Here is a 57671-nt window from a genome sequence, read left to right as displayed (position 1 = left end):
GCAATCAGGCCTTCACGCACATCGACCATAAACACAATCACATCGGCTTCGTCAATCGCCAATTGAGCTTGTTGGTGAGTACGGCGCACAATTTCAGCCAAAGGCAAGTTCGGGTCATCATCGCCAACCAATAAACCAGCTGTATCCACAATCGTAAATACGCGGCCATTCCAGATTGTTTCGCCATATTGGCGGTCGCGAGTTGTGCCAGCTTCATCGGCAATAATCGCGCGGCGCTCGCCAATTAGCTTATTAAACAAGGTCGATTTGCCAACGTTAGGTCGGCCAACAATCGCCACAATTGGTTTTTCCATGGTTATACCTCTTTCGCAATGCGGCCCAAAAGCCAACATCACTACATTCTACGACGTTCAAGTTGCACAATCGTGGCCGTTTGACCCAATACAGCGATTGGGAAGGTTCCACGAACTCGTAATTCTGGAGTAGCATTGATTTTTTCGCGCAGCACATCGATTTCGGCAGCCAGCGCCACGATCATGCCGCCAGGCGCAACGATTCGCGCCCATTCTGCACAGACCCCAGAATAGAGTTGATGCAATTCATCGATATTGTTGACTTGTTTACCAAAGGGCAAATTGGTGACGAGCTTGTTAATTTCGCCTGGTTGGAATGGTAAGTCAGTGGCATCTAAACGGCGAATGGCTAAATCGCCGCCAACACTTGCCAAGTTACGGCTCAGAGCTTTGACTGCTTCACGGCTCTTATCGCCAGCAATCAGCCGCTCAAACGGGCCAACTGCTGCTCGTTCAGCAATGATTGTTCCTGTGCCAGCCATGGCATCTAAAAAGACATCGGTCGGTTGCGGGTTGGAGAGTCGTACCATTGCTGCAGCAATCGCAGGCCGTAAGGCCGCCGGACGATCAACCACCCGCTGAATGCGATGGCGCATACCGCCAGTTGAAAGCCGAATCGCAACCACAATTTCGCTACCAAACAGGGTTACCCACATTTCAACATCGGCTTCTTCTTCGACCAATTTCCAGCGGCCTGGCCAGTTATCGCGCACAGCATCGGCGACGGCGATCCCCACGGCTTTACGGGCAAAATCTTGCTTGCCCGTAACCCGCGTGACCACCCGAAAACTGGTCATTTTAGGCGTGCGACCACCGTTGAGTGTAAAAACCCGCAGGGCGGTTGGCACCAACGGGCTATTTTTGACCGCAGCATGAATTTGCTTCAAGCCACTTTGATCAGGTGAGATGTTGAAAGCCCGCGCTGCCACCACAAATAAATCTTCGGCAGTCCGCAAATTAAACAATTCTTTAGAGTTGGTGTCGGTATGAAACAACAACATATCATCTTTTTGGGTAACGTGGCGTTGGGCAACCAGCATTGGTTTTTGCAAGGTGGCATTAATTTCGGCCAACAATAATTGGCCAACCCCAGGTTGGGTTTGCACCGCAAACAACGGACGACTCATATCAACCGTTGGCTGTTTAACAAATGCTCGCTGGCGCACTGCTCCGGCAGGAGCTGCACCTGCTGGGCGGCCAGCAGGATCATGGCGTGGGCCACGAGTTGGCGCTTGATTGGGGCGTGAGCCAGGTCGGCCAGGTCGTGCTGGACGAGCGGCATTCGATTGCGGGCCGCGCTGTGGGCTACGGCGTTTTGGGCGTTGGAATGGCATATCTATTACAACTCGCGTAAAGTGCGAGTTTTCCTTTCATCAGACTAAATTCAGGCCAAACAGCCATGCTGTTGACCAACAAACCCACCATAGCCCGCGCAAATGCCCGAAAACCCAGCCTGCTCAAGCCGATGGTGTTAGTGGCGTGCGAAATGGTGTTGCATCGTTAATAATCCGATGGTCGCCAATGTCATCACGCAGCCGTTGCGGGCGAACTCGCCCACGATTTAATGCTTGCCAGAGTGCTTCAACACAGACAGCATCAAATTCTGTGTCGGCTCCAGCCCGCAAACGTCGAAACGCTTCTTCAGTTGGTAAGCCTCTGCGATACGGTCGGTCAGAGGTCATAGCATCAAAGGCATCGGCCACGGCAACAATCCGTCCGCCGAGTGAAATTTGGCCTTTGGCTAAGCCATAGGGGTAGCCGCTGCCATCAAGTCGCTCGTGATGTTGAATGATCACAGGCAACTCAGTTTGCAACATCCGAATATGGCCGAGAATTCGCTCGCCAATTTCCGGATGCGATTTCATCTCACCAAATTCATCGTCGGTCAAGCGCCCAGGCTTTTTCAGCACCCCATCGCTAATGCCAATTTTGCCAACATCGTGCAAAATCGCACCAATGCGTAGGTGGTGAATAAAACTTGGCTCAAGCTCTAATTCCTCAGCAATCGCCACGGCAAATTCCGAAACCCGCTTAGAATGGCCTTCGGTATACGGGTCTTTGGCATCAATCGCCGCTGTCAAGGCTTGAATAACATCGAGAAACAGCTCGTTGACATCAGCATACAAATCGGCAATTTCAAGCACGGTTGCAGCTTGCCGCGCCAACGTTTGCAACAACAATTTATCATCATCATCGAAACGGCCATCGCGTTTATTCAAAACCTCGATGCAGCCAATCAGATGTTCCTCGGATTGCGCTCGTTCACGGCCAAAGGTAATGCAACGAGTGCGCAATGGCACAGCCAAAATCGAACGGGTATCAAAGCCCGTCATCTGATCAACACTGCCATCGTGGCGTTGATCGCGCTTGACATCGCCAACACAGATTGTCTCGCCAGTTTCAGCGACATAGCCTGCGATGCCACGGCCTTTGGCCAAACGCACCGACTGAACTCGTTCATGCAAATGGCCAGTTGAATGCTGCAAAATCAAATCGCCCGATTCTGGCTCAGTCAAAAACAGCGAACTGGCCTCGGCATCAAGCAAAATTCGCGCATAATCGATAATCAAATTCAGCAAGGTTGTGCGGTCGAGGGTCGAACCAATATGGCCCACAATCTCGACCAAGGCACTCAAGCGCGATTCACGCTGCTGGCTTTTTTTCAACAAGCGTGCTTTTTCGACTTCGGCAGCCATGCGATTGCCCAAGAGTTTGAGCAAGCGCGGCTCAGAGCGTTGTGGATTGAAAATCTGAATCACCCCAACGACCTGTTCTTCGAGCAGCAGCGGCAACGACAGTAGCGAGCGTAATTGCAGGCTATTAGCCTCGCCTAGCCGTCGATCCCAACGTGGGTCAGCATTGATATCTTCGATCCACAATGGTTGAGCTTCGCGAATGGTAGCCCCAACCAAACCGATATTAATTGGTAAACGCATGCCAACCAAATGTTGACTTGCCGGATCACCATGGACAACTTGAAAGACGATCTCATCGTCATCAACCAGATAGAGCGTACCCGCCTCACCGCCAGCAATCTCGATCAACAAGGCCAGCATGCGATCAAGCAAGGGATCGAGGGTCATACTGCTAGCAATTGCATCAGCCCGCTCAATCACGACCAACACCTGTTCCAACTCAAAGGCACTATTTTGCACAACCGTCTGCGATGTCATACTCATGCTCCACTGTGTCGGGTAGCACTCGCAGGCGGCTGAGCGGCTAGCGCATTGAAGCCTGAGCCAGATACCGGCGCTGCGAGCGCGGTTTAGCTTGGCGGCTGAGTTGACGCACGACCCGGCGAATTTCGTGGGGCATCCGTGCCATTGTCACCTGCGCACCAAGTGCGGTTGCAATTTGTTCAACAGTCCATTCATCAATTGTGCGAGTTCCGGAGTGATCGAACATCACTTTCGGCAGCATCACAATATCTGCGGGGCCATGCTTTTGTAACTCAGCGACTACATCGCCGCCAGTTAGCAAGCCCGAAACTGTCACCATCTCGCCAAAAAATTGATTGACGACTGGGCATAATTCCACGGTCAGGTTTTCAATTCGACTAAGTTGTTCGACGACTTGTTGCAACACGGGAGCGGCGAGCGTGGCGCAAGCCAGCAACATTCGGGTAGGTTTATCGACGGCACTTGGCAGCGAAGGCACAATCTCGGCCCATTCATCTTGGAATTGGCGCACCAGGCCCACACCATTCTCTAATTGATCGTAGCCTTCGTACAACGAGCCATCGGGCTGTTCGCGGCCCGCCAACAGATAAAACTCATCCGAGGGATAGACCAAGACCGAGCCATGTTCGGCCATATAATATTCTTGAAATGGTTCGCAGATATCGATCACCGCAGCGGCTTCATCGCCGCGATATGGCCGCAACTCGACTTCGGTGGCCGCCCCCAACCGCGCACAAAAGCCGAGATTTCCTTCCTTGGCCGCTTGAAACAATTCGTTGGCAACTGGCGCTTCTTCTTGCCAAATTGGCTGAGCTTCCCAGTTGCTATCAATCCATTCGGCGCTTTCGTGCACGCGGATGGCAGCTTTGATGCTTTGCGGCTTTTTGCCCTCAAAGCGATAGCGGGTCAGGCCAACTGGCACAATCGCGATGCTTTGAACAATTGGGTACAACTGGCCCAATTCATGGATGGTTTGGGCTAAGGCTGGGCCATCATTCAACTGTGGACATGCCACCACTTGGGTATGCACATCGATGCCCAAATCGCCTAAGCGCCGAATTTGCTCCAACACATCGGGCACATCGGGCTTGCCCAAGAGAATTGCCCGCAAAGTACGATCAGTCGCATGGACTGAAATATACATTGGCCCCAAGCGCTGTTCAGCAATCCGATCCCAATCTTCCTCCTTGAGATTCGTCAATGTTACAAAGTTACCATACAAAAACGACAAGCGATAGTCATCGTCCTTAAGGTAGAGTGTTTTGCGGAATCCTTTAGGCATTTGGGTCAGAAAGCAGAAGGGGCATTTATTATTACAGGTTCGTAAGCGATCAAATAATGGCTCGACAAAATCGAGGCCAAGCATATCATCGGGGTTTTTGGTTAATTGGATGCTACGTTCTTCGCCAGCTTGGCGCACCAGCAACTCGACCTGATCTTCAGTCATGGCAAAGCGAAAATCAATTACATCGCGCATCACCCGACCGTTGACTTGCAGAATTGCGTCGCCAGCTTGTAGCCCAAGTTGCGCACCAGTACTGCCTGCTGCGACTGCTTGAATAACCCCGCCATTGCCTGGTCGAATATTACTAAGATTTGGTTGATATTCCATAGCACATCACTGTTTATTGCGTTAAGCGCGGCTGCTAATCGCACAAAAGGCGCACCTTGCATTGTGCGCCTCATCCGCATTCTATCGCGTCAAATTACCAAGGGCCGTAGCCCAACATTATGTATTATAGCAGAAAGCCTTGATTGTGCTAGACGCTGATTTAGCGTGGCAACACAATCACTTGCTTATCGTCAAGTCGGCTTGGCCGATACAGAATCGCCACATTGCCCACCAACGCAACCAACGTAGCCTCAGTATCAGCCACTAATTGATCAGTTAATTCGCGCCGTTCTTCTTTAAATTCGCCAAACTTCACTTTGATCAATTCATGGGCATCAAGAGCGGCGGCTACAGCGGCTACCACCGTGCTTGAAAGCCCTTGCTTGCCAATTTGCACCACTGGCTTGAGATCGTGAGCCAAGCGGCGCAAATATTGGCGCTGATTACTATTTAATGTGAGCATTATTGCCCTTTCAAGGTTCGATTACAATAAAAAACTGCTGGTTTTCACCAGCAGTCATTCGTGGAGCGGGAAACGAGACTCAAACTCGCGACCTTCTCCTTGGCAAGGAGACGCTCTATCAACTGAGCTATTCCCGCATCGCGTTATGGGGTTATTATACACAGCTTGGGGAAAATTGCAAATTTAGGCTGGGTGGGCAATTGCTCGATCCTTGGGCTAGCCCAGCTACAGGACTACAGCACCTTTAATTCCTAGTGATTAAAAACAATCACCACCATTTTCTCAATGGTGGTGGTTGCAAAAAGAGCATGGGCCAGGCAACCCTGTGACACCCACAGAGGCAAGCGTACCGTTGCTATCTTTCAATCCTGGCGGAGTTGGCAAGCATGTGCCGCACAAGACCCGACCCATCGACCATTATAGGCTACAAGCGGCTTTAAGTCAAAAAGTGTTGATCTTTTCATCTGGCATGGTATACTGGCGATGGCCAGAAACAACTACAGCCTATGGTGTCCTAGAAGATAGCGATGTGTCAGAAAGCAGCGATGCCAGAGCAAGTGCATCGCTTTTTTATTGGATACTTAAATTTTTTTTAGGACAAAAGTCACCCTTGACACTTTTAGTGTCAGAGGCCAAAGTAGTAGACGACCATTGGTAGGTAGTCCTTTCTCTTGATATGGTTAAGCTTAAGTACTATCAAAAATTTAGTACCCACGCTTTAGAATATTCGGTTGGCACACGACCAAAGACACCGTACTATTGTAAGTAGCGCTAAGTATTCAATTTGGGCCAGATTTTTGTTGGAACCCGATGCGGCGGAAGCTTAGCCCAGGATTCAATTTTGGTGTAGTGTGGCACCTATAGCCAGAAAGTAAGCCACCATGAAGTACCTGCGTCGATCAATTATTGCGCTCGTTCTCTATCTCGCTGCGTTTTTCAACATCGAGCGGCTGGACTTCCAGGGCGAGAATGTTATTGACCTACGTTCGTTTGTCTATGTTCTCGGTTTAGCAGCAATCATCATCACGATTATGCTGCCCTATTTTCGGCAACGTCGGCTTTTGGTGGCCCTCACCTATTGGGGCGCGATCTACGCAATTATTCGTTTAGCATTTTTCAATGATGTTTCGTTTGTTGGGGTCGATATTTACTTATCGTTAACTGAATTGGTGTTCTTATTGGTTGGGGTGCGCTTTGCCCACCAAGTTGCCATTGATCTCTACGATTTCGAGCAAGCGGTGATCAACATCACCTTGCCACAAGTTAATCGCCAAATTCGCCCGCTCAACGATTCTAACGATGAAATTCAAACCGAGATGGTGCGGAGTCGTCGCCATCGTCGCCCAATGAGTGTGCTGGTGATCAAGCCCGATCCTCAATCAGTCAATCTGGCGATTCATCGCAGTGTCGAAGAAGTGCAAAAATCAATGATGACGCGCTATGTCGTAACCAGTTTAACCCGCGTTGTCGCCGATGTGATGCGCCGAACCGACATGATTTTCGAGCAACCAAGCTCAAACCAATTTATCGTGATGAGTCCCGAAACCAATGCTGCTAATTCTGTTTCGTTTGCGGAACGCATCAAGGCTGCTGCGTCCGAGAGGCTGGGTGTAGATGTGTTGTGTGGAATTGCATCATTTCCCGACGATGCCCTGACATTTGATGAGTTGATTCGCGAGGCCGATACACGGGCTTTGCGCCAACTCAAAGGGGTAAAACCACAAGACACACGCTCGACCGTTCAGACTGAGGTTTAAAGCGCCGTTCATGCATCGTGCAGAAAGGAACCGTCATGGCTTCTTCACTCAATTACCGTGAAAATCCAGCCTATGCCTGGCTGTTTCAGATTCAACCTAACCGCTCACCAATGGCCCGCCAGGTCTATTTGGTTAGTAAACGAGCGATGGATTTGTTGATTTTGTTGATGGCAATGCCATTTTTGCTGCCATTTTTCCTCTTATGTGCCGTTTTAATCAAAATTGATTCGCCCAACGGGCCGATCATGTTTACCCAAAAACGCACAGGCCAAGGTGGCAGAACCTTCCGAATGTATAAATTTCGGACAATGGTGCCCAACGCTGAGGAAATGAAAAAGCAGTTGATGCACCTCAACGAATTGCAATGGCCCGATTTTAAAATTAGCAATGATCCTCGTATCACCAAAGTGGGCAAATTCTTGCGTAAAACCAGCCTCGATGAATTGCCCCAATTGTTGAATGTGATCAAAGGCGAGATGAGCCTCGTCGGCCCACGCCCAACCTCATTTGGTGCTCACACTTACGACTTGTGGCAAACCGAACGACTCGATGTTCAACCAGGGCTAACCGGGCTGTGGCAGTTGTTTGGTCGCGCTAGCACCGAATTTCATGATCGTTTGCTTTTGGATATTGCCTACATCGAACGCCGCTGCTTGTGGCTCGATATTCAAATTCTGTTCCGCACGATTCCTGCCGTGTTGAAGCAGCGGGGTGCACATTAGTGGCACAACCAATCGCTTACATGATGTCACGGTTTCCGCATCTGTCGGAAACCTTTATTCTGCGTGAAATGCTTGAAATGGAGCGGCTTGGCTGGGATGTTAAGCTGTTTCCCTTGATGTTGCAGCAACAAGCGGTCGTCCACGATGAGGCCAAGCGCTGGATTCCCATGGCCCAAGCCCAGCCATTCATCTCACCGCATGTTGCCCTGAGTTCATTACAGCGTTTAGCCAAACAACCCCTCAAAACCAGTGGCATCGTTGCCAAAACCCTAACCGAAAGTGCTACAGCACCCAGCGAATTAGTCCGTAAATTGGCATTAATTCCCAAAGCAATCACGATTGCCAAGCATATGCAGGCCCAGCAGATTGCCCATATCCATTGTCATTACGCCACTTATCCGGCTTTTGCTGCCTGGATTATCAATCGCCTAACGGGCATTCCCTATTCCTTTACTGTGCATGGCCACGATATTTTTGTGAATCGGGCGATGCTGCCAACCAAAGCCCGTGGAGCCAGTGCAATTATCGCGATCGCTGAGTTTCACCGCGAATTTTTGGTTGAAAAATTGGGTGAATGGGTACGCGATCGGATTCATATTGTGCACTGTGGCATTCGCCCTGAGCGCTATCAACCTCAACCCAAACCAGCTGGCGAGCGCTTTGAAATTTTGACCACCGGCAGTTTGCAAGATTACAAAGGTCACCCCTTCTTGATTCAGGCCTGTAGTTTCTTGCGTGATCGTGGAGTCGCCTTCCGCTGTCGCATCATTGGTGGCGGCGAAGATCGCCCAATGCTTGAGCAATTGATCGCCGAAAAACAATTAACTGGGATGGTCGAATTGCTTGGCCCGCAGCCAGAAACTGCCGTGCGCGAGCTACTAGCTACCGCTGATTGCTATGTTCAAGCCAGCATTATCACTCCCTCAGGCAAAATGGAAGGTATTCCGGTTTCGTTGATGGAAGCCTTGGCCTGTGAGTTACCAGTCGTGGCCTCGCGAATGTCGGGCATTCCTGAATTGGTGCGCCACGGCGAAACAGGCTATCTTGTGCCGCCCGCCAATGCCGCAGCCCTAGCCGAACAACTGCTGTATGTGCGCGATCATCCTGAGGAAGCCGCTGGTTACGCTGCTCGTGGCCGCGAACTGGTCCAAAGCGACTTCAACTTAGTAACTTGCGTCGAAAAACTTTCCGAAACATTACTCGCCGTGAATCCCGCTTTGCAACGGCCAATTCAACGCAATGCCTAATGCTCAGGAGCAGCTGTAATGCCCCAGAAGATTGCTTTTCTTAAAATTCGCGATTTTTCGTTTATTAATCCCAATCTGATTGCTCAATTTAAGCGGGTATTCCCTGAATACTCGCTTGAAGTTTTCGATTTTAAGGATTGGCTCAAATACAATCCGCATCTCTATCTCTTGGCGATGGCCGCAGTTTATAAAGAATATGGCCGCGATATTTTGGCTGGTCATAAGAAGCCTAATCCGCATTTATTCGTCACCCGTTGGATTGGCAAACGGATTAAAAAGCTAGTCCAACAGCGTTTCAACCCGCGCGAATATGCCTTTACCTTTCAAACTCAGACCAATTTTGATGCGAGTGTGGCGGGCATGCCCCATTTTATCTATACCGACCATACCTTGCGAGCCAACTGGCGCTACACATTATTCGATCCCAGCAAAATTCAATATTCAGCCGAATGGCGTTCAGCGATTGAGCCAGAGATCTATCGCAACGCCAGCAAAATCTTTTTTGCCAGCAATTTTGCCCGAACTTCGGCAATCGAGGACTATGATTATCCAGCTGAAAAGGCTGAATGCGTATATACAGGTATTAATGTTAAAATAGACCCACCAACCAACAAAGCATATGCCGCCAAACGGATCTTATTTGTTGGAGTAGAATGGGAGCGCAAAGGCGGGCCAGAAGTCGCCGAAGCGTTTAAACGCATCCAAGCCAAACATCCCGACGCTACATTAACGATCGTGGGGTGTTCGCCCGAGCTTGATTTGCCCAATTGTCAGATTATTGGGCGAGTGCCGCGTGAACAAGTTGTTCAGTATTTTCGTGAGGCAACTATTTTTTGCATGCCCAGCCGCATCGAGCCAGCTGGGATCGCCTTCAGCGAAGCGGCTATGTATAAACTTCCCATTATTTCGGCCAACAGTGGCGGCCTGCCCGACCGCGTGCTGCACGGCCAAACTGGCTATCTGATTGAGCCTGGTGACGTTGATAGCCTAACCAATTATTTAAGTGATTTATTAGATCACCCTGAACGATGTCGTGAATTTGGTGAAGCTGGCTACCAATTAGCCCATCGTGAATTTACTTGGGATCGCGTTGGTGATCGCATTCGGGCTGCTATTCTTTCAACTATTCAACCAACGCAGCGCATGGCCTAGCCAGCAGTCGGCGCTGCAACAAAGGAACCGTTGCTATGGAATTTCGTCATTATCTTCGAATGTTAGGGCGCGGCTGGTGGCTGATCGCTCTGGCAGCATTAACTGGGTCAACCTTAGCGCTGGCCCGCGCTTATGTAACTGAGCCTGAGTATCGCACGCGCACGCGCCTCTTGCTCAGCCCCAACTTGGCACGGGTTGATAGCGGCCAAGAGTTATATAGCGTTACCACCTTGCAAAATCGCACAATCGTCAACACGATTGCCGAAATTCTGAATAGCGGTAGCCCTTTCAAGGAAACCGGCTCGGTGCTCAATTTGCCGCCAGCCGAAGTTTTGCGCTACAAAAACAATGCAGTGACGGTTCCCGAAGCCAACGTTTTGGAAGTGTATGTTGATGGGCCTGATGCGCCAACCACTGCCTTGTTAGCCAATAGCTTGGCTCAGCGTACGATTGATTTTGTTGATCAAAAATATCCCAGCTATAGCCTGACCGTGCTTGACCCAGCCTTGCCCTCATCAACTCCCCAAAGCCCGCAGCCAGTTCGTGACACAACCTTGGCCTTGATTTTGGGCGCAGTCGTTGGCGCGATTATCGCGATTGTGCAAGAACAACTCAAAACTCCGTTGGAAGCACTGCGCCGCCGTAGCACTGTCGATGCTGTTTCGACCGCCTTTACCCGCCGCCACTTCGACCAACAATCCAAAGAAGCGCTGGGCCGCAGCTCAATCGCCTCGCTAGGCTTAGTCTATCTCGATGGCATGCAAGATGTGATCGATAGTATGCCTGCGCCAGTTGTGCAGCGGGTGTTGCGTCATGCCAAAAATGTGTTGCGCAACGAACTACGCGGCAACGATATTGTGGGCCGTTGGGATAACACGACCTTCTCGATTTTGTTGCCCGAAACCCCTGAAATTGCTGCCACGCGCACGCTTGATCGGATTTTGAACGCGCTTGATCAGCCGGTCGAAACCGGGATTGATGATGTGGTGGTCAAACTAACGCCCTATGCTGGGGGAGCCACCCGTCGCAATAATATGGCTTACGCCCAATTAGTCGAAGAAGCTGAATCGGCCTTGACCCGCTCGTATCGCAGTGGCGAAAAGAATGTGCTCTTCTCAGCCGTTGAACAACCTGCCTAAATTAAACCAACCTGCACGGCATGAATTGCATGCCGTGCAGCCATGAGGTCGTTATGCTGGCCAACACACCACAAGAAGAGCCAACCAGCCAACCAGATGTTTTTAACAGCAAATGGATGAAATTTGCCTTTGCTTTTTTGGCGATCGCTGGGGGGGCGGGGGTTGCCGCTGCCTTGGCATTTTTCGATAACCCCTTGAAATTAGTGCTGCTGTTTGGTGGCGCTGGTGCCGCCATGGTCACGATGCGCAATAGCGAATGGGGCTTGCTGGCACTGGTGTTCATGAGCTACACCCGTTTTTCCGATGTGATGGTGCGCAACGGTGCACCCTCAACTGCCCAACCATTTTTAGCGCTGCTCTTTTTAATTATTTTCCTGCGCTGGGCACTCTACAACCAAAAACCCGAGCCTTGGCTCAAGCCCGCCGCCTGGATTTTTGTCTATGGCATGGTCGGGGTCGCCACATTTCTCTATGCCGATGATGTGCTGCGGGTCAAGAATGGAGTCGTTGCCTACTTCAAAGATGCGATCATCGTGATCGTGGTGGTGATGATGATGCGTTCGCCCAAGATGCTGCATCGTTCGATGTGGGCGCTCTTGTTTGCTGGCATTTTCATGGCTTCGATTACTACGTGGCAGCAATTAACTGGCACCTTCGAGAACGATTATTTGGGCTTTGCCAAAGCTGGCAAAATGCAAATCGTTTCAGGCGTTGAGGATGATTACCGGATTGCTGGGCCAATCGGTGACCCTAATTTCTATTCACAAGTGCTTTTGACCCTAATTCCACTGGGCATGGATCGGCTGTGGAATGAGAAGAATAAAAAATTGCGCTGGTTTGCGATTTGGCAATTGAGCGTTTGTATGGCCTCAATTTTCTTCTCGTTCAGCCGTGGGGCGTTTCTTTCGCTCTCGATTGCTAGCTTAATCATGTTTATTCGCCGACCACCCAAGCCGCTTTCGGTGATCATCATCATTGCCTTGGGTTTTGTAATCATCCCGACCCTACCAGCTTCGTATATCGCGCGGCTCGAAACGATTCCCGAGGCGATTCCTGGTTTGGCTCAGGAAGATGTACGCAACGAGGCCTCGTTCCGTGGTCGTTCAAGCGCCCAACAAGCGGGGCTACGCATGTTCTGGGCTAACCCGATTTTTGGCTTAGGTGTGGGCAATTTTGGCAACCACTATCAAGAGTATGCCCGCGATCTAGGCCTTGATAACAGTCGTTGGGACCAAGCACCGCACAACATGTACCTTGAGATTCTGACCGAAAAAGGCTTATTTGGGCTTTCGGTCTTTAGCGCAATGATGTGGGTACTGTTCCGCGATATGAACCGAGCACGTAAAAAGTTTCGCGAAATCAATATGGGCGATTTCGACGGGCTAATCTTTGGTTTCCAAGCTGGCTTGGTTGGCTATATGCTGGCAGGGATCTTCCTGCAACTATCCTACCCACGCTTTTTCTGGATTTTGATCGCCATCGCCTATGCGATTCCCAATGTTGCCAATAAAGCTTATGAAGAGTATCGCGAGGCGCTACCAAATGGCGAAACAGCCTGAAACGATTGTCCAGAGCGCGGCTCGTAATACCTTATGGTCGTATGCCGCCACCTATGGCGGCAAAATTCTGATCTTTATCACCACGGTAATTCTGGCTTATTTCGTGACCAAAGCTGAATACGGCTTGGTCGGCATGGGCTTGACGGTTATCGCCTTTCTTGAGGTAATGCAAGATCTAGGGATTGGCTCGGCAGTGATTTATCGCGAAGGTGAGGATGCTGCTAACACCGCTTTTTGGCTGGGCTGTGGAATTGCCTTGACGCTCTTTTGCATAACTTGGTTGGCAGCGCCCTTAGTTGCCACCTATTTTTTGCAAAATAATCCTAATGTAATCCCGATTATTCGGGCCTTGGGATTGAGCTTTCCCTTATTTGCCATGCGCAATATTCACGACGCGCTGTTGCGCAAACGCATGCAATTCAAAAAACGCTTTATTCCCGATCTGATTCAGGTCAGCAGCAAAGGCGCAATTTCGATTGGCTGTGCCTTGGCGGGCATGGGCGCTTGGAGCTTGGTTTGGGGCCAATTGGGTGGCTCGGCCTGTGGCGTGATCGCCTATTGGATGGTCAATCCATGGCGGCCTAGCTTCAAACTCGATCGCACGGTGATCAAGCCGCTGTTGAGCTTTGGCAGCAATATTGTAGCGGTCAATGGGCTATCGGTTGTCTTAGCTCAAACCGATTATCTGCTGGTTGGGCGCTACCTTGGCGACGAAAATCTGGGGGTTTATACCAACGGCTTTCGCTTCCCCGACCTCATGGTGATGCAAGTTTGTGTTGCCTTGGCCAATGTGCTGTATCCCTTGTACAGTCGGTTGCGCGACGATCCTGCTGGGTTGCAACAGGGCTTTTTTATTGCCTCGCGTTATGTCGCCTTAGTGACTGTGCCGCTTTCATTGGGAATTGCAATTACGGCTGAGCCATTTGTTTTGACCTTGCTGAGCGTAAAATGGATTGAAACTGTGCCGATTATGCGCACAATTGCCATTTACACCCTATTTCTTTCGCTAGGCTACAACGTTGGCGATGTCTACAAGGCGCAAAATCGCACCAGCATTTTGACCAAGCTTTCAATTGCCCGCTTAATTGTCTTGGTACCAGCGTTATGGTTTGCCGCTGCCCAGTTCAAATCGTTGCAAGCAGTTGGAATTACCCATGCAATCGTGGCATTTTTAGGCAGCACGCTCAATTTGGTGGTTGCCGCCAAAGTGCTGAACATGCCGATTCGCCGAATTTTGAGCGCCTTCCAACCAGCGATAATTGCTGGCACAGTGATGAGTATTTGTTTGATCTTGACCCTGCTGGCCTTGCAAAACACTCCTGCATGGCTGCAACTCTTGGCGGCAGTGGTGGTTGGCATCGGCTCCTATGCTGGAACTTTGTGGTTTGGTCAGCGCGAAGTTCTGACCCAAGCAGGCCAAACCTTACGTGGTGCGGTGGCACGGAGATAATATGCACGTTGTTCAGGTGATCGATTCGCTCTATCGTGGTGGAGCGCAACAATTGCTGGTAACCTTCGCGATCGAAGCCCAACGCCGTGGGATCAAAACCACTGTGGTTTGTCTCAAAGGCGAAGATCGCGGCAGCAACTTGGTTGAACGGCTGAATAGTTTGGGCGTTGAAGTCCTGCGTTTGGCTGCGCCCAAAATGCTGGCACCCAAACGGATCTGGCAATTAACCCGTTGGCTACGGCGCAATCAGGTCAGTGTGGTGCATACCCATTTGACCTATGGCAATGTGGTAGGCATTTTGGCAGCCCGTTTGGCCAATATTCCCGTGGTCGCCACGATGCACCTAGCAGGCTTCGACCCATCAATTGCCAATCGCCAACAGCAGTTTGAGGCTCAAGTGGTGCGGCGTTTGGCGCAGCAAATTATCGCAGTTGGCTATACCACTCGCGATGCCTACCAGCCAATTATGCCCAATCGCCAACTGCATGTGGTGCATAACGCCGTAGTGGCCGTGCCAGAAATTAGCCCTGAGCAACGCCAAGCTATCCGTGAAGCAGTTTTGGGCGACCCAAATTTGACGATGTTGATCAACGTTGGGCGTTTTGCAGCAATCAAAGATCTGCCAACCCTGATCGATGCCTTTGCCTTGGTGCATGCTCAACATCCCCAAGCGCGGCTCGTTTTGGCGGGCGAAGGCGATCAACGACCCAAAATCGAAGCCAAAATCGATCAGCATCAATTGCATGCAGTGGTCAATTTGCTTGGGGCACGCGATGATATTCCGGTGCTATTGCGTAGCGCCGATTTGTTCGTTAATTCGTCAGCCAACGAAGGCTTGCCGATCGCCGTGCTCGAAGCGATGGCCGCCGGCTTGCCGATTATTGCCACCAAAGTTGGTGACGTGCCGCATGTAGTTCGCGAACAGGCGGGCATTACGGTTGAGCCGCATGATCATCAAGCCTTAGCCGCTGCAATCAACCACGTTTTGAGCGAGCCAAGCCAGATCCAAGCGATGCAACAAGCTGCTCAACAGATTATCGAGCAATACCATAGCCCTAGCGCTTGGGTTGATCAATTATTAAGTTTGTATACCGCCGCCCACGAGGGCATTGACCAGCGCGAGGCTGTTTCGGCATGAACGACACGTTACACGTAGCAATGATCATCCAAGGCTATTTTCCGCGCATCGGCGGTGCTGAACGCCAACTTGCGGCGTTGGCTCCTTTTTTGGCCGCTGAAGGCGTGGCAATTAGCGTGCTGACACGGCGGTATGCAGGCTTCAAGCCCTTCGAGATGATCGACAATGTGCCAGTCCATCGCTTGCCAATTCCCGGACCTGTGCCAACTGCGGCCTTGGTTTTCACCGCAGCAGCGATTCCCTTGCTCTGGCGTTTGAAGCCAAATTTGGTGCATGCTCACGAAATGTTTTCGCCAGCTACCACCGCGATTGCGGCCAAACAAGCCTTGGGTCTGCCCTACGCCGTGACCGCCCATCGTTCGGGGCCGCTTGGCGATGTGCTGCGCATGCAACAACGTCCGTTTGGCAAAGGCCGCTTGGAGCGCATCACCAAAACTGCCGATGCCTTTTTCACGATCAGCCGCGAAATCGATCAAGAATTTGATCAGATTTTGGGCATTGAGGCCAAACGACGGCATTATGTACCCAACGGGGTTGATCCTGAAAAATATTGCCCAATCGCTGCCGAAGCCAAAACTGCGCTACGTCGCGAATTGAATCTTCCAACTGAAGGCACAATCACGCTGTATGCTGGGCGGCTCTCTGAGGAAAAACGGGTGCGCTATTTGGTTGAGGCTTGGCCAGCAATTCGTGCCAAACATCCCGATGCGACCTTATTGATTTTGGGACAGGGGTCAGAAGAAGCAAATCTCAAAGCCAAAACCAGCGATGGAGTGATTTTTGGCGGGGCGGTGCATAATGTGCCACCCTATTTGCAAGCCGCCGATGTGTTTGTGCTGCCATCGATTGCCGAGGGCTTTTCAGTGGCAATGCTCGAAGCCATGGCCAGCGAATTAGCCGTCGTGATCACCGATGTTGGTGGGGCACGCGATGCAATCGACGATGGCGTGAATGGGTTGGTGATTCCGCCCGACGATCAGCCAGCGCTTGAACAAGCGTTGTTGGCAGTTTTGGGCGATCAAGCCTTGCGCCAACGCATGGGCCAAGCCGCCCGCCAACGGGTGAAACAAGAGTTTGCCCTGAGTGTGATTGCCAAGCAATTGCGTGGTTTGTATGAAAATATAGCCACGTTAAGAACATAGAGCATAGAACATAGAACATAAGATCGGGGGCTGGGGGTCGGGGATCAGGGAGCAACCTTGCTTTAACGCAGAGGCACAGAAAAACCCTGGCTATGGGCTGAAGGCGCTAGGCTATCGGAACATTCTGTGATATGAAAATCAATAGCCAATAGCATACAGCCATCGTTCGTGTCCTTCGTGGATCAATAGTGATTAAGGAATATTCAATGATTGCGGCGTTATTTTGGCTGTTCACAGGCAGCGTCATCTATACCTATGCTGGTTATCCAGCGCTCTTGACGTTACTAGCACGCTTTCGACGTGAGCGCGGGCCTTATCCGCACGCTGAACCAGCAGTTACTTTGCTGATTGCGGCCTACAACGAAGAGGCTGAAATCGCCCGCAAAATTGAAAACTCGCTGGCCTTGGATTATCCGCATGAGCAATTGCAACTATTAATTATTGCCGATGGATCAAGCGACCGCACGCCAGAAATCGTGCAGCAATACGCTGATCGTGGCGTGGAATTGTTGTATGAAGCCCCACGGCGCGGCAAAATGGCGGCGATCAATCGGGCAATTCCGTTTGTGCGCGGCGAAATTATTGTTTTTTCTGATGCCAATAATCGCTATGATGCCAATGTGATTCGCGAATTGGTTGCACCATTTGCCGATGCTGATGTTGGCGCAGTTTCCGGCGCAAAGGTGATCGAAAAGGGCGACGGCGCTTTGGGTGAATCCGAAGGGCTGTATTGGCGCTACGAGTCGTTCGTTAAAAAGCAAGAGAGCAAATTGGCTGGCTGCACCGCCGTTGCTGGCGAAGTGCTAGCGATTCGCAGCGATTTATTTGAATCGCCGCCCGATGAAATTATTAATGACGACACCCATATGGGAATGCGGATCATCGCGCGTGGCTTTCGGATTCACTATGCGCCACAGGCTCGCTCACATGAACGGGTTTCGCAATCGGCGCAGGATGAAATTGCCCGCCGCGCTCGGATTTTCGCTGGGCGCTATCAAGCAATTACCTATGCACGCAGTTTGTGGCCATTCCGTCGCCCACTCGCCTTGTGGCAATTGCTCTCGCACCAAACCCTGCGCACCTTGGTAGCAGTCAATATGGTTGGCGCATTGGTGATGAACATTCTGGCAGTGCTCTCGCCAAGTAAGGCAAAATCGCATAAACTACTACGTTTAGCAGCACCATTCAATTGGCTGTTGTTAATCTTTCAAATTGTGTTCTACACTATGGCTTGGCTCGGTGGCCGAGTTGACTCAAATAGTAAACTAGGCAAGGTGGTTTACATTCCAACCTTCCTAGTCAATAGCAATTGGGCTGGCTTAATTGGCCTATATCGCTTTGTCCGACGACGACAAACCACGCTATGGCAGCGAGTGGGGCGGCGCACGAACTAACTTCGACTGTTGTTGGTGAACTGAGGTGATCCTATGTGTGGTATTTGTGGCATTGTCTATTTTGATCGCAGCCGTACAGCCGAGCGACCCTTGCTCGAAGCGCTGTGCGACAATATCCATCATCGCGGGCCAGATCAAAATGGCTTTTATCTCAATGGCCCAGTCGGGCTTGGCTCAGTCCGGCTTTCGATTATCGACGTTGCAGGCGGCAAAATGCCCATCGCCAACGAAGATGGCTCGATCTGGATCGTCTATAACGGTGAGGTTTATAACTTTACCGAGTTGCGCCCACGCTTAGAAAAAGCTGGCCATAAATTTGAAACCCACTCCGATACTGAAACAATCGTGCATTTGTACGAAGAAATTGGCGATGAATTCCCCAAGCATCTCAATGGGATGTTTGCCTGCGCGATTTGGGATGATCGCCGCCAGCGTTTGGTAATTGCCCGCGATCACGTTGGGATCAAGCCAGTCTATTATGCCAATTTAGGCGATCGCTTGGTCTTTGGTTCAGAAATCAAGGCCATGCTCGATACTGGCATCAGCCGCGAAATCGACCCAATTGGCTTGCACGATTATCTTTCGCTGAATTATGTGCCTGGCCCAAACACGATTTTCAAAGCGATCAAAAAGCTTCAGCCTGGCCATATGCTGACCTATGAAGCTGAAACCAATGCCGTGGAAGTTAAGCAATATTGGGATATTCCACGGGTGGTTTCGCCGCACTTCAAAATCACCGACGATGTTGAAACCGACTTGCTGAATCTCTTGCGCACCGTCGTGCAGGATCAACTGATCAGCGATGTGCCGTTGGGCGCGTTTCTTAGCGGTGGGGTTGATTCGAGTTTGGTCGTGGCCTTGATGAGCGAAGTCACCAACCAGCCAGTTAAAACCTTCTCGGTGGGCTTTGCTGAAAAATCGTATGACGAATCGCCGTATGCGCGAATTGTCGCCGAACGCTTCCGCACCGATCACCACGAAATCATCATGAATCCTGATGCGCAGGCCACGGTTGATGCCATGGTCAAGTATTTTGACGAGCCATTTGCCGATTCGTCGTCGGTGGCGGTGTATGCAGTCAGCGAATTGGCACGGCAGCATGTCAAAGTGGCGCTCAGTGGCGATGGTGGCGATGAGGTGTTTGGCGGCTATGCTACTTATCAAGCTGATAAAATTGCCGCGCTGTATCGGCGTTTGCCACAAGCGATTGGCGGCGGGTTAGTGCCAAACCTAGTTAATATGCTGCCTACATCCGATGGCAAAGTCAGCTTCGATTTCAAAGCCAAGCGTTTTGTGCAGGGTGGGATGCTCGCGCCGTTGCCAGCCCATGCCGCTTGGAAAGCCTTTATGAGCGAATCGATGAAAGAGCAGTTGTACGCTGGCTCGGCCATTTTGACCAAGCAACGGCCAACGGTTGATCTGTTGCAAGGCTATTACGATGCCTACAATGCCGATGATGTGCTCAATCGCTTGCTGTATGTCGATTCCAAAGTGCAGCTGGCCGACGATATGTTGGTCAAAGTTGATCGTATGAGCATGGCCCATTCGCTCGAAGTGCGCGTGCCGTTGCTCGATACACGCTTGGTTGAGTGGATGGCCAAATTGCCCAGCCACACCAAAATTAACGGCATGAAACTTAAGTATTTGCTCAAGCGAGTGGCTGCCAAAGTGCTGCCAGCCCAAATTTTGGAGCGGCGCAAAGCTGGGTTTAGCGTGCCAATTCCCCAATGGCTCAAAACCGATCTACGGCCATTGGTCAATCAAAAACTCTCGGTTGAAGCCTTGACGGAACAAGGATTCTTCAACCCACAATATATCGCAACAATGCTGAGTGATCACTGGGCGGGGCGGCACGATTACAGCCGCCAAATCTGGAATTTACTGATGTTCAGCATGTGGTACGAGCGGTACGGCAAATAAACGACGTACCACCAACCCTGCCAGCGTAACAGTGCGTTACGCTGGCCTATTGTCTCGCAAGGAGTTCGCATGGTTCGTTTAGTGCGCGTTTTTCTGCTTTTTTCCGTGGCGCTGGGTCTTTTTGCCAGCTTGCCAATGGTTTCACAGGCTGCTCGCACCAGCCTTAATCCTATTCCAGCAACAACTGCGGCAGCCCCGCTTAACCAAGCAACGGTTACGCCAGTGGTTACCGATAGCGATACTGTGACTTTTGCCCAGCTTGGCGCTCGCGAAGATTCGATGGAAGGGCCATTCAATGCCCGTTATATCAATATTCGCCTGCCCAATACTTGGAGATTAGAGCCAGGTGCAGCGATTACGCTCGACTTTGAAACCTTCGTTTCAGGCAGCGCCGTTAGCAATGAAGAAAATGTGCAGTTTTTTGCTGGCTCGATGGATGTACAATTTAACAACGTACAGCTTGAACGGATTTTCTTAGATCGTTCAGGCCCGCGCCAAGTGACAATCCCTATTTCAGCCACCGCCTATACCTCAACCCGCATCGATGGCGCTCACACCTTGGGCATTTTGCTCGATGCAGGTTTGAATTGTGGTAATGATAGCCAAACCAGTGTGATTATTCGGGCAACCTCATCGCTCAAATTGCCGCATACCTTGGGCACGCTATCGACCGATGTTAAGCAACTGCCCCGCCCAATCTTCCAAGATTCGCCGCTGGAGCCAGATGTTGCCACGATTATTGTGCCCAACAACGCCAGCGCTGCCGAGCTTGAAGCAGGCTTGATTGTGGCCGCGAAAGTTGGCAGCATTACCTCAAGCCGAATTCAAGTGCCGTTGATTGCCGAAAGTGTGCTTTCACCAACCTTGCGTACCGAATCGCACTTGATTTTCGTGGGGCAAGCCGCCAATTTCGAAAATTTGGATGCTGTGGATTTTGCTGAGGGCAGTGGAGCCGAGGGTTTTAATCTGAGCGAAGCTCAAGCCGCCGATGGCATTATTCAAATGGCAACCTCGCCTTGGAACCAACAACGGGTGGTTTTAGCACTCAGTGGCAACGATGACGAGGGCGTGATCAAAGCTGCCAAGGCATTTAGCACCGGCAACATTCGCGCTAGCAGCGAACCTTCGATTGCTGTGGTCGCCGAAGTTAATTCGCCCGAAGTGCTCACCAAAACCTTGAATTTGCAAATTACCGATGTGCCAAGCACTGGCTTGACGGTCGAACGCAGCTTCCGTAGCCTTGGCTTCGAGACGGTTTCAGAGTTTGGGATTGGTGGGCATACCTTTGAACTGAATGTTGATATGCCCAGCGGCTATGAAATGAGCAACGATGGTTATATCGAAGTGCATTTTGCCCACTCGGCACTGCTCGATTACTCAGTTTCGGCAATGATGGTGCGCGTCAACGATCGCCCAGCAGGCTCGATTCGCTTCGATGATACCACCGCTCAAAATGGAGTTGGCCGTGTGCCGATTCCACGAGGCAACTTGAATGTTGGTCGCAACCGAATCACGATTAGCGCCAACTTGATTCCCAATACGCCTTGTGTTGATCCCAACCTTGCGGGGATTTGGTACACACTACGGGCTGATTCGATGATTGGGATTCCAGTGCGGGCCACGCGTGGGCGCTCGGTGGTGTTGCGCAATTTGGCCACCTTCCTTGAGCCATTGACCATCAGCAATACCTTGAAAAACTTGGCCTTTGTTGTGCCAAGCGATGATCCAGCCAGCTGGACGGTCGCAGGCCAACTAGCCACAGCCTTGGGCGATAGCCTTGACCCAGCCTTTGTCGAATTACGCGCGGTCAATCCGGAGCAAGTTGCCAGCGTCCAAGCAAATCATGATTTGGTTTTGGTTGGTCAAGCGACTGATCATGCTATTTTGCAAGATCCAGCGTTGCAGCCGATTATTCCTGCACCATTTGCCCAAGGCAGCAAGCATCCAACCCTTGGCAATAGTCGGGTGGTCTATCGGATTCCACCTGAATTGAGCCTTGGTTACTTAGAATTTATGCGTTCGCCATGGAACGAACAGCGCAGCATTTTGGCGGTGCTCGGCAGTACCGATCAAGGTGTGCAATGGTCGGGCAATGCCTTGACGACTTCGCGCCTGCGCACACGGCTCAACGGCAGCTTGGCAATCGTCAACGATCAACAGATCAGCGTCGAAGATCCAACAGTTACTGGCGATACTGCTGGGATTGCCAACGATGCCCTCGGCGAAAACCAAGATGATCCGATCTATCGTGAGGTCATACCACCTGCAAAGCCCCAATGGATTTTGTATGCCATCGCAGGTCTGTTGGTAGTGATGGTCATCATTTCGGTGATCGTCATCATTCAAGCAGCCCGCAAGCGTAAGCAACGCCGAATTTAGGACGAGGGATCAGTTTTCGGGGATTAGGGGTCAGATCTTTTAAGGAGCGGCTATAGGCTATAGGTTATCGGAACAATTGTTGTCATATACAAGTAATTGCCGATAGCCCATAGCCTATAGTCATTAACCCTTCACGACCTTCGTGGTTTCAATTTTCAATTTTTGCCTTTTGACCTTTGCCTTTTGACCTGACTATGGATCAACTAACTGGCAACTTAGAACGCATCACCTATCGCTCGGATGAAACGGGCTATACCGTGGCGCGTTTGAAAGCCCAAGGCCAGCGTAGCGTGATCACGATTGTTGGGCGTTTGCCCGATGTGCAAGTTGGCGAAAGCTTGCAACTCGCAGGTCAATGGATCGAACATCGAACCCATGGACGACAATTTGAGGTTACCAGTTATCAAACTGCTCGTCCAACCGGCAACGAAAGTATTGTCCGCTACTTAGCTTCGGGCTTATTGCCGGGTATTGGCCCAGTCAATGCTCAACGCATCGCTGATACCTTTGGCGAAACGACACTCGATGTGCTTGATCAAACTCCCGATCGTTTACGTGAAGTCAAAGGCTTAGGCACCAAGAAAATCGCCGCCATCATCGCTGCTTGGCAGGAACAACGCTCAATCAAAGCCTTGCTCGAATTAGGCCAATCTGTTGGGTTAACGACTGGTTTAGCCTTACGAATTTTTCGGCATTATGGCGAGCAAGCCAGCCAGATTGTGCAACACGACCCCTATCGTCTGGCCTTAGAAATTGAGGGGATTGGCTTCCCGACAGCTGACCAAATTGCCCAAGCCTTGGGTGTAGCGCGTGATGCTCCCAGTCGGGTGATTGCAGGCTTGCGCTATACCCTCAGCACTGTCGCCAACACCGAAGGCCATTGCGCCCTGCCACAGGCCGAGTTAATCGAGCAAACTCAAGCTATTTTGGAATTGTCACACCCGTTAATCGCCGAACAATTAGCGGTGGCAACCGAAGCAGTCTTGTTGGTGCTTGATGGCGATTTAGTTTATTTACCAGCCTATTATCATGCTGAAACCGAGTTGGCCAATAATCTCCAGCGTTTGCAACAACTCCCCAGCGCAATTCAATTGCGCTTCAAGCAGCAAAGCGATGCAATTGTTATGCGTCAATTGCATAATGCCAGCTTTGATTTGAGCCAACGCCAAGCCGAAGCAGTGCTAGCCGTGCTCCGCTCCAAAGTGGTATTGCTCACTGGCGGGCCTGGCACAGGCAAAACCACCACGGTACAGGCAATTTTGGCCTTACTACAACAGGTTGGGCTACGCACAATTTTGGCGGCCCCAACCGGACGCGCAGCGCGGCGGCTGGCCGAAACGACCAATCATCCAGCCGCAACCATTCATCGCACCCTCGAATATAGCGGTGGGGCTGGCAACGATCGCTGGGGTCGCAACGAGCATAACCAACTCGCCGCCGATTTGCTCGTGATTGACGAAACCTCAATGCTTGATATCGTGCTAGCCCATCATACAATTAAAGCTTTGGCTCCAACCACCCATTTGCTCTTGGTGGGCGATCCCGATCAATTGCCAGCGGTTGGACCAGGAGCCGTATTACGCGATTTATTGGCCAGCAACAGCATCACGACCGTGCATTTGGATACAATTTTTCGCCAAGCCGCCGATAGCCAGATCATCACCAATGCTCATGCGATCAACCAAGGCCAATCACCGAGCGTCAATCAAGGTGATTTCTATTGGTTTCCACGCAGTAATCCTGTTGAATGTAGTGCAATGATTGTAGAGCTATTGACCACCCGCATTCCGCGCCAGTTTCCCCAATTTGATCCCTTGCGCGATATTCAAGTTTTGGCGGCAACCCATCGGGGCGCAGCAGGCGTGCTTGAATTAAACAGTCAACTCCAAGCAGCGCTCAATCCACCCAACCCAACTCGCCAAGAAACAACAATTGCTGGCACGCTCTTTCGTGAAGGTGATCGGGTGATTCAAACCCGCAACAATTACGATCTCGATGTGAGCAACGGCGATTTAGGCTTGATCCAAGCGATCGACCTTGAAGAACGGACAATTAGCGTCTATTTTGATGATACACGCAGCGTCGTTTATCAATGGAGCGAGTTTGATGAAGTGGCTTTGGCCTATGCAATCAGTGTGCATAAAGCCCAAGGCTCCGAGTACCCTGTGGTGATTGTGCCCATGCTGCGCTATTATAATGCGCTGCTCAATCGACCATTGCTCTATACCGCCATCACTCGCGCTCGCCAATTGGTGATTCTGACTGGCGATTGGCAGGCGGTTGAATTTGCGATTGCCCAACGGCGCAGCGGGCAGCGGATTACTGGGTTGAAGCAGCGATTTAAACAGAGATTATAGGGGTCAGGGGCTAGGAGTCAGAGGTCAGGATGTTAACGCAAAGGCGCAGAGCAAGCAAGGCTGCTGGCTGAAGGCTGAACATGATATTGGTACATCAAACATTTCAATAGCCAAAAGCCTATAGCCTAGAGCCATTCCCCCTTCGTGCTCTTCGTGCTCTTCGTGGATCAAAAAGCATCATTCGTGGTTCAACGATTAATCTCTCCACTCTAAACTCGATAGACAAACCAACAGAATCAGGTATGCTAGAGGGCATCAGCTTGGTTTACAACCATAGATATCGATTTGCTCGCGGCTGAATGGGTTGCACCCTCGCAGCGGAGCTTTAGCAAAGGACGATCTGTCAGCGTCGTCAGATCATTAAGGAATATCATGGGTAATTTTCTCTTGGCAATGCTGCGTGGATTTATCGGGCGTTGCCCTTTGTGTGGCAAGGGTAAGCTTTTTCGCAGCTATTACGATATTCACCCAACCTGTAGCGTTTGTGGTGTTGGCTACGAAGCCACCGGCAACCAAAGCACTGGGGCAATGGGCATCAATATTGTCTTGACGATCTTTTTGGGCTTTATCGGCGGCATCTTCTTAGTGATTTATGCCAGCGATCAGTTGATGCAAGGCTTATTGGCATTATTATTGGTTATGTCAATTTTCCATATCATCTTCTATCGCTTTGCACGCGGCCTCTGGCTTGGCTTAATGGTTGCCACTGGCGACTTGGAAACTGGCAAAGACGAACGCGGCTAAATTTACGGCAAGGCTCAGGGATTAGGCAGAAAAGAAGCGCCTTAATCCTTGAGCCTTGAGCATCAAGTGCTACTTATAACGATCGTAATAGTTTGCTCGGTAGGGCGAGCGAATCAAACTTAAGGCATCTTTGAGCCGAAAACTAACCGCTCGTAAGCCAATTTTGAGCTTGGTTGGTAAGCGTCGGCGAATCGGCCCAGCAACACGTTTAAGCAACGAGCGCCGCTGAGCACCAACTCCCGCTTGCCAAACGCTCACATAATCACTTTGTTGAACTTTAAGTTGGACAATTGGAGTAGGACTAATGCGTTTAGCCTGAACTAGTAAAAAAGCAGGCCTACGATTCTGCAACGTTACACGACCACCAACTACTTTAGGGTCATGCACGCGATACCACGGCGCATGTGGATACATCTCAAAAACATACATTTTTTCAAGCTGATAGCCATTTTCAGGCGTAAGAATCCGCCAAAATAATTCTGGTGAAAATTGATAAAAGCCATGCCCCGCCATATTATTACATGGTGTAATTGCCAGAAAATGGCCACCCTCAGCCACCAGATTGAGGCTATTTTGCAAGGCGATTGGTAAATTGAAAATATGTTCAAGCGTGCCCCCATCAATGACACAACTGAAGCGCCCTTGAAGTTCGGCGGGGATGGGATGATTGAGATCGTGCAAAATAGTCGCTGCTTCATAATCCGAGAAATCTATCGAATCGGCGGTCGTCGCCCCTAGGTAATGCAACAATGGCTCAGCAAACATTGGCTCACCATCAACCGCATCGCGGGTAAGCGTTTGCGCTACAATCGTAGGTAGGGTCTCCCCTGTTTCAGCAAAAACTTGTTGAAGATCATAAACCCCAAGGTGCATGCCCTGACGGCCTAGGGTTAAACTCTGTTTGAACTGCACCCCAGTACTTCGGGCTTCCAAAAGAAAACGAATAGTATTAGTTTCAAATCCCATAAAAGCTCCATAGCCAGGGCCAAAGCCAGCGTCTATAATTAAGCTAATCAGCGGAGGTCGCCTATGTCACAGTTGACCGATCATACCACGGTATTGGCAAGCCCAATGTTAAATAGCCAGCATAGCCAAGTCGCAATCAAATTAACTGGCTCGGATACCGATGGAGCGTTTTCGTTATTTGAATATACCAGTTTGCCTGGAACTGGAGTGATGCAGCATATCCATACTCGTGAAGATAAAACCTTTATTATCCAAGCGGGTATCTTTGAGTTTTGGATTAATGGCGAAACGATTGTTGCCGAGGCGGGGGCAACGGTCACGCTGCCAATGGGCGTGCCTCATTCATTCCGCACGCTTGGAATCAATCCCTGTGTGGCATTAATAGTTGCGGCTCCGGCAGGTTTCGAATATTATTTCAATGATTTCAGCCATGCTCTTCAAGAATTTGGTTTGCCATTGCCTGCTGCCACTTTGCAGCAGCTTAATCAAGCCTATGGGATCATTTTTGAATAACAAGGATTCGTCAATATGCCCCGATTGCCAATCCTAGCACGGGATCGTCGGCGCTTGCAGATCGCTGGGTTATTGCTTGGCGCTAGCTTAACTGTGCCGTTGCTGCTTTGGTGGACGTTTCCTGCAACCTCTCCCGCGCCGCTTGGAGCAACGGCCACCCCGCAAATTGTGCGCGTTGGCGCAACCCTCGACGAGCCAATTCCCGCTGATTGGCAAGCCCCAGTTCTAAACCACGAACTCGAAGCCCAAGCCTTGGATATCCCTGAAACATTGCCATTAACCGCCAGTGCGCTATTGTATGACTCGATTTCAGCCGATACAGTCTTTACCACGACAATTGCTGGGTTGGTTGCCAGCGAGGAATTGAATTTGCGCGATGGACCAAGCGCTGATTATTTGCCCATGGCGATTTTGCTCAACACTACTCCGCTGACAGTAGTTGGGCGGTTTGAGGGCTGGCTGCAAGTCGTGACTCCACAACGAGCGCTTGGTTGGGTTGATAATAGTTATGTGGCCTTGGCCAGCTCAGCCCAAACCCTGCCCCAAGTTAATCTGCATGCCGACCCAAATCCAGTTTTAGTGGCTGGATTAACGGTTGAACGGGCTAATGTTCGCGCCAAGCCGCAAACCGAGGCTGAAATTATCACGACCTTGAGCGCTGAACATGGGCAGGTCAATTTATTGCAACAGCGTGAGGGTTGGTTCAATGTACGCACCAACGATGGCACTGAGGGCTGGATTTCCGCCGAACTTTTGCAAGCCGATGCCTATATTTTGCGGCGTGTCCCAACCTTGAGTGCCTCGCCCAATGCGCTTGAAGCGGTGCGTTTGGCTCGCAAATATGTTGGCTATCCCTATGTTTGGGGCGGTGAAACCCCGCGCGGTGGCTTCGATTGCTCAGGCTTGGTGCTGTATGTTTATGGCAAATTGGGCATCGACATGCCGCATAGCGCCGCCGAACAATGGACTGGTGGTTATGGCGATAAAGTTACCAGCCGCCACGATTTAGTGCCTGGCGATATTGTTTTTTTCAAGAATACCTACAAAAAAGGCGTAAGCCATGTGGGCATTTATGCAGGCAATGGCAAAGTGATTCAGGCACTCTCCGAGAGCTTAGGCATTCGGGTTTCCGATTTATCGAACAGCTATTGGAGCAGCCGCTATGTTGGAGCAATTCGGCCATTTCCCTAGTTCAATGCCGATTGTAAATCGCGATAAATCGCCACATTATCAAAGACAATGCCCAAATTGACCAAAGCTTGGGCCACTTCAGGTCGCACACCAATCAAAGCAACTTTAGCTCCCAGCAATTGGGCAGCATCAATCAAACGCAGTAATCCCGCAGCCACATCATTATCAAACCACGAAAGCCCAGTTACATCGAGTAATAAGCGTTGAGCACGACGACGTTGAATTTCGCCTAAGGCAATCGCCTGTAAATCACGCAAACGTTCGTTTTCCACAGTGCCAACAATCGGCAGCACCAAGGTATCGCGACTGACTGGCAGCACTGGCACGCTTAATTCGCGAATTGTTTGGCGTTGTTGCTCAATTTGGGCAACATAGGCTGCTTGCTCTTGATTACGTTGCTGTAATTCGCCAAGCGTATGTTGCAATTGCTGGGTGCGTTGCGCAACTTGTTGTTCTAACGAATCGCGCGATTCTTCCAGCGAATAATTAATTCGTTTGACTTCACGCAAGGTCAAATTCAAGCGGCGATGAAAACTAAACAAAATTGAAATAATCATGGTGACGATTGGTGCACCAGAGGTGATCATAATCAACAACACATTAATTTTTGGGTAATTATATTGATCGTTGAAGAGAAAGCCAAAAAATAAAATGATAATAATTGAAACCCATGCCACAATACTAATCCGCTTGAGGTTATAACTATTAACAAATTGAACTGCAATAATTAGCATCAAAAAGACATACAAGACACTGAGTGGCCATTCAATTGGATTGAAAAAGGTAATCGTCATTGGCAACACGGTACAGCCAAGCATCATAAGATAAATACTACGATTGATCTCATTCCGGCGAGCAAAAAAGCGAGCTGCAATGAAAAATAAGCCTTGCACCAGCACTGCAAACCCGCTAAGCGGAATTTTCGATTGCATGATGAAATCCGAGGCATCGGGAATCATCATGGTCAGGCCAGCCCCGGTAAATAGCCCAAGGTAAATTGCGATGGCAGTTAAGCCCAGATAACGGCCTAAACGCAGATGATCAGGCAGTTGATCAGGGTCAACAATGCGGGTGCTTTGCATAGATCACGTTCCTTTTGCCACACAGTGTTGCTATTGTATCAAATTTTCGACATATGCTAATACAACAAAAGAGCAGCCAAGCTTGGCTGCTCTTGATCAATTGAGTTAGGCGCTGTTGGGGTTATTCTTTGTTGCCAAACAAGCCGCCGAGCAAGCCTTTGGCCTTATCAGCGACATCCATAATATTTTCGCCCGTCAGAAAGCCCTCGACTTGACCGCGCAAACCTTCCGGCAGTTTATCGCCCAAAAAGCCTTTGACCACTTCAACCGCCTTGTTGGCTTGCTCTTCGTTTAAGTTGGCCTTCTCGACAAGCTGGGCAATTAACTCTTTCATGGGTCACTCCTACGCTTCAAAAATCCTAACACTCTGAGTGTAGGCTCAAAAGTTTACCTAAAGGTTAACGAACGGTTAGAAAGCCTTGGCTTTGGCACGTTCACGGCCATAAACCAAAATATCATCAAGGAAGCGCGATGGATTACGTTGGTTGCGCTGGCGTTTTTTGGCATGCGAAAGGTAAAGTTGTTCGCCTGCGCGGGTCAAGGCCACATAGCACAAACGCCGCTCTTCTTCCACCCCGCCTGCTTCGACCAACGAACGTTCGTGGGGCAATGTGCCTTCCTCTAAGCCCGCCACATAGACAATTGGCCATTCCAAGCCTTTGGCTCCGTGGATGGTGAGTAACTGCACTGCATCACGCTCATCTTTGTCTTCAACGTTGGTAAGCAGGGCGATTTCCTGCAAAAAGGCCGCAAGGCTGGTATGTTCGCCAGCAGCAACCCGCAATTCTTCAAGATGGGCTAGGGCATCGCTGCGCTCAGGGTCGTTCCAGTCTTTTTCGATCATGGTTTGGTAGCCACTTTCTTGCAACACTGTTTGCAACAAGCCCTCTGGCGGATAGCTGCCGCTGGCCAATTTACGCCAACGATAGACTTTGCGTGCCCAATCGCTGACCATTTGGCTGGCACGATCACTCAAACCTTCCCAGGCTTCACGCTTCAACAAAGCTTCGCCAAGTGGCAATTCCAGCGCTGCAGCTTTGCTGGTGAGATGGGCAATCGTGCTAGCGCCAATTCCCCTTGCTGGCACATTGATAATCCGATTCATGCTCAGGCTATCGCTGGGATTAGCAATAATTCGCAAAAAGGCCAAGGCATCGCGAATTACCCGCCGATCGTAAAAGCCAGCTTGACCCTTGAGCGAATAGGGAATCCGTGCTTGGCGCAGCGCCGTTTCCAGCCCACGGCTCATATGCCGCGAACGATACAAAATCGCAATATCTTTGCTGCGGCGACCTGTACTCAGCAAATTGCCAATTGATTTGGCAATCGCGTCGGCTTCGGCCCGATCATCGGCGGCTTCATTAATGACCAAGGCTGGGATTGGCGGCGAACGACGAGCAGCTTTCAAGGTCAAGGCTGGCACAGCCACCGAATGGCGCATCACGGCATAGGCCGCATCAAGAATCTCTTGGCGCGAACGATAATTGGTCAGCAACTCAACCACTTGGGCTTCAGGGAAATCGCGGGTAAAGCGATTGATAATGGTGTAATCGGCGTTGCGAAAGCCATAGATCGATTGCTGCGCATCGCCAACCGCAAATAATGAGCGTGGGCGCTGAGCAACTGGCCGCGAAAGTAACTCCAGCAAGGCATATTGAGCCGAATCGGTATCTTGATATTCATCGACCAACACATGCGCCCAGCGCGATTGAACTTCATCGAGCACATCGTGATGCTCAAACAACAGCTTGTAGGTCATCACAATCATATCGTCGAAATCGACGGCATTCGAGCGTTCAAGCTGGCGCTGATAGGTACGATAAATTGCTGCCGCATATTGGCTGACAGGATCGTTCGCCATCTGTCGTGCCAAGGTTGGTGGCTGCATGCGGCTTTTGAAGCGCGAAATCAAATTCAGCACTTGCGGTGCTTCAAGATCGTGCGGCATACGTCCGGTGTAGCCATCCATGGCTTGTTGCACCAGTTGCAATTGCTCATCGCCAGCGTAAATCGTAAAGTTGGCGGTGTAATTGCGAATCCGCCCATTAATATGTTGGCGCAGCAATCTGCCACAAATCGCGTGGAAGGTTCCGGCGGTCAGGCCACGGCTACGCTTGCCCAAAAGATCGCGCAAGCGGGTACGCAGTTCGCTGGCGGCTTTGTTGGTAAAAGTCACCGAAACAATCGAATCGGAGCTAGCACCCTGCTCGATTAAATAGGCAATGCGGTAGGTCAGCACGCGGGTTTTACCGCTGCCCGCGCCAGCCTTGACCAAAACTGGCCCAAGCTGCGCCATCACCGCCGCCCGTTGTTCGCTATTGAGTGTATCAAACATAGTTTTTTAGAAGGATGAAGGATGAATTATGAAGGATGAAATCTAACCACAAAGAACGCGATATACCCAAATCTAGGCTTAGTTGTATGCCTTAATTACTGCGAAATTTTAGTTATTGATTGAACTAAACTTAGTATTCTTCGTGTCCTTCGCGGTTAAAAACTGAATCGCTTCATCCTTCATCCCTCATAATTCATCCTTTGATAAAACGAATTCGCAGGCTATCGCCGATGCCAACGCCGAGCATGCGGGCGGCATTACCATTACGTACCGCCAATTCGAGCCGTTCGCTAGAGCCAAACAACGCCATCACCATGCCCCATTCGCTATCGGCGTAGGTGCGGCAAATTCGGCCAATTTGCTGATCGAGAATCCCAATTTCAACTTGTTCGATACCACCATGCTGAGCAATAAAATCGCGGGTAATATTGGTAATACAATTGCCAAAATTATCAACGTGGATGATGCGGCCTTCCCAAGCATCGTCAGGGCGTTGGCGTGGCTCAGCCAAAGGCAAGTCGATCAATTCGGCCAATGGTTGGCCCAATTCTTCAGGCTGCACACCTTTTGAAAGATGGGCGGCAACTGGCGCGAAAATATCGCGGCCATGAAACGTGGCACTAACCTTGGGCAACCACCAGCGATCATCAGTTAATTCGATCAACTGTAATTGCTCACGCCCAAATTCGGCGACTAAATCCTTCCAAACATACGAAAGCACACCATTATCAGGAGCCACAAAGGCCCAACGGGGCGAACACAACGCCACAGCTTTACGATCACCGCCCACACCTGGATCAACAATCACCAAATGAACAGTGCCATCGGGAAAGTAGCGATAGCCTGTGTGCAATAAATAGGCCGCTTGGGCAATCCGTTGGGCATCGATTTCATGGGTCACATCGATCAAGGTTGCCTGAGGATTAACCGAAAGAATCACGCCTTTGAGCACTGCGCTATACGCATCAACGCTGCCAAAATCGGTTGTCAGCGTTAGAATTCCATTGGGTTGCATAAACTCCCGCCTACAAGTTGCTTAGGTCAATAGTTGTTAACGCAGTTTAGTATACGAGAAGCCACTGCGAAAGGCAAAAGTAAAGAACAAAGAACATAGAGCAAAAAACATAGAATAAAGATTCAGGATTCAGAGGCAAGGGGAAAGCTTTAACACAGAGGCGCAGAGCAGTTAGGGCTATTGACTATTCGGAACATTTTGGGGATTGCAACCATTCGTCTTTATGATTACATTTCATCCCTCATAATTCATCCTTCATCCTTCCGCATACGTCTTTCAAAAAACGATAAAATATAGTAGGATTAGCACAACAGCGCAGCGCGTCAAAAATGGCCCATTTTAATATTTTGACAGGCTGCCCACGCTCCTCTATCATGAGGTCATTAATTTTTCGCTATCGAGCATGTGGTGTGGATGGGGTATCATGGATTCGCAGCAACAGTTCACCGCTGCCTCGCATTTGACTGCCGATAATTTGCGTAGCATTGCGCATTCGATCTCGATCAGTCAGGTGTCGCGGTTGTCGTTGCCGGAGATCGATGCCGTTGTTGACCAAATCTCGCGGGTCGTGCCTGCTGGTAATGTCCCCGGGGTGATTTTAAGTGGCTTGGCGAAGTTGACGGGCCGTCGTCCAGCAGGCAATGTCATTAAACGCGATGTAAATTTGCTGTTTCGTGGGGTTGAGCAAGCCCTCGATAAAGCGGTATTTAGCACATTCTTTGCTGGGCCGGCAGCGGTTATTTGGGGTTATCAAAAACTGCTCGAATTGGCTGGCAAAGATCCTCAAGATGCTTTTCCTGAAGGCACATGGCAATTTTATGTGGGCTATGCCTTGCGCGAGGATACTGCCCGCCATGCCAACGAAACGATTGGCTTCGACGAAACCCTGAACGATCATAAAATTAATTTGCCACCAATCGACCGCATGACCGCTTGGGTGATGGCGGCGATTCATATTCTGCATAGCTACCCCGATTTGCTCGAAAACGAATGGCGTGAGCGGGTTTCGTTGGCCTTGCTGCGCGATCTGACCAAGGTTAATCCCGAAACCCGTCAATTCGCCGACTTATATAACCAATGGGAGCGCCAACGCCCTTATGGCCGTGGCCCCGATGTCCAATCGCAAGAAAATTATGCGCTGTATCGCAAACGCAAATTCGATGAATTTATGGCCGAATCGACCCGCGATTTGCCCAAAGAAATTCGCGAACGTTGGGGCAAACAGTTTCAGCGTGCTCGCGAAATCGCCTTGCCAGCCTATCAACGCCAAATGGCCTTGGCAGCCTACCTTGATCCCACACCCTACAACGAAAATATGGTAGCTTTGCCACGCCAAAGTTGGCATATTGGCTTGATCTGGCGCGGCCATTATTATTTGATTCCGGCTTGTGCGCCCAATAGCACCCGCCCCAACGATGTAAGCAATGTGCGCAGCCAAATTGCTGCCTTGTTGGCCAGCCCAGCCAACCATGCTCCAACTTCATTAATTCCTTTGGCAACCACCAAACGTACAATCTTGCCAAGCATTTTGGGTAAGTTGCGCCCCGAAACCAGCCAGCAACTTGAGGCCTTGCGCTGTGCGCCAATTTGGTTTAATGCTGATGGCCGCCCACGCCACTTGCCCTTAGCCGAGTTACGTCTGACCGAACGCGGGCTGGGCGACCACGGCCTGACCTTGATCGATACTGGCTCAAGTATGGTCTTTGATCAATCGCATATTTTCTTCGATGGCGCTTGGGGTTCAGCCGTCGCCGAAATTATGACCCTCGAAGCCTTGGCGTGGGCGGTCTATTTGCGCGGCCAACCAGCGCCAGTTGCGGGTACGGTACGCCCCTATGCACCCAATATCGAACTCAACGACGAAGAAAAACAGATTCTCGCTGATAGCCCCAAGATTGTGGCTGAAGCCAGCGCCGAATCAATCGGGGTTGATCTGAAGAAGATTTTGGAATTGCGCAAGTTGTTCAAGCAGCGCAACGACCAAATTCGAATTACAGTTAACGATATTTTGGTGCTTTATCGGGCAATTCATGCGGTTTCCTACAAGCCTAATCCAGAATTGCAAGCTTCATTGCAAGAAGCATCCAACGATGCTAATCTCAAAGCAGCGGTCGAAGCAACAATCACGGCCTTTGAAGAATCGCTGGCTAATCCAGCAATTTTAATTCCAGTTGATGGCAGCATTCCCAATCCCAGTGATCGGTTGCACCCCATGACCTTCGAGGTTCCGCTGGAAGAGCTGGAAATTAGCAAATTGCATGAACGAGCATTGGGTTTGCTCGATCAAGCACGGCAAGAGTGGCGAGCGGAAGTCTGGGATACCTTCGAAGCCACCCAAAAGCATTATTTGGCCACGATTGCAGGCTTTGGCGAAGTTTCAGCCCGCGCCAAAGATATTGCCCAATCGGGCGAAAGTACTTCATCAGGAGCCTTGCGCTTGTTGGCCCACGTACCAATGGCTTTGCAACGCCTGCTCGATGCGATTCCTGGTAAGTTCGATGTGCTCAACGATTTGATCAAAGGCCGCGAGGTGCTTTCGAATGTTGGTGCAGTGGCTGACACCAGCTCACTGACCCGCTTTATCACCGCCAAAGACGATAACGAGAAAAAAACCTTGGCTTGGGGCGTTATCACTGATGCCAATGGGGTAATGCACGTTTCGCTACGCGACTTTCGCCCGCATGTTGGCTTGTTCGTGGCTGCTGGGCGACGCGATTTGGCTCGCCGGATCGCCAACGATTATCTCGAAAGCTATGTCAATGGGATCAATCGCTTTATCAGTGAATTGACCAAAATTACCCAAGGCCGCCATAGTCGCCAGTGATCTGGCTATAGACTACAGGCTATGGGCTGAGAGTATGGATCTTAATCACAACACTATCAACGCTGGGCATAACAATCAATGGCATAGTGGTAGGTTACCTTGTAGCCTATAGCCTATAGCCTATAGCCAAGTTACTACTATGACTGATGATCTGATTGGGAAACAACTCGCCAACTTCCGCATCGACCGCGTTCTAGGCCGTGGTGGCATGGGCTTGATTTATGTCGGCCACGATATCAAACTTGATCGGCCTGTGGCAATCAAAGTGATCGATGGCCGTTATCGTCAAGTGCCAAGCTATGCCGAGCGTTTTGTACGCGAAGCTCGCGCTATCGCCACTTGGCGACACGAAAATATTGTGCAGATCTACTACGCCGACGATACCGATAATCTTTATTATTTTGTCATGGAATATATTGATGGCGTTGATCTCTCGAAAGTCTTAGCCCAATATACCAGCACGAACAGCCTTTTGCCACATAGCGCCGTGATGCACATTGCCCGTAGTTTGGCCAGTGCGCTCGATTATGCCCACAAAAAGGGCGTAATTCATCGCGATATCAAGCCATCAAATGTGATGGTGGCTCATGATCAGCGGGTCGTGTTGATGGATTTTGGCTTGGCGCTCGATACCCAGCTTGGTTCGCAGGGCGAAGTTTTTGGCACGGCCCACTATATCGCCCCAGAGCAAGCACGGCGTTCGGCTGATGCCATTCCCCAATCAGATTTATATGCCTTGGGCGTGATGTTGTATGAATTGTTGACTGGCTCGGTGCCATTCGATGACCCATCGGCAACCAGTGTGGCTTTGCAACATATCACTCAGTCGCCGCCACCACCTCAAGAGAAAAACCCCAAGCTGAATAATGCTACGGCAGCGGTGTTGCTCCAAGCTTTAGCCAAAGCTCCAGCCGAGCGCTTTCAAACTGGCGCAGAAATGATCGCGGCCCTAGAACAGGCTTTGGGGATCACGGGCAGTCATCAAATTGCGGCCAATGCCAATGCTGCTCCTGGCGTGCGACCACCTTCGCAGCCAGGAGCCTTGGGCTTTGCGACCTTCGATCCCGAAAAACCTTTGGAAGGCCAATATCTCGATGGCTATCGGGTAGAAGCCTTGCTGGGCCGTGGTGGCATGGCCAATATTTTCCGTGGAGTTGATGTGCGGCTCAATCGCACCGTCGCGATCAAAGTGATCGATACGCCCTTCCGTAATGATCAAAGCTATGCCGAGCGTTTCAATCGCGAAGCCCAAGCGATTGCCCAACTTGAACATCCCAACATTGTGCGACTCTATCACTATGGCGATTCATATGGCCTGTTGTATATGGTGATGGAGTATATCGAGGGCGACAATCTGCACAAGGTGATCGAGCAAGTACGGACTAGCGCCCAAGAATGGACTCCACGCACGCTCTGCCGCATGATTCGTGAAGTTTGTGCCGCTTTGGATTATGCTCATAGCAAAGGTGTTATCCATCGTGATGTTAAACCATCGAATATTATGATCAACAAAGATGGTCGAGCGATTTTGGCCGACTTTGGCTTGGCTTTGCTGACCGAAGTTGGCACACGCGGCGAGATTTTCGGCTCGCCACATTATGTCGCGCCTGAACAAGCGATTTCTTCGGCCAAAGTTGTGGCTCAAACCGACCTCTACAGTTTGGGCGTAATTTTGTATGAGCTTTGGACGGGCCAAGTGCCATTTGACGACGCTGATCCGTTGGCGATTGCGATGTTGCATATGGCCGAGCCGCCCAAAGCCCCGCGCTCGATCAATCCAGCGATTTCGGCGCAACTTGAGGCGGTGATTCTCAAAATGTTGGCCAAAGATCCGGCTGAGCGCTTCCCAACTGGTTTGGATTTGGCCGAAGCGCTCGAAGCAGCCTTGGGAATTTCATCGACTGGCACTGGCGAATATGTGCGCAGCCAAATCACGCCTGTGCTTGATCAAGCGGTCAATGCGCCCAGCACCCCGGCAATTTCAAACCCAACGCCGCCAGTGGTCGCCAGTGAGCCAAAAACACCAACCACTCCGGCTGCGCCTAAAACGGCCAGCCAACCGATTCCCAATGTTATTCCAGCAGAGTCGGTGCCAACGCCGCCAACCCCAGCGCCTAAGTATGAAAAAGCGCCTTCCGAGCCAACCAAACGGCGGGTGCAACCACTGCCGCCAACCCCAGCCGCTGTGGCCAAAGCACCCGAGCCAACCAGTGCCCCAACCATGCCTATGCCGCCTGCCGATAATACCATTCGCGAAGCACCGGCTCCGCGTTTGTATACCAATCGTCAACAACGCAGCAATTTGTTGATGATGCTGATTGGCGGCATTATCTTGATCACCTTTATCGTGATTATTTGGCAGTTGATGAGCATGATGTAGCTGAATCACTGGGCATTAGTGCTACTATTTGAGCAGAATCGCCTTAGCAGGAGTGCTCGATGTATACCAATGCCCATACTCACTTAGAACTTAGCGCCTTGGCCGAAGTTTGCCCGACTGGGCAAGAATTTGGCGCGTGGCTGCAAACCATGCTCTCGCGACGCATACAGCTTGATAATGCAACCCTCGAACGTGGTATCCACAAGGCAATCGAACAACTACAGCAAAACCAAACCACCACGGTTGGCGATATTTCAGCCACGCGATTAAGCATCGAACCCTTGCTCAGCAGCGGCTTGGCGGGCGTGGTCTATCTCGAAGTGCTGGGCTTTGATCCGACGGTGGCGCTGGAGCGATTGAGCGCCGCCCAACGTGAAATCGACACCTGGCGCAAACGAGAAACTGCCATGAAAATTGGCTTGAGCATTCATGCGCCCTATAGTTGTGCACCCAGTTTGTTCGAAGCTGCGGCGCGTTGGTGTCGAGCTGAAGCTGTGCCTTGGGCCATCCACATTGCCGAATCACCTGCCGAAGTGGCTTTTTTACAACAGGGCATTGGCCCATTACGCGAACTCAATCGCCGCATTACCCCCCATATTGAGTGGCAAGCTCCTCAATGCTCGCCAATCGCCTATCTCGAACGTTTGGGCGTGCTCGAAACCCAGCCAGTGCTGGTGCATGCTGTCCAAGTCGATGCCCATGACCTAGCGTTAATTGCTCAATATGATTGTGCTGTGGTGCATTGCCCCCGATCCAACCACAACCTCTTGTGTGGACGCATGCCGCTTGAACAGATGCTGGCCCAAGGTATTCGCGTTGGCTTGGGCACTGATAGCCTGACCTCGGCTCAATCGCTGGATATGCGCGATGAAATTAGTTTTGCTCAGCAATTACACGCCTACAACGTTGAGCCAAACATCATTGAACAATTAGCAACCCAACCGAGCATTTTCTAAAACATTGACAGATTGCTAATGCATCGAGCGGTGGCAGCGTGTTACACTCAAACTAGTAACACCAAGGAGGTCAGTGATGACATTCTCAACCCCAATTCATACCAACGATCAAAGTTTCGAGCGCGTGCTCAATACTGGGTATCCCTTGATGGTTGTGTGGAGCAGCAAAGCCGATCCACAGAGCCAAGCCTTCGATAAAGTTCTCAATCTTTTGGCGATTCAATTTGAAGGTCGGGCTTTGATCGTCAAAGTCAATCCTGAGGAAAACCCAAAGCTTACCAAAGATTATGCAATTAGCGCGATTCCAACTGCTGTCTTTATTCGCCAAGGCGAGATGCAAGGCCGTTGTGTTGGTGGATTGAGCAAGGAGCAATTGCAGCCAGTACTTGAGGCCTTAGTTAATGGCCAAGCCTTGGGCAATCTGCCGAATGCCGCCAGTACACCGCTAACACCCGCAGCGGCGGTTGCAGGCGGCTCGACTCCGTTGACGCTAACTGATGCCAATTTTGAACAAACCATTCGTAGCGGCCAAACTGTACTAGTCGATTTTTGGGCGGCTTGGTGTGGGCCGTGTCGAGCAATCGCGCCGTCGATCGAAAGCTTAGCCAAAGAATTTGCTGGACGAGCAGTCGTAGCCAAATTGAATGTTGATGAAAACCCACGCATCGCCCAACGCTTCAATATCCAAGGCATTCCAGCTTTGTTAGTATTCAAGGGTGGCAAAGTAGTCGAACAAGCCAGCGGAGCACAGCCCTTGCCCGTATTGCGCCAAATTCTAGCCCGCCACGCCTAAATTTGGCTCTTGCTAGGCCATGAAGGGATGCGGTAAAATAAAGCCACGTTGCAGCACAAGCATTTGTGGTGCAAGCCTCATCCTCGCAATCGCCCTAGCTGCTGCAATTATCAAAGTTTACCAACAGCAATGTTGGCATATGATGGAGGGTTCTTGACCATGGGTTGGAACGAAGAAGAAGATACCACCATTTACAAAGTTGTCGTGAATCATGAAGAGCAATACTCGATCTGGCCAGCCGATCGTGAAAACCCACTTGGCTGGAATGATGAAGGTAAAGTTGGCCCAAAAGCTGAATGTTTGGAGCATATCAAACAAATTTGGACGGATATGCGCCCCTTGAGTTTGCGCAAAAAAATGGAAGAAATGGCTCGCGAAGGCCAATAATCGGTTTGTAAAGGTCAATCCCTGACACACGTAACGGCTATCCTACAAGGGTAGTCGTTTTTTCGTGCAAGGAGCCTGCTATGAGCCAGATTTTGCCCGCTTGGCACAGCGAATTGCGGCGCAACCAAACGCTTAATCAATGGGGCTTTCGTTGGCATTCGCAACGGCGATTAAGCCGCACGCCAGCTCGCGCCGATGGCTTGATCAGCTTGGGTTCTTGCCCTTCGGTCACCACCCGCCATACCCGAGCCAGTATTTTGCTTGATCCAAGCCAGCCACAGCAGCTTTGGCTAGATTTTTGTGGGGAACCAGACACACCATGGTTAAGCTGCGAGCCAAATTTCGAAGCGCTCAGTCTGGTGTATCAACGCTATTTTCAGCGCTTCAATGGGCGGCCTCAATCCAGCGGAATCAATCTGTTGCGCCAAGTTGTGCAATTACGCTCACAACCAGCGCCGTTTGATCTGGCGACGTTTTTGGGTGATGGTTATCAGCAATTTCATCTATTTTTGGGCTTGATCGACGATCAAACGATTATTGAGTTGGAAAATTCAATGGTGTTCAACCCGTGGCTGAGTTTGCAAGCCTTGGCCTTGGATTCAGGCAGTCGTTGCGGCTATTCGCAATATCGCACAGCCTTCTCTGGCTCGATTTTGACCATGGAATTTAATCGCCAATTCGTAACCAAAGATGCGGCCTGTATTGCGCGAATTGCTTATCATCCAGTGCCTGCGGCTGAGCAAGCCAATGTACAACGCTGGCAAATGCAAAACCCCGCCAATGTTGCCGCGACCCTACCACACGATGTGCCATTTGATGTGTTGGGTTTGTATCATCATCTTGATTGGCAATGGTGGCAAACCGCCGAACATGCTCAATCAATGGCTGCTGAGGGCGATAAGCATGCGGCGATTGTGGTGCGTTTGTTGACTTAAACCATTCAGCGGTCGGGAAGCAACTTCCCGACCGCTGTTTCGAATCAAAGGTGATTTAGGCTGAAAGTGGCTCAACTGGCTTGCTACTGGTAATTTGCAAGCGTTCGCCTTTGTTGAAAATAATCACGCCATTTTCAACATCGACTTCGACCACATCGCCAGCGCTGAATTCGCCTTTGAGCAAGGCGCGGGAGAGCGGCGTTTCGACCAAGCGTTGCAAGGTGCGGCGCAATGGACGTGCCCCATACACGGGGTTGTAGCCTTCTTGCACCAACAATTCTTTGGCAGCGCGGGTCAGATGCAAGGTAATTTGCAATTCACCCAAACGGCCTGCAACTTCGTTAGCCAACACATCGATAATTCCAGTCAATTCGGCCATTTCCAACGGCTTGAACAAAATAATTTCATCGATGCGGTTCAAGAACTCAGGCCGGAAGGTGCGTTTCATGGCATCGTCAACCCGCTTGCGTACTTCACCCATATCAATTTTGTTCTCGCGGCGGAAGCCAATCGAGCCAGCCCGAATCTCATCAGTGCCCACATTCGAGGTCATAATGATCACGGTATTGCGGAAATCGACGGTGCGGCCTTGAGCATCGGTCAAGCGGCCATCATCAAGCACTTGCAACAACGAATTGAAGACATCGCCATGGGCTTTTTCAATTTCATCGAACAAAATCACTTGATATGGGCGGCGACGAATTGATTCGGTTAATTGGCCGCCTTCGTCGTAGCCAACATAGCCTGGAGGTGCACCAACCAAGCGCGACACGGTGTGACGTTCTTGGTATTCCGACATATCGACGCGGGTCATGGCATCTTCGTCGTCAAACAAGAAAGCTGCCAAGGCTTTGGCCAATTCAGTTTTACCAACCCCAGTTGGCCCAACAAAAATGAACGAGCCGATTGGGCGGCGTGGGTCTTTGAGGCCTGAACGAGCACGGCGAATTGCATCGGAAACCGCAGTTACCGCCTCATGTTGACCAACCACGCGGGCATGCAAGCGTTCTTCCATCTCGACCAACTTGAGTTTTTCGGTTTCGAGCATGCGCTGCACTGGAATTCCCGTCCAGTTGGCAACAATGGTGGCTACATCTTCTTCATCAACCACATCATCGAGCTGATTGGTTTCAAGCCATTGCTGACGCTCAAGCTGAAATTCGCTTTCTAAGGCCAAGGCTTCGGCTTTGAGAATCGCGGCGCGTTCGTAATCGCGTTGATTGCCAGCATCTTCTTCGCCACGGTGCAAATCGCGAATCGCTTGTTGCTTTTCGCGCAACTCTTTGGGCATCGAATAAATATCAATCCGCAGCTTGGCCGAAGCCTCGTCGATCAAGTCGATCGCTTTATCGGGCAAGAAACGATCGTTGATATAGCGATGCGAAAGGTTGGCGGCAGCTTTCAAAGCAGCATCACTAATCGTCAAATTGTGATGTTCTTCGTAGCGGCGACGCAAACCACGCAGCATCTCGATCGTAGTTTCAACATCTGGCTCTTCGACATAGACTGGCGAGAAACGGCGTTCTAAGGCTGCATCTTTTTCGATGTGCTTGCGATATTCGTCGGTGGTCGTTGCGCCAACAGCCTGCATCTCGCCCCGCGCCAAGGCTGGTTTGAGCATATTCGAGGCATCAATTGAGCCAGCCGCTGAGCCAGCTCCAACCACAGTGTGCAATTCATCGATAAAGACAATCACTTTGCCTTTGGCTGAGCGCACCTCATCCATTACTGCTTTGAGCCGTTCTTCAAACTCACCACGGAATTTAGAGCCAGCGACCATGCCTGCCAAATCGAGTGCCAGTACACGCCGATTGCGCAACAACTCAGGCACATCGCCGTTGGCAATGCGTTGGGCCAAGCCTTCAGCGATGGCAGTTTTACCAACACCAGTTTCGCCCACCAACACTGGATTATTTTTGCTGCGACGGCTCAAAATCCGAATCACACGGGTAATTTCGCTATCGCGGCCAATCACCGGGTCAAGCAAGCCTTGAGATGCGAGGGCGGTTAGATCGGTGCTGTATTTTTCCAGCACTTCATAACGGCTCTCGGCAGTTGGATCATCGGCGCGTTGCGAGCCACGAATCTCCATCAAAATTGAAAGCAAGCGCTCGGTGTCGATGCCAAAACTGGCCAGAATACGAGCTGATGCGCCTTCGCGTTCGCCAGCAATTGCAATCAACAAATGCTCAGTTGAGACATATTGATCGCCCATGCGCTCAGCTTCTTGCTCGGCACGTTTGACCAAGCGTTGCGTGCGCGGCGTTACATAGACACTTTGCTGTGGATAGCCATAGTTATAAACTTTGGGCGATTTATCAAGCTCGCGTTCGACACGAGCAATCACCGATTCAACATTGACACTGAGGCGACCCAAAACCCGCCCGGCAATCCCATCCGATTGGCGCAACAACGCCAAGAAGATATGCTCAACATCGAGCTGCGAGTGATGCTGTTCGTGCATCAACTCTTGGGCATGTTGAAACGCTTCTTGCGCTTTTTCGGTAAATCGTTCTAACTTCATATAAAAACCCTTTGAAGGGATGAAGGATGAGGGATGAGGGATGAAACAGCTTCATCCTTTATCCTTCGTCCTTCATCCTTTCGGTTAATCGCTGTCCCGTAGAGCCATTACCAATTCGCGCTGTTTGGGAGTCAGGCTGGTTGGTAGCACTGCCTGAACTTTGACCAGCAAATCGCCGCGAGTGTTCTGATCACGCAGGCTGGGCAAGCCCTGGCCGCGCAAACGAAACACTTTAGCATTTTGAGTCTGTTCAGGCACCGTTAAGGTTAATTGCTTGCCATCAGGCAATGGAACTTTTATTTTGCCGCCAAGGATGAGGGTATGCCAATCGACTGCGAGATCGGTATATAAATCGTTGCCTTTGCGCTCGAAGCGGCTATCGGGCACGAGATTGACCACCAACATCAAATCGCCACGTTTGCCTTGGTCGATGCCAGGGCTGCCTTCGCCAGCAACGCGAATACGTGAGCCTTGATCGACTCCGGCAGGAATGCGCACATTGATCGTGCGAGTGCTTGTGCCGCTCACGCCAGTACCGCCACAAGTTGGGCAAATACTACCACGGCTCGCGCCACTGCCACCACAATTGCTACACATTTCGGGAGCTTGCAATTGAAGTGTGCGTTGGGTGCCACTGAGCACTTCAGCTAAAGTAACATCAATGGCTTGCTCAACATTTTGGCCGCGTTGTGGTCGGCGATTGCCATAGACCCCGCTGGTTTGGCGGCGGCTGGCATTGCCAAACAACATTTCGAAAAAATCGGAGAACTCACCATTGGCGAAATCGCCGCCAAAGTTGCCACCAAAACCACCTGGTTGCGAGGCATATTGACTCCAATTAAACCCCGAACCTGTACTTTGGGCGCGTCCCCAATCGGCACCGAAGCGATCGTACTTCTCTCGCTTGTCTTTGTCCGACACTACCTCATAGGCTTCGTTGATTTCTTTGAATTTACGTTCAGCTTCAGAATCGCCGGGATTGAGGTCTGGGTGATATTGACGCGCCAATTTCCGATAGGCTTTTTTGATTTCAGCTTCGGTTGCAGTTTTTGTTACTCCAAGAATTGTGTAGTAATCCTTGTAATCCATTACAACCCCTTCTAGTGCGAACTTCTGAACGTGATTTGATCATACGTCGCTCACCATGGCATGTCAAGATAATGCAACGTTAACGGCTAATTTCTAACATGCTGTTAGCAGTTAGGTTCAAAAGCGCCCGCTTACCACCCACTCCAATAGTACCAAGCGGAGCAATGATTCGTCTAGCGTTTTCAGCCTAGGATCGCTCTAGTTCTTTCGGTATAACGCACCTAGCCCCAAATAGCCATCACAAGCCCTATTTCACGCTCTAGAATACCAGCAGTTTGATTGAACCTTGCAATGCGGGAGGGCATTATGGTGGCTCAATTATTTTCGCTTAGTAGTTTGTTTGTCATGCCATTTTGGTTTCTGATGGTGGTGTTGCCATTTTGGAAATGGACGCAGCGGATTATCCAATCGCCATGGATTATTCTTGGCCCAGCACTAATTTATGCGATTGTCTTGTTGCCAATTTTCGCCACCGTTTGGGCTGGCGTAAGCAACCCAACCTTGCCTGGCGTGATTGAATTGATCAGCAATGAGAGCGGTGCCACACTCAGTTGGGTGCACTTTTTGGCCTTTGATCTCTTTGTGGCTCGCTGGATCTATTTAGATAGCCGTGAACGCAACATTTTTGCCCTAATCATCAGTCCTATCCTTGTCAGCGTACTTATGGTCGGACCCGTCGGATTTTTGATCTATATGGTCGTGCGCACGATCCACGGTCTTGTTCGTTCACCCAACCTTACAATTGCTCAACCTGTAACTAAATAAAGGAACAGCCATGACAACGACTGCTCAATTCCCAGAGGCTCGGCGTACTACGTCGGGAGCCGGAGCTATTTTGCGCCAATTTTGGGCCACCAGCAAAGGCATGACGATCTTTTTTCTGCTTAGTTGCTTTTTCTTGGTGCTCGCAATCGCCGGGGTGATTGTTGACCCGCGTGAGGTACTCGGCCAACCAGTTTGGATGAAAAGCCTAAAATTTGCGGTTTCGTTTGTAGTTTATGCGCCTACCGTTTTGTGGATGTTTAGCTATGTTAAGCTACGGCCACGTTTGATGCGTTTTGTGATGGATGCTTGTGCTGCTGCGCTTTCAATCGAAATTGTGCTATTTATTACCCAAGCTGTGCGCGGCCAACCAATGCACTTCAACGTTGCAACGCCAATTGATGAAACCTTGTGGAGCATCATGGGCACGACGATCACGGTCTTCTATCTGATTAATATTGTTGGATTTGTGGTCTTCCTGCGCCAAAAGCCAATTGCTGATCGCGTTTTTATGCTCAGTTTGAAATTGGGAATGGGCTTGATGTTGCTTGGCTTCGGCCTTGGCTTTTTGATGACCAACCCCAGCCCGGCCCAGATGGAAGTGTTGCAAGCTGGTGGTTCGGTTCCCGCAATTGGTGCGCATACCATCGGCGCTGCTGATGGCGGTCGTGGCATCGCGATTTTGGGCTGGAGCAGTGAGCATGGCGATTTACGCATTGCCCACTTTGTTGGCATTCATGGCGCACAAGTGCTGGCTTTGATTGGCTGGTTGCTCTATAACGCCAAACAACGTTTCAACGATAAGCAACGTTTGGCCTTGACATGGGGCGCAGCGGTCGCTTATCTCGGCCTCGTCGCCAGCGTGACGGTGCAAGCATTGCGTGGTCAAGCCCTACTCCAACCTGATGCAACCACCTTGATCTCATGGATTGGCTTGGTAGTTGGCAGTGTCTTGTTTACGAGTGTCGTTGTAAATCAGGGGGCAGTGGCGAGGGTTCAGGGGTCGGGCAGTTTTTAACCCAAATAGTGAGAGGGGTCAGGGGTCAGTAACTAGGGGTCAGGCTGTATGATTGGGCTGGGTAAGTCAAATCTGGCCCCTTGCCCCTGAATCCTGAACCCTCGCCCTTCGTAGATCCATAAAAAGGCTCTTGGTCCGGTAGATAATCGTCTACTACGGCCAAGAGCCTCAACCTTTAATTTCTCTGCGCCACTGCATTACAAAGGCGCTAGATGTTCATCCCTCATAATTTAGCCTTCATCCTTAATAAAACTAGGCTTCGAGGCTGCTGATATCGAGGCCTAAGGCGGCGGCAACTCCGCGACCATAGGCAGGATCAGCTTTCAAGAAGTGGCCGATTTGGCGCAATTGGATAAATTCGGGCACGCCTTGCATCGCCGCTGCAATATTGTTGAATAACTGTTGTTGTTGATCAGCATTCATCAAGCGGAACAAATTGCCTGGTTGGGTGTAATCGTCGTTGCCATCGCGATGGTTGTAGCGATCGGCATCACCGCTGATTTTGAGAGCTGGCTCGGCATAGCGCTCGTTTTGAGCAGGCCCGCCAAAGCTGTTTGGCTCGTAGTTAACCGAACCACCACCATTGCCATCGAAGCGCATTTGGCCATCGCGATGATAGGTGTTGACTGGTGAATGCGGTTTGTTGACTGGCAGTGCAGCATAATTTACGCCAATGCGATAGCGATGGGCATCAGCATACGACATAATTCGCGCTTGCAACATCTTATCAGGCGAGAAGCCAATGCCAGGTACAATGTTTGATGGTTCAAAGGCAGCTTGCTCGATTTCAGCAAAATAGTTTTCAGGGTTGCGATTCAACTCCATCGTGCCAACTTCGATCAACGGATAATCGGCGTGTGGCCAAACTTTGGTCAAATCGAATGGGTTGAGGTGGTAGGTTTCAGCATCAGCTTCGGGCATCACTTGGACGCAAAGCTTCCAACTTGGATATTCGCCGCGTTCGACTGCATCGAACAAATCGCGTTGTGAGCTTTCGCGATCAACCCCAACTACTTCGGCAGCTTCGGCATTCGTCCAATTCTTGATGCCTTGTTGGCAGCGGAAGTGGAACTTGATCCAGAAACGTTCGCCTTGAGCGTTGATAAAGCTATAGGTGTGGCTGCCAAAGCCATGCACAAACCGATAGCTAATTGGCAAACCGCGATCGCTGAACAAGATGGTTACTTGATGCAAGCTTTCGGGCGAGAGCGACCAGAAATCCCACATGGCTTGAGGCGAGCGGGTATTGGTTTTGGGATCGCGCTTTTGGGTATGGATAAAATCGCTGAATTTGTAGGGATCACGCACAAAAAAGACTGGGGTGTTATTCCCGACCAAATCCCAGTTGCCTTCATCGGTGTAGAATTTGACGGCAAAACCGCGCACATCACGTTCGGCATCGGCTGCGCCGTGTTCGCCCGCAACGGTTGAGAAGCGCAACAAGACTGGAGTTTGCTTGCCAACTGCTCCAAAGATCGAAGCCTTGGTATAGGCCGTTACATCATTGGTAACGGTAAACGTCCCAAATGCCCCTGAGCCTTTGGCGTGGACGACCCGTTCTGGCACCCGTTCGCGATTGAAGGTCGCCATTTTTTCCAACAGTTGATAATCTTGCATCAACAGTGGGCCACGGGGACCAGCCGTCAACGAGTTTTGATTGTCGGCAATTGGCGCACCATGGGCGGTCGTCAGTTGTTCTTGCTCATCCATCGAACAAATCTCCTAAGGTAAACTGAGAAAACGGGAGGACGCTCAGCGTTCTGTTGGCACAAGCTGAGCAGGGTAATCGTTACAGGCGTTGGTGTGCAGACCATGCCTACAACTATACTGTATGCTATTATATCCATAGTTGCAACATCTTATTAACTATACAATCTATAGGCAACAACTATGGAAATTCATCAATTGCTCTATTTTGTGGCGGTCGCTGAAACTGGTGGTTTTAGCCGTGCTGCCCAACGTTGCGCCGTTAGCCAGCCTTCGCTCAGCCAACAAATTATTAAATTGGAGCATGAACTCGGTCAAGCGCTGTTTGAACGTTTGGGCCGCACGATTCGCTTGACCACCGCAGGCCAAGCACTTTTGCCGCAAGCGCAGCAATTGCTAAGCCAATGGCGTTCGATCAAACAACATGTCAGCGACAGTGTTGAGCAGCACGCTTGTCGTTTGGCAATTGGAATTATTCCGACGTTGGCTCCGCGCTTTTTTCCGAACGTCAGCCAAGCCTTTCAACACCATTTTCCTCGAACAACATTAAGCATAGTTGAACATACGACGAGCCAATTATTAATTCAACTAATCGAATATAGCCTCGATTTGCTGGTTGCCAGCGGGCCGATCGAGCATCCGTTGATCCAGATTGAGCCTTTATTTGATGAAGCGTTGTTGGTAGCATTACCACACGATCATCAATATGCTCAGCGTTCGGTCTTGCAATTAAATGATTTATATCACATGCCGTTGCTGGCGTTACACGATGACCATTGTTTGAGCCAACAAGTTGATGCATTTTGCTACGAACAACATTTGGAGCCGCAAGTGGTTGGGCGAGTGACCAATTTAACCACGATTCAACGTTGTGTAGCCGCAGGTTTGGGTATGGCGTTTGTGCCACAATCATTAACCCAAGCCGAGCCGCATCCCAATGTGGTCTATCGACGGTTGCTCGATGCCCAGCCACAACGCAGGATCGTCGCCGCCTGGCATCATCAACGCCCACCAAGCAGCAGTGTGCTCGATTTATTGTGTACAAACCTTGGAGCAAGTCAAAAGGCAGAAGTCAAAAGGCAAATTGGAGCAAGTCAAAAGGCAGAAATCAAAAGGCAAAATAATTAATGCAAAAGGGCTAGGGGTCAGGATTCAGGGACTAGGGGTCAGGATTAAGCATAGCACTGAGTCAATGCCGGAACATATTGGGAATAGCAAAAGAATAATTCGTGGAATCCGTGCAATTCGTGGCTAAATATAGCCTTCGCGTTCTTCGCGGTTTCAACCCTTCGTGTCCTTCGTGGATCAATCAAGGAGTCGTTTATGGAATCAAACCTCTTAAATGTCAGCAGCAGTTATCGCCAGCTGATTGATGCTAATCGAGCCGAAATAACCGTGCGGATCAAAGGTTCATCGGTCATTAGCAACAATACCGCCTTGGAAAAAGCCAAAGAAGTGCGCCAGTTGGTCGAAGCCTTGACCAGCTATGGCTTGGACAAGACGGCCATCCAACTCCAAAGCGTGGTGGCTGAGGTGAATAATGGCGTGTTGCTGCGTAGTTCGAGCGCCACCTATACCCTTTTGATTCGCTGCGCCGATTTAGAGCAACTGCCCGATGTGCTCGGCATTATTACCAGCCAAAAACAAGCCAGCCTTGAACATGTTACGTGGGGCTTTCCCGATGATCCAGCAATCTTGAATGGATGGCTACAATCTGCCTTGGAATTAGCCAAAGCCAAGGCCAAAGCAATGGCGCAAACCCTTGGCGTGCGGATTATCGGCGTGCATCGGGTTGATGATCAATATGGCAGTGAACACCATCCGTATGCCCAAGATGGCGAGTTTCGTAAATCGGCTAGTTTCATGCGGAGTGGCGGCAGTGGAATCAGCAAAGATGATCTGGGCCTTGCTATGATTCATCGCAAACAGATTGAAGTCAATGTCCAAGTTGTTTTTATTATCAGCCCAGATGAGAATTTTACGATCTAGCGAAAATTCGCTGAAAAAGTACTTGATAATGCAATGCGTCATGGTATAATAGCCAACAATCGAACCTCGGCCAAACCTCAGAAATGCAAAGGAGCATGGCAATGACTGCTCAGTTAACCGTTGGCGATACCATGAACGCAGAAGTAATCTCCTGTCGAACCGAAACCAGCCTCCGCGAGGCGATCACGCTCCTGCAAGGCAACCGCATTCAAGCCTTGGTGGTGGTTGATGGCCCTGGTTCTTTAGCGGGCGTTTTTTCGCAAACCGATGCCCTTGGTGCGTGGAGTCGTGGCCTCGATTATGAGCGCTCGATGGACAGCCCAGTTGGCGAGTTTATGACCCGCGATGTTATTACCTGTATGCCTCACGTTGATCTGAGCCGCGCCGCCAATCTGCTAACCAGCAACCGAATTCATCGCTTGGTCGTGGTTGAGGAGCGCAACGATGGCCGCGTTTGGCCGATCGGCGTGCTCTCGCAAACCGATATTGTGCGCAAATTGGGCGAAGAAGGCCACTAATTGTAGGGATGAAGGATGAAGGATGAGGGATGAAGATCTAGTGAAAAGTTTTTTAACCGCGAAGAGCGCGAAGGATCGCTACGATCAGTTCCTTCGTGCTCTTTGCGCCCTTCGCGGTTTAAACGTAACTTCGTGTTCTTCGTGGATCAAGCCTTCCGCTTCCCAACAACCAACCCCAAAGCCATGTGCTATGATGCAAGGGCGATTGAATTTAGTGGATGGCGAGTGTATGCGTGCCGAATCAATTAGCCCAATGACCATTGAGGAATATTTGGCTGGTGAGCGAACCAGCCCCGCCAAGCATGAATTTCTGAATGGGCAGGTTTATGCCTTGGCTGGCGCGAGTCGCAACCATAATTTGATTGTGGCCAATTTGATTGCCGAATTACATAGCCAGTTAAAGCAACGTTCTTGTACAGTCTTCCCCAGCGATCTTCGGATCAAAATCTCGGCTACAGGCTTGTATACCTATCCTGATGTCTCGGTTGTGTGTGGCGAAACCTAGTTTGACGATAGCCATCAAGATACCTTGCTCAACCCCACGCTGATTATTGAAGTGCTTTCGCCATCAACTGAACACTATGATCGTGGGGGAAATTTCAGCATTATCGTCAAATTCCCTCGCTACGTGAATATCTGTTAGTTGCCCAAGATCCCTACCATATTGAGCACTATAGTCGTCAGGCAGCCAATCAATGGCTCTTGAGTGAAATCGACGATCCGCAAGCGGTGCTGGAATTACGCTCAATTCAGTGTAGACTGACGGTTCAAGAGGTTTATGCCAAGTTATAGAACAAAGAGCATAGAACATAGAACATAACGATTATGGGGTTATTTTTTAACGCAGAGGCGCTAAGGGAAGGATGAAGGATGAGGGATGAAGGATGAACAGCTCATTCGTGCAATTCGTGGCTAAAAAATAATCCTTCGTGTAACTTCGTGTTCTTAGTGGGTCAAGCCTCACAATTCTCGATCCCAATAACAACCTTATGTTCTATGCTCTATGTTCTTTGTTCTAACATTCATCCCTCATCCTTCATCCTTCATCCTTCCAAACATTGCTACTTGACAAACTATCCAACCTTGGGTACACTACGCCCATCAATAAAAACTGATTTATCCGATAAAACAGTTTTTATTATGACGCAGTTCTGAAGCACTGGACATGCATTCATCGGCAAAGCGTCAGCATTGATACGAGGGCGTAGCGGCAACTGCGCATCTCGGTGCTCCTCTCTCCCCTCTCCAGTTGGCACGCCAGCCGCTCATGGCACAGAGCGGCTGGTTCTTCTTTTAGCACTAGAATAGCAAATCGCCCCTAAAACTGGTAAAAACTGCTGTTCTCATAGATTCTGTCTATGGATATAATAGATATAATACATCGCAGCTAAAGCAATCACGGCGTACAATTATGGTTTAGATAACCGCAAAAACCAGCGTTTTGTTGGTTGACGAACCATTGTGTTCGCAGTATCTTTAGAGGCTATAACCTGGCAAAGAAGCCAATTAAGGAGAATACGTTCATGGCAGTCGTAGATTATCAGACGGAGCAACAGCCCGCTGAAATCGCCCGTGAGGACGTGAATATTAACGACTTCGCGATTATTGTGGCTACTCCCAATGGTTCTGGGAGCCAAACCGCCAATAATACCATCCTCCGTGCATGTTTCAACATGGGTATTCCGGTCACAGGCAAGAACCTGTTTCCTTCAAACATCAAGGGTTTACCCACATGGTATTCAATTCGCTTGAGCAAGGATGGCTATCAAGCTCGTCGCCACAAACGCGATGTCTTGGTGGCAATGAATCCAGCTAGCTTTGGCGATGACCTTCAATCGCTTGAGCCAGGTGGGATTTGTCTGTATCCTGATGATTCACGCCAAGAGCTTTCACGTAGCGACGTGACCTACTTCCCCATGCCTGTCAAGGAATTGGTGAAGAATTCAGGGGTCGATGCGAGCTTGCGTGATTATATTGCCAACATGGTTTATGTTGGAGTTTTGGCGCACTTGGTCGGCATTGAAGTTGCCGAAATCGAAAGCGCCTTGAATAAACACTTCAAAGGCAAGCAAAAAGCCATTGCCTCAAACATGAATGTGGTGAATGCTGCGGTAGCTTGGGCTGCTGCGAATATCTCCACTCCATCGCCATTCCGCGTTGAGCGCATGGATAAAACCAAGGGCATGATTATGCTCGATGGTAATACATCTGGTGCACTTGGCTCGGTATTCGGTGGCGTTTCATTCGTCGCTTGGTATCCAATTACGCCTTCAACCAGCTTGGTCGATGCCCTCAACGACTACTTGCCAGAATTGCGCATCAATAAAGAAACCAACAAGCCAACGTATGCCGTAGTCCAGGCCGAAGACGAATTGGCTGCGATTGGGATGATTATTGGGGCTGGTTGGGCTGGCGCTCGCTCAATGACCGCTACTTCCGGCCCTGGGATTTCGTTGATGGCTGAGTTTACCGGCTTGGCCTATTTCACCGAAGTGCCATGTGTGGTTTGGGATGTGATGCGCATGGGGCCAAGTACGGGTATGCCTACTCGCACTGGCCAAGGCGATTTGCTCTCAGCCTACTTCCTGAGCCACGGCGATACCCAACACGTTTGTTTGTTGCCTTCAAGCATCAAGGAATGTTTTGAGTTTGGCTGGCGCTCATTCGATTTGGCTGAACGCTTGCAAACGATTGTCTTTGTGCTCAGCGACCTCGACTTGGGCATGAACCAATGGATGTCGGAGCCATTCGAGTATCCAACCGAGCCAATGGATCGCGGTAAGGTGCTTGATGCCGATGCTTTGACCGCTGTGGGCGATTGGGGCCGCTATCGCGATGTTGATGGCGATGGAATTCCTTTCCGCACGCTGCCTGGCACCAACCACCCCAAAGCCGCCTTCTTCACCCGTGGTTCAGGCCACAATCAAGATGCCAAGTATACCGAACGCTCAGACGAGTGGGTCGCTAACATGGATCGCTTGGCCCGCAAGTTTGAAACTGCGCGAACAATTGTTCCAGCGCCAGTCACGGTCAACGAAGAAAACGCCACGATCGGGATTCTCTCATATGGCTCGAATGATCCAGCAATCATCGAAGCCTTGGATCGTTTGCGCGAAGCCAACATCAACGCCGCCTACCAACGGGTGCGGGCATTGCCATTCACCAAAGAAGTTGGCGAATTTGTGGCTAAGTACGAACGCATTTATGTGGTTGACAACAACTACAACGGCCAAATGGCACAACTATTGCGGATGGAATACCCAGAATTAGCTGGCCGGATTATTGCTGTTGCAAGCTGCGATGGCTTGCCATTAACCGCCCGCTGGGTGACTGAATCAGTACAAAAAGGGGAAGCATAGGCCATGGCAACGACCAAAGCGACTCCCAAGCCAAAAATTAACCTGCTTGGGTTTGAACAAGGTGAATACAAAGGCGCACCTTCGACGCTGTGTCCCGGGTGTGGCCACGACTCAATCTCATCACGGATTGTTTCGGTTTGTTTCGAATTAGGTGTCCAGCCTTATCAAGTTGCCAAATTTAGCGGCATCGGCTGTTCATCGAAAACTCCGGCTTATTTCTTGGGCCGCTCCCACGGTTTCAATAGCGTTCACGGACGCATGCCCTCAGTTGCCACTGGTGCAATCGTCACCAACCGCAACTTGATCGGTTTAGCAGTAAGCGGTGACGGCGATACTGGCTCAATCGGGATGGGTCAATTCAAGCATTTGGTACGCCGTAACGTACCAATGGTCTATATCGTCGAAAACAACGGCGTGTATGGTTTGACCAAAGGCCAATTCTCAGCAACCGCCGATATCGGCCAAAAGCTGAAATACGCTGGCTTGAACGAACTCCCCCCAATTGATCTCTGTTCAGAAGCGATCATCGGTGGCGCAACCTTTGTTGCTCGTTCATTTGCTGGAGACCCACGCCAAGTTGAAGCCTTGCTCAAGGCTGCTTTGAGCCACCGTGGTTTGGCGATTCTCGATATCATCAGCCCTTGTGTGACCTTCAACAACCACGAAGATTCAACCAAGAGCTACGCTTACGGCAAGGAACACGAAGAACGTCTGCACGACATGACCTTCATCCGCGCCCAAGAAGAAATCACGGTTGACTACGAAGAAGGCGAAGCAATTCCAGTCAAGATGCACGACGGCTCAACGATTGTACTCAAGAAACTTGAGAACGAGTACGATCCAACCAACCGCGTTGCTGCCTTGTCGCGCTTGGATGCTGCTCGCGAAAACCAAGAGTTCATCACTGGCTTGATTTATGTCAATCAAAACAACAATCGTACCATCCACGATTTGTTGCACATGGACGAAAAGCCCTTGAGCCAACTCTCAGCCGAACAACTGCGCCCAAGCAAAGAAGCCCTCGAATCAGTCTTGGCTGATTTGTACTAATTCTCGCTTTGGCCTACCGCCCCAGTTCTGGCGTTTGCTCAGGGCTGGGGCTTTTATTTAAGGATGAAATATGAAGGAGGAGGGATGAAAGCCAGAACATAGAACATAGAGCATAGAACATAATATTGTACCTGGAGATTTAAGTTTTTTGATTCACGAAGCACGCGAAGAGTTGTTTCGCCACAAATTGCACGAATTACACGAATGAGCTGTTCATCCTTCATCCCTCATCCTTCTTACTTCCCTCAGCGCCGCTGCGTTAAATTCCTGCTTCGTGGTTAAAAACCCAACTACTCAATCTTCATCCTTAGCCCCTCATCCCTCTATGCTCTATGTTCTTTGCTCTATGTTCTCTCGCTCCATCCACGCCTTCGCCCCAACACTCAAGCCATACGCCAGCAACAGCCAGCTTATGCCAAACCTAGGAATTTCGACCGCTGCCCAAGCCAAATCGGCCAGCCATGCAGCCACCTCTACAACCCAAGTTAGTGCCGCCCATGTGATTGGCAAGGCCAAAAAGGCTAACCAACGACCAAATAAGCCTAAACAGGCCAATACCGCGCCGCTGGCCATGATCAACGGTACAACTGGCACAATCAATACATTAGCCACAGGTGCAATCAACGAGAGATTGCCAAAATGATACAGAATGATCGGCAGTGTCCAAATTTGGGCGGCTAAGGTTGCGGTCAATGGCTCGATCATCCATTCGAGCCAGCGCCAACGCAGCCACCGACGCAATTTGGCTTCAATTGGCTTGCCCCAGGCAAATAGGCTAGCCGTGGCCAACGCTGATAGTTGAAAGCCTAAATCCCATAAGGTATGCGGATCGATTAGGGTCATGAGCCAAGTTGCCGCCGCAAGCGCTGCCCAAGCATCGGATTTACGGCCAAGCGGCTGGGCCAAGGCCACAATTGCGCCCATCAAGGCAGCGCGAATCACAGCCCCGCTGGCTCCCACAAAGGCCACATACACCACAATTGCGCCAATTGCCACCATGGTGGCGTGGCGTTGACTGAGCTTTAAGGCCTTGCCCAAACCCAATAACGCCGCCACCACAATTGTAATATTCCAGCCTGAGATGATTAAGATATGCGAAAGCCCAGTGCGATTGAAGGTATCCCACACAGCTTGAGGCACGCTGCTTTTGACTCCCAGCAACATTCCGACCAAAACTGCTGCTTGAGGTTGGGGCAGCGTTTGATTGATGATTGTTTGGGAGCGCTGTTTGAGCGTGAGTAAGCGTTGATAGGCTGAAGTTTTCGCAGGCAAGGCTTGTTCAACGGTTGCAGGCTCAAGCATGGCATAGATTGAGCGGCGACGCAGATATTCGGCATAATCGAAATTTGGGCTAGCGGTTGGCGTGATGATTGTGCCGCTGACTAACAAGCGTTCGCCATTGCTGCGCGGTGGCTCGGCGGGCAAGGTCAACATAATTTGGCCAGTTGTGGCAACACGTTGCTGTTCATGCTGATAAGCGTGGACGGCTAACACCACCCGTTGTTGCTGAGGAGTCCATTGTGGCTCACCGACAATCACCCCTTCTAAACGGGTCGTCATGCCAATCTGTTGACGAATATCGTCAAGATTTGAGGAATTTTGACTGACCGCCATTCGTACTACCCCTAGCATAGTACCAGCATATATTGCTATCAGCATAACCTGCCATGATTTTCGGATATAGATAATGATTAAAATAATTGCTATTGATGCGATAAAATATAGATACCATGCTATTTGCAGCCTATCATTTAACCACAGCCCAAGTAACCATCCAGCAGTAAAACCACAAAGTCGCATATGCAAACTCCTCAATAATGCTGGTTTTTTAGAGCCGCAATCCCCTAAAAATCCCCCATGTCACTATTGCCACTGGATAGTGGTGAAAAATAGTAAAATAATTTTTATCCCTTTGTAATGGCCTAAAAATAGTTAAAAATTAGTTGAAACAACGTATCAACAATCTTGCATATTGAAATAGGCCGTGGTATCGTTTTACTGCGCCGATAGTACTATTCAAGCAAACCAAGATTCAGACCCTTCCATAAGCGCCATGAGCATGATAATGCTCCAGCTTTGGCCAACCGATGACTTCTAGTATGATGTCGCCCGACCTCATCAGAGAAGCCAGCGCCAGACCTGCCACGGCACTGCAATTTCGTAATTGGCTATTAACAACGCTCGTTGTTGATGCGCCAGCTGTATGACTATTTTCGTCAGTTTTCTGAATAAGCTGCTGGTTTATGTGGTGGCTTACTGATGAGCTAGTTGTTCTCGAAATCCCTACAAATTGCGGAGGTTATAATTCTTTATGGTTCGCAAACGTTTAATCACTGTTGCTGCATTGCTCGGTTTAGTTGGGGCTGTCTTTGGTTCTGCTGTTAGCACTGGTGCTCAAGATTACGACAAAGTTCGCGGGCAGTTGATCCGCACTTATCGCGAAGCCGAAGCCAAAGGCGTGCGCCCAGATTGGGTCACCGCAGCGGTTGATACCAGCTTGGATCACTTCGCTGGCAAAGGTGCAAATAGCGCCAATTTGCAAGTGCGTGGCGTTGATCAAGACGATCTGGGCATCAACGTGCGCCTTGACCAAACCTACGCTGGCTTGCC

At 50.3% G+C, this 57671-nt stretch carries 44 protein-coding genes, 1 tRNA gene, 1 other RNA gene and 1 pseudogene (2 of these 47 running past the window's edge); 31 read left to right on the top strand and 16 right to left on the bottom strand.

Annotated features, from left to right (window positions below; translation table 11 throughout):
• The 7 genes from der to ffs form a co-directional block, all read right to left on the bottom strand.
• Positions 1-314: the start of a ribosome biogenesis GTPase Der gene (gene der, locus LCH85_15435; GenBank protein MCA0353384.1), read on the bottom strand. 1054 nt of this gene lie to the left of the window's left edge; only the first 314 of its 1368 coding nucleotides appear in the window; the start codon lies at positions 312-314; its stop codon lies beyond the left edge, outside the window.
• A gap of 41 nt (positions 315-355) precedes the next feature.
• A complete protein-coding gene (locus tag LCH85_15430; protein MCA0353383.1) occupies positions 356-1648 on the bottom strand; it encodes an RNA methyltransferase in 1293 nt (430 codons plus the stop codon).
• A gap of 123 nt (positions 1649-1771) precedes the next feature.
• Complete coding sequence (locus tag LCH85_15425) at positions 1772-3487, bottom strand: GAF domain-containing protein (GenBank protein MCA0353382.1); 1716 nt, start codon at positions 3485-3487, stop codon at positions 1772-1774.
• A gap of 46 nt (positions 3488-3533) precedes the next feature.
• Positions 3534-5105 carry a DUF512 domain-containing protein gene (locus LCH85_15420; GenBank protein MCA0353381.1) on the bottom strand — a complete coding sequence of 524 codons (1572 nt, stop codon included), beginning with the start codon at positions 5103-5105 and terminating at the stop codon, positions 3534-3536.
• A gap of 160 nt (positions 5106-5265) precedes the next feature.
• Complete coding sequence (gene yhbY, locus LCH85_15415; GenBank protein ID MCA0353380.1) at positions 5266-5568, bottom strand: ribosome assembly RNA-binding protein YhbY; 303 nt, start codon at positions 5566-5568, stop codon at positions 5266-5268.
• A 61-nt stretch (positions 5569-5629) separates the two neighbouring features.
• A tRNA-Gly gene (locus tag LCH85_15410) sits at positions 5630-5705 on the bottom strand.
• Positions 5706-5876: 171 nt separating this feature from the next.
• An RNA gene (gene ffs, locus LCH85_15405) (signal recognition particle sRNA small type) lies at positions 5877-5976 on the bottom strand.
• Between the two features lie 473 nt (positions 5977-6449).
• Here ffs and LCH85_15400 point away from each other — a divergent pair.
• The 14 genes from LCH85_15400 (at position 6450) to LCH85_15335 (ending at position 25668) form a co-directional block, all read left to right on the top strand.
• The gene (locus LCH85_15400) at positions 6450-7325 is read left to right on the top strand and encodes a hypothetical protein (GenBank protein ID MCA0353379.1); all 876 of its coding nucleotides are present in this window, start codon (positions 6450-6452) and stop codon (positions 7323-7325) included.
• A 35-nt stretch (positions 7326-7360) separates the two neighbouring features.
• Complete coding sequence (locus tag LCH85_15395) at positions 7361-8047, top strand: sugar transferase (GenBank protein ID MCA0353378.1); 687 nt, start codon at positions 7361-7363, stop codon at positions 8045-8047.
• Positions 8047-9294: a glycosyltransferase gene (locus LCH85_15390; protein MCA0353377.1), complete on the top strand. Its 1248-nt coding sequence runs from the start codon at positions 8047-8049 to the stop codon at positions 9292-9294. The genes LCH85_15395 and LCH85_15390 overlap by 1 nt, the downstream gene beginning before the upstream one ends.
• 18 nt (positions 9295-9312) lie before the next feature.
• Positions 9313-10446 (top strand): glycosyltransferase family 4 protein, encoded by a 1134-nt coding sequence (locus LCH85_15385; GenBank protein ID MCA0353376.1) that lies wholly within the window; start codon positions 9313-9315, stop codon positions 10444-10446.
• A gap of 35 nt (positions 10447-10481) precedes the next feature.
• Complete coding sequence (locus tag LCH85_15380; protein MCA0353375.1) at positions 10482-11585, top strand: diguanylate cyclase; 1104 nt, start codon at positions 10482-10484, stop codon at positions 11583-11585.
• A gap of 53 nt (positions 11586-11638) precedes the next feature.
• Positions 11639-13144, top strand: a complete 1506-nt coding sequence (locus tag LCH85_15375; protein MCA0353374.1) for an O-antigen ligase family protein — start codon at positions 11639-11641, stop codon at positions 13142-13144.
• Positions 13128-14594, top strand: coding sequence for a lipopolysaccharide biosynthesis protein (locus tag LCH85_15370; GenBank protein MCA0353373.1), 1467 nt, complete (start codon positions 13128-13130; stop codon positions 14592-14594). Before LCH85_15375 ends, LCH85_15370 begins: the two co-directional genes overlap by 17 nt.
• Position 14595: 1 nt before the next feature.
• Positions 14596-15732 carry a glycosyltransferase gene (locus LCH85_15365; protein MCA0353372.1) on the top strand — a complete coding sequence of 379 codons (1137 nt, stop codon included), beginning with the start codon at positions 14596-14598 and terminating at the stop codon, positions 15730-15732.
• Positions 15729-16874, top strand: coding sequence for a glycosyltransferase family 4 protein (locus LCH85_15360; protein ID MCA0353371.1), 1146 nt, complete (start codon positions 15729-15731; stop codon positions 16872-16874). The genes LCH85_15365 and LCH85_15360 overlap by 4 nt, the downstream gene beginning before the upstream one ends.
• A gap of 206 nt (positions 16875-17080) precedes the next feature.
• Positions 17081-18268, top strand: coding sequence for a glycosyltransferase family 2 protein (locus tag LCH85_15355; GenBank protein MCA0353370.1), 1188 nt, complete (start codon positions 17081-17083; stop codon positions 18266-18268).
• A gap of 33 nt (positions 18269-18301) precedes the next feature.
• Positions 18302-20188: an asparagine synthase (glutamine-hydrolyzing) gene (gene asnB / locus LCH85_15350; protein MCA0353369.1), complete on the top strand. Its 1887-nt coding sequence runs from the start codon at positions 18302-18304 to the stop codon at positions 20186-20188.
• A gap of 69 nt (positions 20189-20257) precedes the next feature.
• Positions 20258-22567 (top strand): cellulose biosynthesis cyclic di-GMP-binding regulatory protein BcsB, encoded by a 2310-nt coding sequence (locus LCH85_15345; protein ID MCA0353368.1) that lies wholly within the window; start codon positions 20258-20260, stop codon positions 22565-22567.
• Positions 22568-22761: 194 nt separating this feature from the next.
• A complete protein-coding gene (locus LCH85_15340) occupies positions 22762-24924 on the top strand; it encodes an ATP-dependent RecD-like DNA helicase (protein MCA0353367.1) in 2163 nt (720 codons plus the stop codon).
• A gap of 372 nt (positions 24925-25296) precedes the next feature.
• Positions 25297-25668: a DUF983 domain-containing protein gene (locus tag LCH85_15335; protein ID MCA0353366.1), complete on the top strand. Its 372-nt coding sequence runs from the start codon at positions 25297-25299 to the stop codon at positions 25666-25668.
• Positions 25669-25737: 69 nt separating this feature from the next.
• On the opposite strand, the gene LCH85_15330 is transcribed toward LCH85_15335, so the two are convergent.
• Positions 25738-26634, bottom strand: coding sequence for a class I SAM-dependent methyltransferase (locus LCH85_15330; protein ID MCA0353365.1), 897 nt, complete (start codon positions 26632-26634; stop codon positions 25738-25740).
• 63 nt (positions 26635-26697) lie between these two features.
• Here LCH85_15330 and LCH85_15325 point away from each other — a divergent pair, with 63 nt between their 5' ends.
• The gene (locus tag LCH85_15325; protein MCA0353364.1) at positions 26698-27147 is read left to right on the top strand and encodes a cupin domain-containing protein; all 450 of its coding nucleotides are present in this window, start codon (positions 26698-26700) and stop codon (positions 27145-27147) included.
• Between the two features lie 15 nt (positions 27148-27162).
• Complete coding sequence (locus LCH85_15320) at positions 27163-28338, top strand: NlpC/P60 family protein (GenBank protein MCA0353363.1); 1176 nt, start codon at positions 27163-27165, stop codon at positions 28336-28338.
• Here LCH85_15320 and LCH85_15315 read toward each other — a convergent pair.
• From LCH85_15315 to LCH85_15300, 4 genes are all read right to left on the bottom strand, one after another.
• Positions 28335-29420 carry an STAS domain-containing protein gene (locus LCH85_15315; protein ID MCA0353362.1) on the bottom strand — a complete coding sequence of 362 codons (1086 nt, stop codon included), beginning with the start codon at positions 29418-29420 and terminating at the stop codon, positions 28335-28337. The genes LCH85_15320 and LCH85_15315 overlap by 4 nt on opposite strands.
• 121 nt (positions 29421-29541) lie before the next feature.
• On the bottom strand, positions 29542-29754 hold the full coding sequence (locus LCH85_15310) for a DUF2267 domain-containing protein (GenBank protein ID MCA0353361.1): 213 nt from the start codon (positions 29752-29754) through the stop codon (positions 29542-29544).
• Between the two features lie 75 nt (positions 29755-29829).
• Positions 29830-31755 carry a UvrD-helicase domain-containing protein gene (locus LCH85_15305; GenBank protein ID MCA0353360.1) on the bottom strand — a complete coding sequence of 642 codons (1926 nt, stop codon included), beginning with the start codon at positions 31753-31755 and terminating at the stop codon, positions 29830-29832.
• 193 nt (positions 31756-31948) lie between these two features.
• Positions 31949-32770, bottom strand: a complete 822-nt coding sequence (locus LCH85_15300) for an SAM-dependent chlorinase/fluorinase (GenBank protein ID MCA0353359.1) — start codon at positions 32768-32770, stop codon at positions 31949-31951.
• Positions 32771-33194: 424 nt separating this feature from the next.
• Here LCH85_15300 and LCH85_15295 point away from each other — a divergent pair, with 424 nt between their 5' ends.
• The 6 genes from LCH85_15295 to LCH85_15270 all read left to right on the top strand — a co-directional run bounded on the left by LCH85_15295 (position 33195) and on the right by LCH85_15270 (position 41045).
• Positions 33195-35594, top strand: a complete 2400-nt coding sequence (locus LCH85_15295) for a hypothetical protein (GenBank protein ID MCA0353358.1) — start codon at positions 33195-33197, stop codon at positions 35592-35594.
• 139 nt (positions 35595-35733) lie between these two features.
• Positions 35734-37974 (top strand): protein kinase, encoded by a 2241-nt coding sequence (locus tag LCH85_15290; GenBank protein MCA0353357.1) that lies wholly within the window; start codon positions 35734-35736, stop codon positions 37972-37974.
• 59 nt (positions 37975-38033) lie between these two features.
• Complete coding sequence (locus tag LCH85_15285; protein ID MCA0353356.1) at positions 38034-38930, top strand: amidohydrolase family protein; 897 nt, start codon at positions 38034-38036, stop codon at positions 38928-38930.
• Between the two features lie 76 nt (positions 38931-39006).
• Positions 39007-39723: a thioredoxin gene (gene trxA, locus LCH85_15280; protein ID MCA0353355.1), complete on the top strand. Its 717-nt coding sequence runs from the start codon at positions 39007-39009 to the stop codon at positions 39721-39723.
• A 159-nt stretch (positions 39724-39882) separates the two neighbouring features.
• Complete coding sequence (locus tag LCH85_15275) at positions 39883-40110, top strand: MbtH family protein (protein MCA0353354.1); 228 nt, start codon at positions 39883-39885, stop codon at positions 40108-40110.
• Positions 40111-40190: 80 nt separating this feature from the next.
• The gene (locus tag LCH85_15270) at positions 40191-41045 is read left to right on the top strand and encodes a hypothetical protein (protein ID MCA0353353.1); all 855 of its coding nucleotides are present in this window, start codon (positions 40191-40193) and stop codon (positions 41043-41045) included.
• Positions 41046-41100: 55 nt separating this feature from the next.
• Here LCH85_15270 and LCH85_15265 read toward each other — a convergent pair whose 3' ends face one another.
• Together LCH85_15265 and LCH85_15260 are read right to left on the bottom strand one after the other, a co-directional pair.
• Positions 41101-43569 carry an ATP-dependent Clp protease ATP-binding subunit gene (locus LCH85_15265; GenBank protein MCA0353352.1) on the bottom strand — a complete coding sequence of 823 codons (2469 nt, stop codon included), beginning with the start codon at positions 43567-43569 and terminating at the stop codon, positions 41101-41103.
• Positions 43570-43653: 84 nt separating this feature from the next.
• Positions 43654-44658 carry a J domain-containing protein gene (locus LCH85_15260; protein MCA0353351.1) on the bottom strand — a complete coding sequence of 335 codons (1005 nt, stop codon included), beginning with the start codon at positions 44656-44658 and terminating at the stop codon, positions 43654-43656.
• 306 nt (positions 44659-44964) lie between these two features.
• Here LCH85_15260 and LCH85_15255 point away from each other — a divergent pair, with 306 nt between their 5' ends.
• Positions 44965-45423 carry a DUF4281 domain-containing protein gene (locus LCH85_15255; protein MCA0353350.1) on the top strand — a complete coding sequence of 153 codons (459 nt, stop codon included), beginning with the start codon at positions 44965-44967 and terminating at the stop codon, positions 45421-45423.
• A 10-nt stretch (positions 45424-45433) separates the two neighbouring features.
• Entirely contained in the window at positions 45434-46438 is a 1005-nt protein-coding gene (locus LCH85_15250; GenBank protein ID MCA0353349.1) for a hypothetical protein, read from the top strand.
• A gap of 252 nt (positions 46439-46690) precedes the next feature.
• Here LCH85_15250 and LCH85_15245 read toward each other — a convergent pair whose 3' ends face one another.
• Complete coding sequence (locus tag LCH85_15245; GenBank protein ID MCA0353348.1) at positions 46691-48148, bottom strand: catalase; 1458 nt, start codon at positions 48146-48148, stop codon at positions 46691-46693.
• Between the two features lie 180 nt (positions 48149-48328).
• On the opposite strand from LCH85_15245, the gene LCH85_15240 reads away from it, so the two are divergent.
• The 6 genes and pseudogenes from LCH85_15240 to LCH85_15215 all read left to right on the top strand — a co-directional run bounded on the left by LCH85_15240 (position 48329) and on the right by LCH85_15215 (position 55061).
• Positions 48329-49273, top strand: a complete 945-nt coding sequence (locus tag LCH85_15240; GenBank protein MCA0353347.1) for a LysR family transcriptional regulator — start codon at positions 48329-48331, stop codon at positions 49271-49273.
• A 195-nt stretch (positions 49274-49468) separates the two neighbouring features.
• Complete coding sequence (locus tag LCH85_15235; GenBank protein ID MCA0353346.1) at positions 49469-50134, top strand: SIMPL domain-containing protein; 666 nt, start codon at positions 49469-49471, stop codon at positions 50132-50134.
• Between the two features lie 101 nt (positions 50135-50235).
• Positions 50236-50652, top strand: a complete 417-nt coding sequence (locus LCH85_15230) for a CBS domain-containing protein (GenBank protein ID MCA0353345.1) — start codon at positions 50236-50238, stop codon at positions 50650-50652.
• A gap of 229 nt (positions 50653-50881) precedes the next feature.
• Positions 50882-51444, top strand: a pseudogene (locus LCH85_15225) (Uma2 family endonuclease).
• A gap of 731 nt (positions 51445-52175) precedes the next feature.
• Complete coding sequence (locus LCH85_15220) at positions 52176-54011, top strand: 2-oxoacid:acceptor oxidoreductase subunit alpha (GenBank protein MCA0353344.1); 1836 nt, start codon at positions 52176-52178, stop codon at positions 54009-54011.
• A gap of 3 nt (positions 54012-54014) precedes the next feature.
• The gene (locus LCH85_15215; protein ID MCA0353343.1) at positions 54015-55061 is read left to right on the top strand and encodes a 2-oxoacid:ferredoxin oxidoreductase subunit beta; all 1047 of its coding nucleotides are present in this window, start codon (positions 54015-54017) and stop codon (positions 55059-55061) included.
• A 330-nt stretch (positions 55062-55391) separates the two neighbouring features.
• Here LCH85_15215 and LCH85_15210 read toward each other — a convergent pair whose 3' ends face one another.
• Positions 55392-56861: a ComEC family competence protein gene (locus LCH85_15210; GenBank protein MCA0353342.1), complete on the bottom strand. Its 1470-nt coding sequence runs from the start codon at positions 56859-56861 to the stop codon at positions 55392-55394.
• Positions 56862-57372: 511 nt separating this feature from the next.
• Here LCH85_15210 and LCH85_15205 point away from each other — a divergent pair.
• Positions 57373-57671, top strand: partial view of a M4 family metallopeptidase gene (locus LCH85_15205; GenBank protein MCA0353341.1) — the beginning only. Its footprint extends 1300 nt past the window's final position; only the first 299 of its 1599 coding nucleotides appear in the window; it begins with the start codon at positions 57373-57375; its stop codon lies beyond the right edge, outside the window.

The organism is Chloroflexota bacterium (genome assembly GCA_020161265.1).
Lineage (GTDB): Bacteria > Chloroflexota > Chloroflexia > Chloroflexales > Herpetosiphonaceae > Herpetosiphon.
The sequence above is the reverse complement of the archived record's forward strand: the minus strand, read 5'-3'. Positions and strand labels throughout refer to the sequence as shown.

What these genes read in the sequence shown, in the direction of transcription:
- LCH85_15430 (MCA0353383.1), bottom strand. Translation starts at nt 1,648, where the DNA reads ATGCCATTCCAACGCCCAAAACGCCGTAGCCCACAGCGCGGCCCGCAA.
- LCH85_15425 (MCA0353382.1), bottom strand. Translation starts at nt 3,487, where the DNA reads ATGACATCGCAGACGGTTGTGCAAAATAGTGCCTTTGAGTTGGAACAG.
- LCH85_15420 (MCA0353381.1), bottom strand. Translation starts at nt 5,105, where the DNA reads ATGGAATATCAACCAAATCTTAGTAATATTCGACCAGGCAATGGCGGG.
- yhbY (MCA0353380.1), bottom strand. Translation starts at nt 5,568, where the DNA reads ATGCTCACATTAAATAGTAATCAGCGCCAATATTTGCGCCGCTTGGCT.
- LCH85_15400 (MCA0353379.1), top strand. Translation starts at nt 6,450, where the DNA reads ATGAAGTACCTGCGTCGATCAATTATTGCGCTCGTTCTCTATCTCGCT.
- LCH85_15395 (MCA0353378.1), top strand. Translation starts at nt 7,361, where the DNA reads ATGGCTTCTTCACTCAATTACCGTGAAAATCCAGCCTATGCCTGGCTG.
- LCH85_15385 (MCA0353376.1), top strand. Translation starts at nt 9,313, where the DNA reads ATGCCCCAGAAGATTGCTTTTCTTAAAATTCGCGATTTTTCGTTTATT.
- LCH85_15380 (MCA0353375.1), top strand. Translation starts at nt 10,482, where the DNA reads ATGGAATTTCGTCATTATCTTCGAATGTTAGGGCGCGGCTGGTGGCTG.
- LCH85_15375 (MCA0353374.1), top strand. Translation starts at nt 11,639, where the DNA reads ATGCTGGCCAACACACCACAAGAAGAGCCAACCAGCCAACCAGATGTT.
- LCH85_15370 (MCA0353373.1), top strand. Translation starts at nt 13,128, where the DNA reads ATGGCGAAACAGCCTGAAACGATTGTCCAGAGCGCGGCTCGTAATACC.
- LCH85_15365 (MCA0353372.1), top strand. Translation starts at nt 14,596, where the DNA reads ATGCACGTTGTTCAGGTGATCGATTCGCTCTATCGTGGTGGAGCGCAA.
- LCH85_15360 (MCA0353371.1), top strand. Translation starts at nt 15,729, where the DNA reads ATGAACGACACGTTACACGTAGCAATGATCATCCAAGGCTATTTTCCG.
- LCH85_15355 (MCA0353370.1), top strand. Translation starts at nt 17,081, where the DNA reads ATGATTGCGGCGTTATTTTGGCTGTTCACAGGCAGCGTCATCTATACC.
- asnB (MCA0353369.1), top strand. Translation starts at nt 18,302, where the DNA reads ATGTGTGGTATTTGTGGCATTGTCTATTTTGATCGCAGCCGTACAGCC.
- LCH85_15345 (MCA0353368.1), top strand. Translation starts at nt 20,258, where the DNA reads ATGGTTCGTTTAGTGCGCGTTTTTCTGCTTTTTTCCGTGGCGCTGGGT.
- LCH85_15340 (MCA0353367.1), top strand. Translation starts at nt 22,762, where the DNA reads ATGGATCAACTAACTGGCAACTTAGAACGCATCACCTATCGCTCGGAT.
- LCH85_15335 (MCA0353366.1), top strand. Translation starts at nt 25,297, where the DNA reads ATGGGTAATTTTCTCTTGGCAATGCTGCGTGGATTTATCGGGCGTTGC.
- LCH85_15330 (MCA0353365.1), bottom strand. Translation starts at nt 26,634, where the DNA reads ATGGGATTTGAAACTAATACTATTCGTTTTCTTTTGGAAGCCCGAAGT.
- LCH85_15325 (MCA0353364.1), top strand. Translation starts at nt 26,698, where the DNA reads ATGTCACAGTTGACCGATCATACCACGGTATTGGCAAGCCCAATGTTA.
- LCH85_15320 (MCA0353363.1), top strand. Translation starts at nt 27,163, where the DNA reads ATGCCCCGATTGCCAATCCTAGCACGGGATCGTCGGCGCTTGCAGATC.
- LCH85_15315 (MCA0353362.1), bottom strand. Translation starts at nt 29,420, where the DNA reads ATGCAAAGCACCCGCATTGTTGACCCTGATCAACTGCCTGATCATCTG.
- LCH85_15310 (MCA0353361.1), bottom strand. Translation starts at nt 29,754, where the DNA reads ATGAAAGAGTTAATTGCCCAGCTTGTCGAGAAGGCCAACTTAAACGAA.
- LCH85_15305 (MCA0353360.1), bottom strand. Translation starts at nt 31,755, where the DNA reads ATGTTTGATACACTCAATAGCGAACAACGGGCGGCGGTGATGGCGCAG.
- LCH85_15300 (MCA0353359.1), bottom strand. Translation starts at nt 32,770, where the DNA reads ATGCAACCCAATGGAATTCTAACGCTGACAACCGATTTTGGCAGCGTT.
- LCH85_15295 (MCA0353358.1), top strand. Translation starts at nt 33,195, where the DNA reads ATGGATTCGCAGCAACAGTTCACCGCTGCCTCGCATTTGACTGCCGAT.
- LCH85_15290 (MCA0353357.1), top strand. Translation starts at nt 35,734, where the DNA reads ATGACTGATGATCTGATTGGGAAACAACTCGCCAACTTCCGCATCGAC.
- LCH85_15285 (MCA0353356.1), top strand. Translation starts at nt 38,034, where the DNA reads ATGTATACCAATGCCCATACTCACTTAGAACTTAGCGCCTTGGCCGAA.
- trxA (MCA0353355.1), top strand. Translation starts at nt 39,007, where the DNA reads ATGACATTCTCAACCCCAATTCATACCAACGATCAAAGTTTCGAGCGC.
- LCH85_15275 (MCA0353354.1), top strand. Translation starts at nt 39,883, where the DNA reads ATGGGTTGGAACGAAGAAGAAGATACCACCATTTACAAAGTTGTCGTG.
- LCH85_15270 (MCA0353353.1), top strand. Translation starts at nt 40,191, where the DNA reads ATGAGCCAGATTTTGCCCGCTTGGCACAGCGAATTGCGGCGCAACCAA.
- LCH85_15265 (MCA0353352.1), bottom strand. Translation starts at nt 43,569, where the DNA reads ATGAAGTTAGAACGATTTACCGAAAAAGCGCAAGAAGCGTTTCAACAT.
- LCH85_15260 (MCA0353351.1), bottom strand. Translation starts at nt 44,658, where the DNA reads ATGGATTACAAGGATTACTACACAATTCTTGGAGTAACAAAAACTGCA.
- LCH85_15255 (MCA0353350.1), top strand. Translation starts at nt 44,965, where the DNA reads ATGGTGGCTCAATTATTTTCGCTTAGTAGTTTGTTTGTCATGCCATTT.
- LCH85_15250 (MCA0353349.1), top strand. Translation starts at nt 45,434, where the DNA reads ATGACAACGACTGCTCAATTCCCAGAGGCTCGGCGTACTACGTCGGGA.
- LCH85_15245 (MCA0353348.1), bottom strand. Translation starts at nt 48,148, where the DNA reads ATGGATGAGCAAGAACAACTGACGACCGCCCATGGTGCGCCAATTGCC.
- LCH85_15240 (MCA0353347.1), top strand. Translation starts at nt 48,329, where the DNA reads ATGGAAATTCATCAATTGCTCTATTTTGTGGCGGTCGCTGAAACTGGT.
- LCH85_15235 (MCA0353346.1), top strand. Translation starts at nt 49,469, where the DNA reads ATGGAATCAAACCTCTTAAATGTCAGCAGCAGTTATCGCCAGCTGATT.
- LCH85_15230 (MCA0353345.1), top strand. Translation starts at nt 50,236, where the DNA reads ATGACTGCTCAGTTAACCGTTGGCGATACCATGAACGCAGAAGTAATC.
- LCH85_15220 (MCA0353344.1), top strand. Translation starts at nt 52,176, where the DNA reads ATGGCAGTCGTAGATTATCAGACGGAGCAACAGCCCGCTGAAATCGCC.
- LCH85_15215 (MCA0353343.1), top strand. Translation starts at nt 54,015, where the DNA reads ATGGCAACGACCAAAGCGACTCCCAAGCCAAAAATTAACCTGCTTGGG.
- LCH85_15210 (MCA0353342.1), bottom strand. Translation starts at nt 56,861, where the DNA reads ATGCGACTTTGTGGTTTTACTGCTGGATGGTTACTTGGGCTGTGGTTA.